Source organism: Streptomyces sp. AK02-01A (assembly GCF_033795305.1).
Lineage (GTDB): Bacteria > Actinomycetota > Actinomycetes > Streptomycetales > Streptomycetaceae > Streptomyces.
On record NZ_JARBAE010000012.1, the window covers coordinates 115,343 to 173,013 of the forward strand.

Consider the following 57,671-nt stretch of genomic DNA (forward strand, 5'->3'; position numbering starts at 1 on the left):
CCTGGCAGCCGACCTCGGCGCCGGAGATGGAGGCGTTCTCCTTGAAGAGCATGCCGATCGCGCCCGCCGCGAGCAGGAAGCGGACCACGCCCTCCGCCTTCTCCTCGTCGGTGGCGCCGCCCGCCACGAAGTTCACGTAGTAGTGCAGCACGGCCGGGATGATGCCGGCGGCGCCGTTGGTGGGAGCCGTCACGACGCGGCCGCCCGCGGCGTTCTCCTCGTTCACGGCCATCGCGTAGAGCGTGATCCACTCCATGGCGTGGCCCTGCGGGTCGCCTTCCGCGCGAAGCTGGCGCGCGGAGTGGGCCGCGCGGCGGCGGACCTTGAGGCCGCCGGGCAGGATGCCCTCGCGGGCCATTCCGCGCGAGACACATGCCTGCATCACCCGCCAGATCTCCAGCAGGCCGGCCCGGATCTCGTCCTCCGTGCGCCATGCCTTCTCGTTCTCCAGCATCAGCGCGGAGATCGACAGGCCCGTCTCCCGTGACAGACGCAGCAGCTCGTCACCGGTGCGGAAGGGATGGGTGAGCACCGTGTCGTCGAGCTTGATCCGGTCCTCGCCCACCGCGTCCTCGTCCACGACGAAACCGCCGCCGACCGAGTAGTACGTCTTCTCCAGGAGCAGACCGCCGTCGGCGTCGTACGCGGAGAGCGTCATGCCGTTGGCGTGGTACGGCAGGGCCTTGCGGCGGTGCAGGACCAGATCCTCGCCGGCGTCGAAGGCGATCTCGTGCGTCCCGAGCAGATTGAGCCGGCCGCTGGTGCGGATACGTTCCGCCTGATCGTCGGCGCTCTCCACGTCGACCGTGCGCGGAGAGTTGCCCTCCAGGCCGAGGAGGACGGCCTTCGGGGTGCCGTGGCCATGGCCGGTGGCGCCGAGCGAGCCGTACAGCTCGGCCCGTACCGACGCGGTGTGGACGAGCACGCCCTCGTTCTTGAGGCGGCGGGCGAACATCCGGGCCGCGCGCATCGGGCCGACGGTGTGCGAGCTGGACGGGCCGATGCCGATCGAGAACAGGTCGAAGACCGAGATGGCCACGGGGGTACTCCTCTGACGGGTAGACGCCGTTGTCTGCCGGGGTGGCGCAGAAACCGCACGTACACAGATACGTGTCCGCGGGGTACGCGGACACGGGACACACGGATACACGGATGGACGCATACGCGAACAACGCGAGATACATGGTGCGGGGCACCGCGCGTACACGGTCGGGTGTGCGCGCGGTGCCCCGTGGGTCGTGCCGTTTCCCTCGAAAGGGCCGTTCTTCTCGAAAAGGCCGTTTCCCTGGAAAGGCCCCGCGAGGGTCAATCGGTCCGGAATCGCTAGAGACCAGGGTAGAGCGGGTGCTTCTCGGCCAGTACGGAGACCCGGCCGGCCAGTGCGGCGCGGTCGAACGACGGCTTGAGCGCCGCCGCGATGATCTCCGCGACCTCGCTGAAGTCCTCCGCGCCGAAGCCGCGGGTGGCGAGCGCCGGCGTGCCGATCCGCAGGCCCGAGGTGACCATCGGAGGCCGCGGGTCGTTCGGGACGGCGTTGCGGTTGACCGTGATGCCGATCTCGTGGAGGCGGTCCTCGGCCTGCTGTCCGTCCAGCTCGGAGTGGCGCAGGTCGACCAGGACCAGGTGGACGTCCGTACCACCGGAGAGGACGGAGACGCCCGCCTCGGTGACATCCGGCCGCACCAGGCGCTCGGCGAGGATACGGGCGCCTTCCAGGGTGCGCTGCTGGCGCTCCTTGAACTCGTCCGTGGCCGCGATCTTGAAGGCGACCGCCTTGCCCGCGATGACATGCTCCAGCGGGCCGCCCTGCTGTCCCGGGAAGACCGCGGAGTTGATCTTCTTCGCCAGTTCCCGCGTGGAGAGGATCACTCCGCCGCGCGGACCGCCGAGGGTCTTGTGCGTGGTCGTGGTCACGACATGCGCGTGCGGCACCGGGTTGGGGTGCAGGCCCGCGGCGACCAGACCGGCGAAGTGCGCCATGTCGACCATGAGGTACGCGCCGACCTCGTCCGCGATCCGGCGGAAGGCCGCGAAGTCGAGTTGGCGGGGATACGCCGACCAGCCGGCCACGATCAGCTTGGGCCGGGACTCCTTGGCGAGCCGCTCGACCTCGGCCATGTCGACCTGACCGGTCTCCTCGTCGACGTGGTAGGCGACGACGTTGTAGAGCTTGCCGGAGAAGTTGATCTTCATGCCGTGGGTCAGGTGCCCGCCGTGCGCGAGGTTCAGACCCATGATGGTGTCGCCGGGAGAGAGCAGCGCGAACATCGCGGCGGCGTTCGCCTGCGCGCCGGAGTGCGGCTGTACGTTCGCGTGCTCGGCCCCGAAGAGCGCCTTGACACGGTCGATGGCGATCTGCTCGATGACATCGACGTGCTCGCAGCCGCCGTAGTAGCGGCGGCCCGGATAGCCCTCCGCGTACTTGTTGGTCAGTACGGAGCCCTGGGCCTCCATGACCGCGACCGGAGCGAAGTTCTCCGAGGCGATCATTTCGAGGGTGGACTGCTGACGGTGGAGTTCGGCGTCGACAGCGGCGGCGACGTCCGGGTCGAGCTCGTGGAGCGAGGTGTTCAGAAGCGACTTCGAAGACATCACAGTCCCTGGGGTCTCAGTTGCCGTGGGCACGTCGTGTGCCGGTGGGCACGTCAGTTGCCGGAGAACTCTGTGTACTCGTCGGCGGAGAGCAGGTCCTTCGGCTCCTCCGTGACGCGCACCTTGAACAGCCAGCCGCCCTCGAACGGAGCGGAGTTCACCAGCGAGGGCTCGTCCACGACGTCCTGGTTCGTCTCGACGACCTCACCGGTCACCGGGGCGTACAGATCGCTGACCGACTTGGTCGACTCCAGCTCACCGCAGGTCTCGCCCGCGGTCACCGTGTCACCCACCTCCGGGAGCTGGACATACACGACATCGCCGAGGGCGTTGGCCGCGTGCTCCGTGATACCGACCGTCGACACGCCGTCCTCGGCGGCCGTCAGCCACTCGTGCTCCTTGCTGTAACGAAGCTGCTGGGGGTTGCTCATGAGGTGAATTCTCCTGTACGCGGGGGAGTGCTGAGGAACGGATGTCTTACGGACCGAGACGGCCCCGGGCACGGCCGGGACGGCCGGGTCACTTCTGACGCTTGTAGAAGGGCAGTGCGACGACCTCGTACGGTTCGTGCGAGCCGCGGATGTCCACTCCGACACCGGCCGTGCCGGGCTCCGCGTGCGACGCGTCGACATACGCCATGGCGATCGGCCTGCCCAGGGTCGGTGAAGGGGCGCCGGAGGTGATCTCGCCGACGGTCACTCCGCCGACGACGACCTGATAGCCGGCGCGCGGCACTCGCCGGCCCTCGGCGACCAGGCCGACCAGCTTGCGCGGCGGAGCGGACGCGGCGCGCTCGGCGGCGGCCTCCAGCGCCGGACGTCCGACGAAGTCGCCGTCGTTCGACGTCTTCTCGAACTTGACGACCCGGCCGAGGCCGGCGTCGAACGGGGTCAGGCCGGTGGTCAGCTCGTTGCCGTACAGCGGCATGCCCGCCTCAAGACGGAGGGTGTCGCGGCAGGACAGCCCGCAGGGCACCAGACCGACTCCTTCGCCGGCCTCGGTCAGCGCCTGCCACAGCCGCTCCGCGTACCGGGGCTCGACGAACAGCTCGAAACCGTCCTCGCCGGTGTAGCCCGTACGGGCGATGAGCGCGGGCACACCGGCCACGGTGCCGGGCAGGCCCGCGTAGTACTTGAGCCCGTCCAGATCGGCGTCGGTCAGCGACTTCAGGATGCCGGGCGACTCCGGGCCCTGGACCGCCAGCAGCGCGTACGCGTCACGGTCGTCGCGCACCTCGGCGTCGAAACCGGCCGCGCGGCCGGTCAGCGCGTCCAGCACGGTCTGGGCGTTGGAGGCGTTGGCGACGACCATGTACTCGTCCTCGCCGAGGCGGTAGACGATCAGGTCGTCCAGGATCCCGCCGTCCTCCCGGCAGATCATCGTGTAGCGGGCGCGGCCCACGGCGACGGCGCCGATATTGCCGACCAGCGCGTAGTCGAGCAGCCGGGCCGCCTCCGGCCCGGTGACGGTGATCTCGCCCATGTGGGAGAGATCGAAGAGACCGGCCCTGGTGCGGACGGCGTTGTGTTCGTCGCGTTCGCTGCCGTACCGCAGCGGCATGTCCCAGCCCGCGAAGTCGGTCATGGTCGCGCCCAGCGCGCGGTGCACGGCGTCGAGCGCCGTACGGCGCGGGCTGCTGGAGGTGCTGCTCGGCGGGACATGGCTCATCGGTGTGGCTCCCAGGGCATGACGGGCGAGGACGATCCTCCCCATCTGTCATCGGAACCTGAGAGGTTCACCACGACCGTACGTACAGACGGTCATGACTTGCACCTTGGGTGGGGCCGCAGAGCTGCGGCCCGCTTTTCAGATATGCCTCATCCACGCGGTTCGGGGCCTGAGAGATTCAAGGGAGGAACTTGCTCCTTCGGCGCCCGGCGCACACGGTGACCGGGACTCTCCCGCGCGGATTCAAACGGCCGGTATGCAGTTGGCGGGCACATCATCGCACGCGTCGGGGCCGAGGGCGCGATGGAGCCCGCGGCTCAGGCGTCGCGGACCGGGCGGCCCGGCCCAGGCGTCGCGAACCGGGCCGGACTTCCGAGGCGCGCTCCAGCGGCGCGCCCGGTCCCTGACTCGCCGGGCTCCGTGAAAAGCTTGTACGGCATTACCATTTCTTTACACTTCATGGGCAAGGGTCATGTGCCAGGGTGACTGAGCTGACAGGGGGACGGCGATGAGGTCGCACGGGGTTGGCACGTACGCGGCGACGGCGGGGGCGCCCGCCCGGCGGGAGGCCCGGGAGGCGGTGACGCGGCCCGTGCCGGTGGTCCGGGATCTGCGGGCGCGCGACGGCCGGGTGCCGGCGGGCCTCGCTTTCGCCGCGGGAGACATAGTGGTCGTCTCCGGGCTGCCGGGCAGCGGCAAGTCGACTCTGATCCGGCGGGCCGCCGCGGGCGGCGGAATCGATTCCCAGGACACCAGGGACCGCTGGGAGCGACGGCTTCCCGGCCGCCTGCCGTACGCCGTCTACCGCCCGCTCGTCCGCCTCGCGCACTACGCCGGGCTGCGCCGCGCGCTGCGCTCCGGCGAGAGCGTCGTCGTCCATGACTGCGGTACGCAGGCCTGGGTGCGGCGCTGGCTGGCGCGGGAGGCCCGCAGGCGCGGCCGGCGGCTCCATCTCGTCCTGCTGGACGTCACACCGGAGGTCGCGCGCGCGGGCCAGCGGGAACGCGGCCGCGGTGTCTCCGGTTACGCGTTCGCCCGCCACCGCCGCGCGGTGGGCGGTCTGATCGCCGCGGCCGAGACCGGCCGTCTGCCGCGCGGTTGCGCCTCCGCCGTTCTGCTCGACAGGGCCGCGGCGGGAGCGCTCGGCGGCATCACCTTCCCGGCGCCGCGCGGAGAGTGAGCGGCGGCCCGGCGCCGGGACCACGGCTCTCCGCCCGCCTGGCCGCCGCGGGTCGCGTCCCGCGGCGTTAAGGTCGGCGGCAGCAACGTGGGCGGAGGGAAGACCGTGAATACAGCATGGCCGGGCAATGAGCTCGAAGAGGTGCTCACCGCCTCGCTCGGGAGCGACGCGGCGGGCGGACGGCTGGTCGAGGTGCTCGGCAGAAGCCAGATCTGGGTGCCGCTGCCCAACGGCGGCGGCCCCGACAGCGCCAATCTGGATCTGCCGACGATGGAGATCGAGGGCGTCCCTTACGTCCCGGTGTTCAGCTCCGAACAGCAGTACCTCCAGTGCGTCGGCGGCCATATGCCGTTCACCGTCGCACCGGCCCGCGACTTCGCCCGAGGGCTGCCGCCGGGGCTCGGTATCGCGGTCAACCCGGGCGGCGCGGTCGGCGCGCCGCTGCCGCCGCTCGCCGTGGCCGAGCTGTGCCGGACGGGCCGCAGCCCGCTCGACGGCCCCGCGTCCGGCGGACGCGTCCGGCTCTTCGAGCCGGACTGGCAGGAGGACCCGGTCGACTTCCTCACCGCCGCCGCCGCCGAGTTCGAGTCGGCCGGTGTGGTGCTCTCCGCCCGCCGCGCGCTCGCCAGCGTGGAGGGTGAGGCCCCGGTGCTGTTCATAGGTGTCCAGCTCTCCTCCTGGGAGCCGGCCGACCGCAACGCGCCGATGGACGCGCTCGGCCGTGCGCTGGGCCGGGTCCAGGTGGGCTGGCCGGTCAATCTCGTCCTGCTGGACGTGGCCCAGGACCCGGTCGGCGACTGGCTGCTGGCGAAAGTGCGTCCCTTCTATCAGCGCGGGTACGTCTGAGCCTGTCCGGAACGGGCAGGTGCCGTCCGTCCGCTCCCTGGACATGGCGCCGGACATAGCGCCGGACATATCAGTCGTCAAGTCGGTGTCAGGACCGCCGCCTAAGCTGGTTTGATGGTCGGCGCGGTCGGTGTGGCCGTGGCCGGGTTCGTGGCGGTCGCCGCCGGCCGCGGTTTCCCCGGGGCCGCCGCACCGCCCGGCCGGACCCGGCACGACGGACGGCTGACGCCGCCGGGGCTTCGGGGGAGTTGGCCGAATGGTGGATCGAAGAGGGGCGGGACCCAGAGTGAGCGCGTCAGGCACCGCTGCGACCGGGCAGGTCGAGCACATGCTGAGCCAGGTGACGCCGGGGCGCTACGACGCGTACGAGGCGCTCCTGCACGCTCTCGCCGAGGACAGCGTCTGGATGCTGCTCTGGCACGGCCGGGCCGGTTCGCCCGAGGCCCAGTACGGCAACATGGAGATCGACGGACTGGGCTACGCGCCCTGCGTCACCTCCGCGCAGGAGCTCGCCGTCAGCGGCTGGAACCGCGCGCACGAGGTGGTCACAGGCCGTGACATCGCCCGCGCCCTCTATCCCGACCGCTGGGGAATCTGGCTCAATCCGCACGCTCCCGGCGGTGGCGTCGGCATTCCGTGGCTCGATCTGCGCCGGATCGCCACCGGCCTCGACCGGATGCCGGCCGGCCCGCTGCGGCTCTCGGAACCGGCCATCGAACTCCCGCAGTTCTACGCCCAGCTCACGCAGAACGCGCACCGCACGCCCGTGGTGCGCTCGCTGCGCCGTGCCTGGGTGCAGCCGGCGCTCGGCGCCCCGTATCTCGCGATCGGCCTCGACCTGTACGACACGAGTCCGGCCGCCGTGGACTCCGTACGCGCGATGATGCGGCAGTCGGTCGCCGCCGTCCCGGACGGACTGCCCGTCTCGACGGTCGCGATGTCCGACGAGTACGACCCCGTGACCATGTGGCTGCGCGTCAACTCCCGTCCGTTCTACGACCGTGAGGCGCACGCGGCCCCGGAGTCGCCCACCGGCTACGGCTACCCGCCGCCCGCCCAGCGCCCGTACTGAACGCCGGACGTACGCACGCGGAAGACGCGCCGCACGGCCGTCGGCGCGGGAGAGACGCCTCGGCCGGCCGGCGGACACGGCCGGCGCCGCCGGTGGTTTCCGGCGCTCCCTCGCCGCGCCGCCGGAAACATTCACTCATGTCCCTCCTGTCCGGCATGCGGCCCTGCGGTTCATGACCGCTGTTACCGGCAGACACCCCATGCTCCGTCATGGGTGTAAACCGCGCACTCCGGGCGGATCGCGCCGCCGAACACCTCCGTACGTCCCCAATTCCCTGGTTTATGAGGGCCTTTGGGGGATATACCCGACCTGTTGGAATAGTGGCCGAGTTGGTCCGCTGAGGAGATCATGGCGTCCGGATAACGGAAATCCTATAAACGCATCACGGTTGAGCAACCATTCCCCTGCGGGGCTGGCGGGTGATCGCAAACTCCCTGAAGACTCCACGGAGCAAGTGGTTTAAGTCGTGTGCGATGCGCTGACAGAAGCGGTTCCCGCCACCGGTAAGCCACGAGTATCAACGATCTGAACGTGCCGCTACTGCGGCGGTCATGAGCCGACCACCGTCGGCCAAGAGAGGTCTCCAGCACAAATGACGGCACCTATCGAGACCACCGGGCCGGCGGCGAACGCGCAGCCCGAGGCCGTGCTGAAGGGCGTCGAGTCCAAGCAGATCGAGGGCCGTTCGCTCGGACGAATCGCCTGGACCCGCTTCAAGCGGGACAAGGTGGCGGTCGCCGGTGGTGTCATCGTCGTGCTGCTCATCCTGATCGCGGCTCTGTCCCGCCCGATCCAGTCGCTGCTCGGCCTCGACCCGAACGCCTTCAACCAGGACCTCATCGACCCCAACACCACCCTGCCCAAGGGTGGGTTCGGCGGCATGAGCTGGGATCACCCGCTCGGCGTGGAGCCCAAGTTCGGCCGTGACATCTTCGCGCGGATCATCGAGGGCTCCTGGGTCTCGCTGGTGGTCGCCTTCGGTGCCACCGTGCTCTCCAACGCCATCGGCGCCGTCCTCGGTGTGGTCGCGGGATACTACGGAGGCCGGGTCGACACGGTCATCAGCCGGATGATGGACACCTTCCTGGCCTTCCCGCTGCTGCTCTTCGCGATCGCCATCTCGGCCACGCTCCAGGGCGGCGCCTTCGGCCTTGAGGGCCTGCCGCTCCACATCTCCGTACTGATCTTCGTGATCGGCTTCTTCAACTGGCCGTACATGGGCCGGATCGTCCGCGGTCAGACGCTGGCGCTGCGGGAGCGGGAGTTCGTGGACGCGTCGCGCGGCATGGGTGCCCGCGGTCCGTACATCCTCTTCAAGGAACTGCTCCCGAACCTCGTCGGGCCGATCATCGTCTACTCGACGCTGCTCATCCCGACCAACATCATCTTCGAGGCGTCGCTCAGCTTCCTCGGCGTCGGGATCCAGCCGCCGCAGGCTTCCTGGGGCGGCATGCTCAACCAGGCAGTCGACTTTTACCAGGTCGACCCCCAGTACATGGTCGTACCCGGCCTCGCCATCTTCGTCACCGTGCTGGCGTTCAACCTGCTCGGTGACGGCCTGAGGGATGCGCTCGACCCGCGCAGCCACTGACGTCTGCCCGGACCGAGCCTTTGTCCGATTTTCAATTACGAAGGGGTAACCGACCATCATGCGAAGGTCAGCCGTGACCGCACTCGTGGTCATCAGCAGCGCGAGCCTCATGCTCGCAGGCTGCAGTAAGGCCGAGGACAAGGGCGGTGACGGTAACGGCGGAGCCAAATCCGCCGGAGCCAACGCCGCCACCAAGGAGGTGACCAACGTCTCCGACAAGAAGGGAGGCACGGTCACCTACGCGATGGCCGACGTGCCGGACTCCTTCGACCCCGGCAACACGTACTACGCGTACATGTACAACTTCAGCCGGCTGTACGCCCGCCCGCTGATGACCTTCAACCCGGCTCCCGGTGCGAAGGGCAACGAGCTCGTCCCGGACCTCGCCGAGTCCAAGGGCACGCCCAGCGACGGTGGCAAGACCTGGACGTACAAGCTCCGCGCGGGCGTCAAGTACGACGACGGCACCGCCGTCACCTCGAAGGACGTCAAGTACGCCGTCGAGCGCTCCAACTTCGCCCGTGACGTGCTGTCCCTCGGTCCGAACTACTTCCAGCAGCTCCTGGAGGACAAGGACAAGTACAAGGGCCCGTACAAGGACAAGAGCGACAAGGGCCTGGCGTCCATCGAGACGCCGGACGACCAGACCGTCGTCTTCCACCTGAACAAGTCCTTCGCGGACTTCGACTACCTGGTCAGCGCCCCGCAGACCGCTCCGGTACCGAAGGCCAAGGACACGGGCTCGGACTACGTCAAGGCCATCGCGTCCACCGGTTCCTACAAGTTCCAGAGCTACGAGGACGGCAAGCAGGTCGTCCTCGTCAAGAACACGAACTGGGACGCGAAGACGGACCCGCTGCGCAAGCAGTACGCGGACAAGATCGTCGTCAACCTGAAGGTCGCACAGGAGACCATCGACAAGGACCTCCTTGCCGGTAACACCCAGGTCGACCTCACGGGTGTCGGCGTCGGGACCCAGACCCAGGCGCAGATCCTGAGCGACCCGAAGCTGAAGGCCAACACGGACAACACGACCGGTGGCCGTCTCGTCTACATGGCGATCAACTCCAAGGTCAAGCCGTTCGACAACGTCGAGTGCCGCAAGGCCGTGCAGTACGCCGTCGACAAGGTCTCCGTGCAGACCGCGATGGGTGGCCCGATCCGCGGTGACATCGCCACCACCGTGATGCCGCCCGACGTCATCGGCTACCAGAAGTTCGACACGTACCAGACTCCGGGCAACAAGGGTGACGTCGCCAAGGCGAAGGAGCACCTGAAGGCCTGCGGTACGGAGAAGATCTCGACCTTCATCACCGCGCGCAGCGACCGTCAGAGCGAGGTCGACGCCGCCACCGCGATCGTCGCCGCGCTGAGCAAGGTCGGCATCGACGCCAAGATCAAGCAGTACCCCGCCGGCAAGTACTTCACCGACTACGCGGGTGTGCCGAAGTTCACCGTGGACCAGAAGATCGGTCTGATGATGATGCAGTGGGGTGCCGACTGGCCGACCGGCTACGGCTTCCTGCAGCAGATCGTGCACGGCAAGGCCATCGGCCAGTCCGGTAACACGAACCTCTCGCAGCTGAACGACCCGGCCATCAACACGCTGCTGGACTCGGCGATCTCCAACACGGACGAAGCGGCCCGCAACGCGGCCTACAACGAGATCGACAAGAAGGTCATGGACCAGGCGGTCATCGTCCCGCTGACCTACTTCAAGGTCCTGCTGTACCGCTCGCCCGCTGCCACCAACGTCACCTCGACCGCTGCCTTCAGTGGTCAGTACGACTACCTCAACATCGGCACCACGAAGTAGTAGCCCCGGAAGGCAGGTGAAGGCATTGGTGCCCGCGGGCCTTTTGGCCCGCGGGCATCAGCGCCGGTCCCCGTGATCTCGTACATCATCCGCCGGTCGATCGCGGCAGTGATCCTGCTGCTGGTCGTCAGCGCGGTCACCTTCGGCATCTTCTTCTTGCTGCCGAGAATGGCCGGGCAGAGCGTCGATCAACTGGCACAGCAGTACATCGGCAAGAACCCCACGCCCGAGGACATCGTGGCGATCAAGCGGAACCTCGGCCTGGACCAGCCCCTGTACGCGCAGTACTGGGACTTCATCAAGGGGATTGTGGTAGGCGCCAATTACGATCTCGGCCCCACCACCGCGCACTGCAACGCACCGTGCTTCGGCTACTCCTTCAAGACTCACGTCGAGGTCTGGCCCCAGATAACGGACCGGCTGCCTGTCACCATCTCGCTCGCGGCCGGCGCGGCGGTCATCTGGCTGCTCTCCGGTGTCACCATCGGCGTCATCTCCGCGCTCAAGCCCGGGTCGTTCTTCGACCGCGCGGCCATGGGCGTGGCTCTCGGCGGCGTCTCGCTGCCCATGTTCTTCACCGGGCAGGTCGCCCTGCTGCTCTTCACCTACCAGTGGCCGATCTTCGGCCGCGAGTATGTGCCTTTCACCGAGAATCCGTCGCAGTGGGCCAACACCCTGATCCCCGCGTGGTGTTCTCTCGCTCTGCTGTACTCCGCGATCTACGCCCGGCTCACCCGGGCCGGAATGCTGGAGACGATGAGCGAGGACTTCATCCGCACGGCCCGGGCGAAGGGTCTGCGCGAACGGAACGTCGTCACGCGGCACGGCCTGCGGGCCGCGCTCACACCGATCGTGACCGTCTTCGGTATGGACCTCGGTCTGCTGCTCGGCGGAGCGCTCATCACCGAGACCGTGTTCTCGCTGCACGGCGTCGGTGAGTACGCGGTCCAGGCGATCACCGACAACGACCTTCCCAAGATCCTCGGCGTCACCCTGCTGGCCGCCTTCTTCGTCGTGATCTGCAATCTCCTGGTGGACCTGCTGTACGCCGCCGTCGACCCGCGGGTGAGGCTCTCGTGACCGAACTGTCCAAGACCGGCGCCGCCGTGGCGGAACCCGTCGTCGACTCACCCGCACCCACCGCCTTCCTCGAAGTGCGGGACCTCAAGGTCCATTTCCCGACCGACGACGGCGTGGTCAAGTCCGTCGACGGACTGTCCTTCCAGCTTGAGAAGGGCAAGACCCTCGGCATCGTGGGCGAGTCCGGCTCCGGCAAGTCCGTCACCTCGCTCGCCGTCATGGGTCTGCACCGCCAGGGCGCGCGCAGCAAGAACGTGCGGATGTCCGGCGAGATCTGGCTGGACGGCAAGGAACTCGTCTCCGCGGACCCGGACTACGTCCGCCGGCTCCGGGGCCGCGAGATGGCGATGATCTTCCAGGACCCGCTGTCCGCGATGCACCCGTACTACACGGTCGGCAGCCAGATCGTGGAGGCGTACCGCGTCCACAACCAGGTCAGCAAGAAGGTCGCGCGCGCCCGCGCCGTCGAGATGCTCGACCGGGTAGGCATCCCCGAGCCGCACAAGCGCGTGGACGGCTATCCGCACGAGTTCTCCGGTGGTATGCGCCAGCGCGCCATGATCGCGATGTCGCTGGTCAACAACCCCGAGCTGCTGATCGCAGACGAGCCGACCACGGCGCTGGACGTCACCGTCCAGGCGCAGATCCTCGACCTCATCCGCGATCTCCAGAAGGAGTTCGGCTCGGCGGTCGTCATCATCACGCACGACCTGGGTGTGGTGGCGGAGATCGCCGACGACATCCTGGTGATGTACGGCGGCCGCTGCGTCGAGCGCGGTCCGGTCGACAAGATCTTCTACGAGCCGCAGCATCCCTACACCTGGGGCCTGCTCGGCTCGATGCCGCGTATCGACCGTGAGCAGACCGACCGTCTCATCCCGGTCAAGGGCCAGCCGCCGAGCCTCATCAACGTCCCCTCGGGCTGCGCCTTCAACCCGCGCTGCCCGTACGCGGACGTACCCAAGGGCGGGATCACCCGCATCGAGCGCCCCGAACTCCGCGAGGTCGGCAGTCGGCACTTCTCCGCCTGCCACATGTCGCAGGAGGAGCGCGGGCGGATCTGGACCGAAGAGATTGCGCCGAACCTGTGAGCGAGACGAAGAAGAACTCCGGGACCGTCATTCCCGAGCAGGGCGCGGCCTCGGCTGAGCCGCTGCTCAAGGTGGAGGGACTGGTCAAGCACTTCCCGATCAAGAAGGGAGTGCTGCAGCGCCAGGTCGGCGCCGTCAAGGCCGTCGACGGCCTCGACTTCGAGGTGCTGCCCGGGGAGACCCTGGGTGTCGTGGGCGAGTCGGGTTGCGGCAAGTCGACGATGGGCCGTCTCATCACCCGGCTGCTCGAACCGAGCGGCGGCAAGGTCGAGTTCGACGGCAAGGACATCACGCATCTCGGCACCGGCGGTATGCGCCCGATGCGCCGTGACATCCAGATGATCTTCCAGGACCCGTACGGCTCGCTGAACCCGCGCCACACGGTCGGCTCGATCGTCTCCGCTCCCTTCAAGCTCCAGGGCGTCACGCCCGAGGGCGGTGTGAAGAAGGAGGTCCAGCACCTCCTGGAGCTGGTCGGGCTCAGCCCCGAGCACTACAACCGCTATCCGCACGAGTTCTCCGGCGGCCAGCGCCAGCGCATCGGTATCGCGCGGGCACTGGCGCTCAAGCCGAAGCTGGTCGTCGCGGACGAGCCGGTCTCGGCGCTGGACGTGTCGATCCAGGCGCAGGTGGTCAACCTGCTGGACGACCTCCAGCAAGAGCTGGGTCTGACGTATGTGATCATCGCCCACGACCTGTCGGTGATCCGCCATGTCTCGGACCGGATCGCGGTGATGTACCTCGGCAAGATCGTCGAGCTGGCGGACCGCAAGTCGCTGTACGAGTCGCCGATGCATCCGTATACCAAGGCGCTGCTCTCCGCGGTGCCGGTGCCGGACCCGCGCAGCAAGACGAAGAGCGACCGGATTCTGCTGCAGGGCGATGTGCCGTCGCCGATCTCGCCGCCGAGCGGCTGCCGCTTCCACACCCGCTGCTGGAAGGCGACGGAGGTCTGCAAGACGACCGAGCCGCCGCTGATCTCGCTCGCGCCGGGCCACCAGGCCGCCTGCCACCACCCGGAGAACGCTCCGGACCAGCGTCCGCAGGACACGGTGTCGGTGGCGTCGCGCGAGACGATCGAGCTGGCGGCGGCCGAGGCCGACGCACCGGCCGGCACCGACGCCGCGGCGAAGACGGCTGCCCCGGCTCCGGCCGAGACGCCCGCCAAGGACGGCGCTCCGGTTGAGGACGGCGCTCCGGCCGAGGCCGCGGCGGACGCGGTCCCGGCCGAGTCCACGTCCGAGGACGCGGTCGCCGACGCCGCCGAGTCCGAGGGCACGGAGGCTCCGGACAAGAAGTAGCCGGACGAGAAGTAGCCGGACGAGAAGTAGCCGGACGAGCGGTGGGCCCGGAGTGATCCATGGATCACTCCGGGCCCACTCGCTGCCGGGCACAATGGACCGGGTGTTCCACGAACTCTTCACACCCTCTGTCCAGCACGTCCTCGATCTCGCCGGGATCTTCGTCTTCGCGATCTCCGGCGCTCTGCTCGCCGTCCGCAAGAACTTCGACGTCTTCGGTATGGCGGTCCTCGCAGAGGTCACCGCGCTGGGCGGAGGGCTGCTCCGTGACCTGATCATCGGAGCCGTACCGCCGGCCGCCTTCACCGATCTCGGCTACTTCTCCATGCCGCTGGTGGCCACCGCGCTGGTCTTCTTCCTGCATCCTCAGGTCGAGCGGATCCAGGGCGCGGTCAATGTCTCCGACGCCGCCGGACTCGGCCTCTTCTCCGTCACGGGCACCACCAAGGCGTACGAATACGGCCTCGGCCTCACCGCCTCCGCGGCGCTCGGCCTGGCCACCGCGGTCGGCGGTGGCGTACTGCGTGATGTGCTCGCCAATGAAGTGCCCTCGCTGCTGCGCTGGGACCGCGATCTGTATGCCGTCCCGGCCCTGGTCGGCGCCGTGACGGTGGCGTTCTGCATCCGCTTCGACGCGCTGAACGGTCTCACCGGCTCGCTCGCCGTACTGACCGCCTTCGCGCTGCGGCTGCTCGCGATGCGCTTCCACTGGCGCGCGCCCCGCGCCTGGAACCGCCGCTCGGCGGCGGCCGAGTCCGCGGAGGCGGCGCGGCCGGAGCCGAGGCCCAGGACGAGGCTTCCCAATTAAGCTACCGCTCAGTAGAGTTCCTGTTGTACGTTGCGTGCCATGGCACAGGCAACCATCGGGGACAGCGAGTTCGACCGCGCCACCGCTGTCACCCTTCGTGAATCCGGCGTCTACGACGCCCAGCTCTCGCCGGGCTGGACGATCATGGGCGTCCTGAACGGCGGCTATCTGCTGGCGGTGATCGGCCGCGCGCTCGGCGATGCCCTGCCTCAGCCTCATCCGTTCGCGATCTCGGCGCAGTACCTCAGCCCGTCGATGCCCGGCCCCGCGGTGGTGCGCACCGAGACGATACGGTCCGGCCGCAGGCTCTCCACGGGCCAGGCGTCGCTCTTCCAGACCGCGGAGGACGGCAGCCAGGTCGAGCGGATCCGGGTCCTCGCCTCCTATGTCGATCTGAGCACGCTCTCCGACGACGTACGGACGACGGCGAAGCCGCCGGTGATCCCGCCGCCGGAGCACTGCCTGAGTGTCACCGACAGCCCGCCGCCGCCCGGCGCCTCGGCGCTCCTCGAACGGCTCGGGACAAGGCTCGACCCGGCCACGACCGGCTGGACCCTCGGCACGCCCTCCGGCCTCGGCGAGATGCGCGGCTGGTTCACCCTCGCGGACGACCGGGACGCCGACCCGTACTCACTGCTGCTCACGGTGGACGCGCTGCCGCCGACCTCCTTCGAGATCGGCCTCCAGGGCTGGACCCCGACCATCGAGCTGACCGCTCATGTCCGCTGTCTCCCGGCGCCGGGACCGCTGCGGGTCAGCCTTGTCACCCGTAACCTCGCGGGCGGCTTCCTGGAGGAGGACGCGGAGGTCTGGGACAGCGCGGACCGGCTGGTCGCCCAGTCCCGCCAACTGGCCCGCGCGCCGCGCGGCTGACGGGCCGGCGCCGAAGGCGACCGAGGTGACGCGCCCGGCCCGCACGCTCCTGTGACGGCCGGGTGCCGTGTCGTCCCGGCCAACCGCAGCCCGGCCGCCGGGCCCCTCCGGACGGCGGCGCCCGCCGGAGCGCGGGCCGCGGCGGACCGGATGCGTGAACGGCCGCCCGCGGCTCGTAGAATCGAGCCCACCATGGCTTACCTCGACCACGCCGCGACCACTCCGATGCTGCCGGAGGCGATCGAGGCGATGACCGCCCAGTTCGGCCTCGCCGGCAACGCCTCTTCGCTCCACGCCGCCGGGCGGCGGGCCCGCCGTACCGTCGAGGAGGCCCGCGAGACCCTCGCGGAAGCCCTCGGCGCACGGCCCAGTGAGGTGGTCTTCACCTCGGGCGGCACCGAGGCGGACAACCTCGCCGTCAAGGGCCTGTACTGGTCCCGGCGCGACGCCGACCCGGCCAGGACCAGGGTGCTGGCCAGCCCGGTGGAACACCACGCCGTCCTCGACGCCGTGGACTGGCTCGGTGAGCACGAGGGCGCGACCGTCGAATATCTGCCGGTCGACGCCTATGGCCGCGTCCTGCCCGAGGTGCTGCGCGAGGCCATCGAGCGCGCTCCTCAGGATGTCGCGCTCGCCACCGTGATGTGGGCCAACAACGAGATCGGCACCATCCAGCCCGTCCGGGAACTGGCCGGCGTGGCGGCGGAGTTCGGTGTGCCGCTGCATTCCGACGCCGTCCAGGCGTTCGGTCAGACGGAACTGGACTTCGCCGCCTCGGGACTGGCCGCGATGACCGTGTCCGGCCACAAGGTCGGCGGTCCCTACGGCATCGGCGCACTGCTGCTGGGCCGCGAGTGGACTCCCGTACCGGTGCTGCACGGAGGCGGCCAGGAACGCCATGTGCGCTCCGGCACGCTCGATGTTCCCGCCGTCGCCGCCTTCGCCGTCGCGGGCCGGCTGGCCGCCGAGCGGCGCGAGGACTTCAGCCGTGAGATCGGCGCGCTGCGGGACGATCTGATCGCGGCCGTACGAGAGGCCGTCCCCGACGCCGTCCTCGGCGGCGATCCCGACAACCGCCTCCCGGCCAACGCGCACTTCAGCTTCCCCGGCTGTGAGGGCGACAGCCTGCTTCTGCTCCTCGACGCCCAGGGCATCGAATGCTCGACGGGATCGGCCTGCACGGCGGGTGTGGCCCAGCCCAGTCATGTCCTGCTGGCCGTCGGCAGCGACCCGGACCTGGCCAGGGGCACGCTGCGTTTCTCTCTCGGCCACACCTCGACCCGGGCGGACATCGAGGCGGTCGCCAAGGCCATCGGCCCGGCGGTGGAGCGGGCCAGAAGCGCGGGCCTGAGCTGAGGCGCCGCCTGATCGCGCCGGCCCGCATCAGGCCGGCCCGATCGGGCCGGACGCCCGTCGCGGCGTCCGACGGCCCTTTGCCGGAGGCGGCGCGTCCGTCCGGCGCGGCTCAGACCGTCTTCGCCGACGGGGCCGGGACCTCCCGTACGAGCTTCACATAGCGGTCCCAGTCCCAGTACGGTCCCGGGTCCGTGTGGTCGGTGCCCGGCACCTCGACATGGCCGATGATGTGCTCGCGGTCCACGGGTATCCCGTACCGCGCGCAGATACCGGCGGTGAGCTGTGCGGAAGAGCGGTACATCGCGTCCGTGAAGGACTCCGGCCTGTCCACCCAGCCCTCGTGCTCTATGCCGACGGACCGTTCGTTGTAGAGGCGGTTTCCCGCGTGGTACGCCACGTCCAGCTCGCGGATCATCTGCGCCACATGGCCGTCCTTGCGCACCACATAGTGCGCGGCGGCGCCGTGGGACGGATCGCGGAAGACCTTCAGCGCCACCGGATAGCTGCCCTGCACCACATGGATCACCACCCGGTCCACGGCGTAGTCGGCCGGCCGGTCCGCCCGCCGCCAGTTCGCCGGAGAGGCCGCGACCCATTCGGCGCGGTCATAGTCCAGCTCGCCGTCGGTGCGCGGCTTGTTGATGCCCGGCGTCTGCCACCAGAGCCTGCTCAGCTCCTCACGCGCCAGCACGCCGCCGCCGACCACGGCGGCGGCGCCGCCGATCAGCACCGCACGCCGTCCGACACCGGGGGCGTTCGTGGCTGCCCGCCGGCGCCCGCTACCAGCCGCCGCGCTCCGTCTCTTCTCGCTCATACGTCGGACAACGCATACTCGCGCGACTGTGGTTCCCCCGCCCCGTACCCTGGTGGAGCTATGACTCAGAATTCCCAGCGCCCTCTCCGCGTGCTCGCCGCCATGTCGGGCGGCGTGGACTCCGCCGTCGCCGCCGCCCGCGCCGCCGAAGCCGGGCACGATGTCACCGGCGTGCACCTGGCGCTCTCCGCGAACCCGCAGTCCTTCCGTACCGGTGCGCGCGGCTGCTGCACCATCGAGGACTCCCGCGACGCCCGCCGCGCCGCCGATGTGATCGGCATCCCCTTCTACGTGTGGGACCTCGCCGAACGCTTCCGTGAGGACGTGGTCGAGGACTTCGTCGCGGAGTACGAGGCGGGCCGCACACCCAATCCCTGTCTGCGCTGCAACGAGAAGATCAAGTTCGCGGCGCTGCTCGACAAGGCGATCGCCCTCGGCTTCGACGCCGTGTGCACCGGCCATTACGCGACGGTCGTCACCGGCGCGGACGGCGCCCGCGAGCTGCACCGCGCCAGCGACATGGCCAAGGACCAGTCGTATGTCCTCGGTGTCCTCGACGAGCGGCAGCTCGCTCATGCGATGTTCCCGCTCGGCGACACCCTCACCACCAAGGACGAGATCCGCGCGGAGGCCGAGCGCCGGGGCCTGGCCGTGGCGAAGAAGCCCGACAGCCACGACATCTGCTTTATCGCGGACGGCGACACCCAGGGCTTCCTGGCCAACCGTCTCGGCCGGGCCGAGGGCGACATCGTCGACGAGTCCGGTACGAAGGTCGGCAGCCACGACGGCGCGTTCGGCTTCACCATCGGCCAGCGCAAGGGCCTGCGCATCGGCCATCCGGCGCCGGACGGCAAGCCGCGCTATGTCCTGGACATCTCGCCGGTCGACAACACCGTCACGGTGGGCCCGGCCGCCGCGCTGGATGTCACCGCGCTGACCGCGATCAAGCCCCGCTGGTGCGGCACCGCTCCCGCCGGTCCCGGTGGCTACACGGCCCAGTTGCGCGCCCACGGCGGTGAGACGGCCGTCACCGCGGAGCTGACCGACGGGACGCTGAGCGTCACCTTCGACGAGCCGGTCCGCGGTGTGGCCCCGGGCCAGGCGATCGTGCTGTACGACGGCACGCGCGTGGTCGGTTCGGCGACGATCGCGACGACGGAGCGCCGTACCCAGGCTCTGGCCGGCTGATTCGCGGCCACGGTCCGGCAGAGGCGGCCCGGCGTGGTGCCCGCGTCCCGCCGGGCGGCCCGCGGGGACCTGGCGTTCTCCGGAATCGGGACCGTTGGATACTTCGGTGAGCCCGCCGGGTCGTCCGGCGCGCCCGATGGAAGGAACGGCCCGCCTTGGCTGAGTACCGACTGGACTCCGTCCGCGACACGGTGACCCATGTCTTCTCGCGTGAGCTGCCCGCCGTGCTCACCGTCGACCCCGGAGACACCGTCGTCGTCCACTCCCTGGACTCGTCCGGGCATCTAAAGCGGCAGCGCACTCCCGGTGAGGCCACGCCGAGGATGTTCGAGGGCCTGCGCGGCCACTGTCTGGCCGGGCCGATAGCCGTCCGTGGCGCCGAACCGGGAATGGCGCTCGCGGTGCGCCTGGAGTCCCTGCGTCCCGACGACTGGGGTTTCACCGCCGCCGCCTCGGCGGACACTCCGCTCAACCGGCGCCTCGGGCTCGCGGACGCCGATCCCGCCTGGCTGCTGTGGGAACTCGACGCCGACGCGGGCACCGGGACCGACCAGTACGGCCACACCGTCTCCCTCGCGCCGTTCCTCGGCGTCATCGGGATGCCGCCCGCCGAACCGGGCGAGCACTCGACGACCCCGCCCCGCGCGCCCGGCGGCGGCAATATCGACTGCCGCGAACTGGTCGCGGGCTCCACGCTCTTCCTCCCGGTCACCGTCCCGGAAGCGCTGCTCTGCGTCGGTGACGGCCATGCCGCCCAGGGCGACGGCGAGGTCTCGGGCACCGCCATCGAATGCGGCATGACCTCCCGGCTGACGCTGGACCTGGAGACGGCGCCGCCGGTCCCGACGGCGCACGCGGTGACTCCGGCCGGCCGGATCACCTTCGGCTTCGACCAGGACCTCAACGAGGCGTCGGCGGTGGCCCTGGACGCCATGCTCACCTGGATGATGTCGCTGTTCGGCCTCGACCGGGCCACCGCGCTGGCGCTGGCGAGCTCCACGGTCGACCTGCGGGTGACCCAGGTGGCCAATCAGGTGTGGGGCGTCCACGCGGTCCTGCCGGCCGGGGCCGTGCGCTGAGCCGCGGAGAATCCTCGATTCTCCTCAGGCGGCGACGACCTCCGTGTCATAGAAGCAGAAGTGCCCCTTGATCTGCGCGACTTCCGACTTGGGCTCGGGATAGGCCCAGACCAGATCCGCCGCGTCCGGCAGCGACCAGTAGGACGCGTCGCCCTTGAAGGGACAGTGTGTGCTGGACTCGGACGGCGTCAGCAGTTCGGTGCGTACGTCCTCCGGCGGGAGGTAATAACGGACGGGACAGCCGGTCTCGCGCAGCACCAGCGGACCGCGGCTCTCCGCGATGATCTGCCCGTTGTGTACGACGCGCACATGCTCAGTGCCCTGCTCGACGGTGATGGTGTGTCCGGTGGCCATCGTGATGTGTCCCTTCGGCGGCGATGTGACCGCGGCGACCGCGGAGATATGAGGATCTTCCGGGCGCCGCGCCGTGCTGTTTCCCACAGCTTTCATCTATGTCAGCACCGATCCACGGCGCTCTCTTCCCGGCCCGTACGGTTGCCTCATGAATATCTGTGTCTTCCTCTCGGCCGCCGACCTCGACGAGCGCTACACCGTGCCCGCGCGTGAATTCGCCGAGCTGATCGGCAAGGGCGGCCACACCCTCGTCTGGGGCGGCTCCGACAGCGGGCTGATGAAGGTCGTGGCCGACGGCGTGCAGCAGGCCGGCGGCCGGGTGGTCGGCGTCTCGGTCGACTTCCTCCGGGCCGTGACCCGGCCGGACGCCGACGAGATGGTGATCGCCAAGGACCTCGCGGAGCGCAAGGCACTGCTGCTCACCAAGGCCGACGCGGTCGTGATCATGGTCGGTGGTACGGGCACCCTCGACGAGGCCACCGAGATCCTGGAGCTGAAGAAGCACGCCCTGCACAGCAAGCCGGTGGTGCTGCTCAACACGGCCGGCTTCTACGACGGGCTGAAGCAGCAGTTCCGGCGGATGGACGAGGAGGGCTTCCTGCCCGTGCCCCTCACCGACCTGGTCTTCTTCGCCGAGGACGGTGCGTCCGCACTCGCGTATCTGGAAGCGGTGACATCGACGGCTGCCGCCGAGTCCACGGGCGCCTGATGCGACCATGACCGCATGGCCACACATCTGATCACCGGAGCCGGCTCGGGCATCGGCGCCGCCGTCGCGCGCCGGCTGCACGAGCGCGGCGACGACCTGCTGCTGTTCGCCCGCGACGCCGGCCGCGCCAGGGAACTCGCCTCCGGCTTTCCCGGCGCCCGCACCCTCGTCGGCGACCTCGCCCAACCGGACCGGCTCTCCTGGGCGCTCGCCCAGCAGAGCGTGCCGGACCGGATCGACTCGCTGCTGCACATCGCGGGAGTCGTCGACCTGGGCCCGATCGGCGAGCTGACTCCCAAGACCTGGCACAGCCAGCTCAATGTCAACCTGGTCGCTCCCGCCGAACTCACCAGGCTGCTGCTGCCACAGCTCCGGATCTCGCACGGCCAGGTGATCTTCGTCAACTCCGGCGCCGGGCTCAGCGCCAGCGCCCAGTGGGGCGCCTACGCGGCGTCCAAGCACGGTCTGAAGGCCCTCGCCGACGCGCTGCGCCAGGAGGAGAAGCCGAACGGCGTGCGCGTGACCTCCGTCTATCCCGGCCGCACCGCCAGCCCCATGCAGGCCAAGGTCCACCAGCAGGAGGGCAAGGAGTACGACGCCTCCCGCTGGATCGACCCGGAGTCGGTGGCGACGGCGCTCCTCGCGGCCCTCGACCTGCCGCGCGACGCCCAGATCGACGACGTGACCGTACGGCCGGGCCGATGACCGAGACCGTACGGGACGTGACCTGGGGACCGGCCACCGGCATCGGCTCGATGCCAGGTGGCGACGCCAGGGAGACCGCCAAGGCCGTCACCGGCTCCTTCGAGGACTTCCCTCATCTGCCGGAACTGCCCGCCCGCGGGCCCGGCGCCGACATGATCGGCCGGACGGCCGGGCTGCTCGTCGAGGTCTACGCGCGCGTGGAGCCCAGCGGCTGGCGGATCGGCGACCGTCCCGGCCGTGACACCAGGCGGGCCTGGTCCTGGCTGGGAGAGGACCTCGACGCGCTGGAGGAGTTCACCCAGGGATACGAGGGCCCGCTCAAGATCCAGGCCGTCGGGCCGTGGACGCTCGCCGCCGCGCTGGAGCTGCGGGGCGGCGAGTCGGCGCTGAGCGATCCCGGAGCCTGCCGGGATCTCACCGGCTCGCTGGTGGAAGGGCTGACCGCGCATCTTGGCGACGTACGGCGCAGGATCCCCGGTGCCGTACCGGTGCTCCAGCTCGACGAGCCGTCCCTCACCGCCGTACTGCGCGGACATATCAGGACGGCCAGCGGCTACCGCACCCACCGCGCGGTCGACCGGCAGGTCGTCGAGGACGCGCTGCGGGAGGTGATGGCGGTGAGCGAGGGGACGGCGGTCGTCCACTCCTGTGCGCCGGACGTGCCGTTCGCGCTGCTGAGGCGAGCGGGTGCGGCGGCGGTCTCATTCGATTTCAGTCTGCTCACCGAGCGTGATGAGGAGACGATCGGCGAGGCGGTGGAAGGCGGTACCAAGCTCTTCGCCGGAATCGTGCCGGGCACCGACAGCCCATTGTCAGACCCTGCCGGTAGCGTCATGGGTGTCAGGACGCTGTGGCGCAGGCTGGGGCTCAATCCGGGGACTCTCGCCGAGTCCGTGGTGCTCACGCCGTCGTGCGGTCTCGCGGGTGCTTCGCCCGCGTACGCCCGTGCCGCGCTCGCGCACTGCGCCAGGGCCGCGAGATCCCTCGCGGACAACCCTGAGTGACGATCCCCGGTGACGGGTCATGGCGAACGGGAGGACGAGACGGTGGCCGGCGAACAGCAGATGGCGGTGCCCGCGGACGCGCGGGAGGAGCATGCCCAGCTCTCCGAGCGGATCGAGGAGCACCGCTTCCGGTATTACGTGAAGGACCAGCCCGTCGTCAGTGACGCCGAGTTCGACCGGCTGCTCAGGTCTCTGGAGGAGCTGGAGGAGCGCCATCCGGAGCTGCGTACGCCCGATTCGCCGACCCAGAAGGTCGCGGGGGCGTACGCGACGGAGTTCACCGCCGTCGAGCACCGCGAGCGGATGCTCTCCCTGGACAACGCCTTCGACGACGAGGAGCTGTCCGCCTGGGCCGACCGCGTCGCCAAGGACGTGGGCACGTCCGACTACCACTTCCTGTGCGAGCTGAAGGTCGACGGACTCGCGGTCAACCTCACCTACGAGCACGGCAGACTCACCCGCGCCGCGACCCGCGGCGACGGCCGCACGGGCGAGGACATCACGCCCAACGTCCGGACGATCGCCGAGATCCCGCACCGGCTGGAGGGCGAGCGCGTCCCTCGTCTCGTCGAGGTCCGCGGCGAGGTCTACTTCCCGATGGAGGCGTTCCAGGAGCTGAACGCACGCCTGGTGGAGGCGGGCGACAAGCCCTTCGCCAACCCGCGCAACGCGGCGGCGGGTTCACTGCGCCAGAAGGACCCCAGGATCACCGCCACCCGACCGCTGCACATGGTGGTGCACGGCATCGGTGCGCGCGACGGCTTCGACGTCGACCGTCTCTCGGGCGCCTACGACCTGCTGCGCGAATGGGGCCTGCCCACCGCCCAGCACAACAAGGTCGTCGACTCCATCGAGGGCGTGCGGGAGTTCATCGCCTACTTCGGCGAGAACCGCCACTCCGTGGAGCACGAGATCGACGGCGTCGTCGTCAAGCTCGACGAGATCCCTCTCCAGGGCCGGCTGGGCTCGACCTCGCGCGCGCCGCGCTGGGCGATCGCCTGGAAGTACGCGCCCGAGGAGGTCAACACCAAGCTGGTGAACATCCGGGTCGGCGTCGGCCGCACCGGCCGGGTCACGCCGTACGCGCAGGTGGACCCGGTCAAGGTGGCGGGCTCCGAGGTCGAGTTCGCCACGCTGCACAACCAGGAGGTGGTGAAGGCCAAGGGCGTCCTCATCGGGGACACGGTCGTGCTGCGCAAGGCCGGCGATGTCATCCCGGAGATCCTCGGCCCGGTGGTCGACCTGCGGGACGGCAGCGAGCGGGAGTTCGTGATGCCGTCCGAATGTCCCGAGTGCGGCACGGCGCTGCGTCCCATGAAGGAGGGCGACATCGACCTCCGCTGTCCGAACGCCCGCTCCTGTCCCGCGCAATTGCGCGAGCGGCTGTACTACCTCGCGGGCCGCAAGTGCCTCGACATCGAGAACTTCGGCTATGTGGCCGCCGCGGCCCTGACAAAACCTCTGGAACCGGCCACACCGCCTCTGCTGGACGAGGGCGATCTCTTCGATCTCACCGTCGAACAGCTCCTGCCCATCAAGGCGTATGTCCTCGACCAGGACAGCGGACTGCCCAAGCGGGATCCGAAGACCGGCGAGGAGAAGATCGCGACGGTCTTCGCCAACCAGGAGGGCGAGCCGAAGAAGAACGCGCTGGCGATGCTGGAGCACATCGCGGCCGCCAAGGAGCGTCCACTGGCGAGGATCATCGCCGGACTCTCCATCCGCCATGTCGGCCCGGTCGCGGCCGAGGCACTGGCCAGGGAGTTCCGCTCGATCGACCGGATCGAGCAGGCCACGGAGGAGGAGCTGGCGGCCGTCGAGGGCGTGGGACCGGTCATCGCCGCCTCGCTCAAGCAGTGGTTCGAGGTCGACTGGCACCGCGAGATCCTGCGCAAGTGGCGTGCGGCCGGCGTGCGTACGGAGGACGAGGGCGGCGGCGAGGACGAGGGCCCTCGGCCGCTGGAGGGCCTCACGGTCGTGGTCACCGGCACGCTGGAGCGGTACACCAGGGACGGCGCGAAAGAGGCGCTCCAGACCCGTGGCGCGAAGGTGACCGGCTCCGTCTCGAAGAAGACCGCCTTTGTCGTGGTCGGTGAGAATCCCGGCTCCAAGTACGACAAGGCCATGCAGTTGAAGGTGCCGGTGCTGGACGAAGAGGGCTTCGGCGTCCTGCTCGAACAGGGCCCGGACGCGGCCAGGGACGCCGCGGTCACTCCGGAGGAGTAGCGCCTCATACCCTCCGGAGCCGACCGTCAAGCTCACCCGTTCGGCGCATATCGGAAGGTTACGGATGGGCAGGTCGCAATCGGGCAACAGATGGAGAGCGCTGCCCGTCGAGGCGTTCCGCGGCCTACTGTTGGGAGGTGCGCCTGTCGTGCACGGCTGAGGGGTGGGATTCCAGCCGTGGTGGCACGACAACGTGCCATCGCGTGGCATCGGCTCCGCCGGCTGTGAGAGGGACGGGAATGAAACCGACCGAGAGCGCCGCCCCGGTCACACCCCCGCGCGGATTCGCGGGGATCACGGGGATCGCCGCCAGGACGCCCGCTGTTGTGGTGGGACTCGCCGCGGCTCTGCTGGCGACCGGACTCATCCATGCGGTGCGGGACGGCCGCGCGCTCTTCCCGGGAGGCACGACCGGCTGGGCCATGGCCGTGCTCACCGGCATCATCGTCGGCCATCTCGTCGCGCTCGGCCGCGAACGCTGGTGGGGCGGTACGGGCTCGGGCGCGGCCCTCACGCTGTCCGTCCTGCTGCTGTACGGCTGGGTGCCGGCCGGACTGGTGAGCCTGGCCGTCGTGGTGCTGGTCGGCGCGGCCCGCCGGCACCGCTGGCGGCAGGGCGTGCTGAACGGCGCCGCCGACATGCTCGGCATAGGCGCCGCCGCGCTCGTCCTCGCGCTGTTCGGCGATGTGCCGACCGTCGAGCGGCCCTGGCAGCCACTCGACTGGGGGATGGGCAGCGTCCCGGAAATCGTGCTGGCGGCCGGAGCGCAACTCTTCGTCACCCGGCTGCTGCTGTGGTACGCGCTGACGCCGGGAGCCGGCGGGCTGCCGACCGTCGCCCGTACGGCCCTGTTCCGGCAGGGACTGGTCGCGGTCGCTCTGCTCGGCATCGCACCGCTGATCTGCGTGATCGCGGTTTCCCAGCCGGTGCTGCTGCCGCTCTTCGCCATCCCGCTGATAGCCCTGGACTCCACGCTCTGGATCGCCAGGGCGCGCGCCGAGGAGCAGCTCCGCGACCCGCTGACCGGACTGCCCAACCGGCAGTGGCTGCTGGAGCGCACCTGGTCGGCGCTGGGGGAGGCGGAGAGCGTGGGCGCCCGGTCCGCTCTGGTCCTCATCGATCTCGACCGCTTCCGTTCGGTCAATGACACGCTCGGCCATCTCGCCGGTGACCGGCTGCTGCTCCAGATCGCCGACCGGCTCCGGCTGGCCCTGCCGCGTGGCGCGGAGGTCGCCCGGCTCGGCGGCGACGAGTTCGCGGTGCTGCTCCCGACGTGCGACTCCACGACCAGCGCCCAGCGCGTCGCCCGCCATCTCGTGGCCGAGCTGTCCTCTCCGCTGGACCTGGACGGCCTCACGCTCGTCCTGGAGGCCAGCGCCGGTGTCGCCGTATATCCCGAGCACGCGCAGGACGCGGAGGGTCTGCTGCGGCGCGCCGATGTCGCGATGTACCAGGCGAAGCGGGACCGTACCGGCGTCGAGGTCTATGAGTCCAAGCGGGACTCCAACACTCCGGACCGGCTCGGTCTGCTCGGTGATCTGCGGCGCGCGCTGGACGCCGGCGAGGTGGAGCTGCACTACCAGCCGAAGGTCCGCTTCGACGGACAGGTCGCCGGGCTGGAGGCGCTGGTGCGCTGGGTGCACCCGGAGCGCGGCCGGGTCCCTCCCGACGAATTCATCGCCATCGCCGAGTCCTCCGGTCTGATGCCGCATCTGACCGAGTACGTGCTGGAGACGGCGCTGGCCCAGGTCGCCCGCTGGCGTGCGCAGGGCCTGATGGTGCCGGTGGCCGTCAATGTGTCGCCGCGTGATGTCCATACGCCCGGTTTCGCGGGCGCGGTCGCGGCGCGGCTGGCCCGGCACGGCGTCCCCGCCGGATCCCTCCAGCTCGAAATCACCGAGCATGTCCTGCTGGAGGATCCGCAGCGGGCCGCCGACACCCTCGCGGGTCTCACCGCGCACGGCGTGAAGATGTCCCTCGACGACTTCGGCACCGGATACTCCTCGCTGGTGCATCTGCGCCGGCTGCCGGTGAGCGAGCTGAAGATCGACCGTTCCTTCGTGGCCCGGCTCGCCGTGGACGCGGAGGACGCCGAGATCGTCCGCTGTACCGTCGATCTGGCGCACTCCCTGGGGCTGTTGGTCGTCGCGGAGGGTGTGGAGGACGACGAGACCTGGGAGCGGCTGCGCGCCCTGCGCTGTGACGCGGTCCAGGGCTGGCTGGTCGCCGCCGCGATGCCGCCCCGCGAGGCGACGGCCTGGCTGCTGGCGAGAGGTACGCGCGGCTGGCAGCGGCCGGCGGAGCTGGAGGCGGCGCGGCGGCGCGCGCAGTCGGGACAGGTCGTCAAGTAGCGCCGTCACCTGGCGCCGGAGACCGTGACGGCCCCGCCGGACATCCGGCGGGGCCGTCAGTATCAGGTACAGATGATCGGTCTCTCGGTCTGACCGACGCTCAGATGACCGGTCCTCAGATCGCCGCTCACGCCTTCTTCGCCGGGTCAGCGGGCGGGCAGCGTGTGCACCGTGCCCGCGTACCGCCGGCTGAAGCGGGTTCCGGTGGCCGCGGTGACCGTCAGGTCGTAGCCGCCGTCATCGCTCACCGGCCAGGACAGCGAGGACCGGGAGTTCGGGCCGACCCATACCGTCCTGGCGGGCTTGGAGCCTTCGGCCGGAGTCACCGTGAAGGAGGCCGCCGTGTCACCGTCGTTGGCGAACTTCAGCGACACCGTGGCGCCCTCCCGCTTCCTGCCGTGCAGCTCCGCGCTCGCGGACGGCGCCGGAGCGCCCGCCTCGTGTCCCTTCCGTATGACCGTGCCGGAGAAACGGCGGACGAAGCCGTCGGCGCCGTGCACCGTGAAGTCATAGACACCGTCGGTCTCCGAGGTGTCCCAGACATAGGTCTTCGAGGCGCCGGGAGCGACGGTGAACGGCGTGCCCGTGAACGGCTTCAGTGTGTTCGGCAGCACGGTGAAGTGGAAGGTCTCGGTGCCCTCGTTGGTGAGGACACAGGTCACCAGGCCCTTCACCCGGTCCACCTCGACATCCGCCCAGGGCCGGTACGGCAGCGCCCGGTGCGGACGGCTGCCCGGCTCCTGTGTGGCCATCGACTGGCCGCCGTTCGGCGGCAGTTTCACCGCCGGGAGCGAGTTGGCGGCGTCCGCCTTCGCCATCAGCGCGGCCGTGTCGGGCAGCTCGGGAACGCTGTAGTCCGGCTTGCCGAAGTCGAAGCAGGTGGTGAGATCGCCGCAGACGGCCCGCCGCCACTGCGAGATATTGGGCTCCTTCACTCCCGTCACCTTCTCCAGGAAGCGCAGCACGGAGGTGTGGTCGAAGACCTGGGAGTTGACGTAACCGCCTCGCGACCACGGCGATATGGCCCACAGCGGCACCCGGTTGCCCAGCCCGATGGCCCGGCCGTCCGCGAACTCGTCCGGTGTGCCCGGCTCCGGGGCCGGCGGCAGCACATGGTCGAAGTAGCCGTCGTTCTCGTCGTACATGAGGAGGAAGACGGTGTGCTTCCAGACCTCCGGATTGGCGAACAGCGACTGGAGCGCGGTGTTGACCCAGTGCGCGCCGTAGTTGGGCCCGGCCGCCGGATGCTCGGAGAAGAGATACGGCGCGACGAGCCAGGACACGGTCGGCAGCGTGCCGTCCTTGCAGTCCTGGTCGAAGGCCGTCAGATCGAACTTGGTCATCGCGTTGATGTACCGCGGGTCGTCCTTCGGGAAGTCGTGGAACTGCCTGAAGTACGAGAGCCCGTTGTCGTCGTAGTCGCCGTACCGGTCGTCGAGCGACGGGTTGTGGTAGACGCGCCAGCTCACACCGGCCGTCTCCAGGCGCTCGGCGTAGGTCGTCCAGTCGGCGACCGGGTTCTCGGTGACGACCGAGTTGTCGGTGAACGGGCCGGTGGTGCCGTCGAGACCGGGACCGCAGGTGCCGGACCAGAGGAAGAGCCGGTTGGGGTCGGTGGGACCGGCCTGCGAACAGAAGTAGCCGTCACAGAGCGTGAAGGCGTCGGCGAGCGCGTACTGGTACGGGATGTCCTCGCGGGTGAAGTAGCCCATGGTGCGCTCGCCCTTGGCGGCGACCCACTTGTTCATGGCGCCGCCGTTGATGGCGGTGTGGCCGGTGCCCCAGTCGTGCGGCAGGCCGCCGGCGTTCTGGGCGTTGTACTTCGAGGTGTCCATGCGGAACGGCAGCATGAAGCCGTCCGCCCGCCCGGAGTCCGGCTGCCGGAAGACGGAGTCGCCGCCGGGCAGGGTCAGTGCCCGCTGGTCGTCGAAGCCGCGCACCCCGCTGAGGCCGCCGAAGTAGTGGTCGAAGCTGCGGTTCTCCTGCATGAGGACGACGACATGCCTGACGTCCTTGATGGTGCCCTTGGTCTTGCCGCCGCTCGGGTGCGCCGGAGCGGCGGCGGCGGGGTCCGGAAGGCCGACTGCGGCAGCGGCGGCGGTCGCCGCGGAGGCGCCCACGAAGGCACGCCGGCTGATCGGGGTCATGGGTGTGGATTCCTTCGGTCAGGCGTGGCGGGACGGGAGGGAGAAGGTCACGACGGGAGCCGCGTGGTCCGAGGGCCAGCCGTTGCCCGCGGTGTCGGGCACGGCCTTGGGCCAGCCGGTGCACAGCGTGTACGCGGACTCGACACGCAGCCGGCCGGCGAAGTGGAGCTGGTCGATCCGGTCCTGCGGTTCTCCGGGCCGCACCGGTGACCAGGTGGTCCCGGGGTCGTTCGCCGCGTGCGGGTGGGCCTCCCGGTAGGCGTCCGTCAGTCCGGCCTTGTCGAGCGCCACGGTGACGGGCCAGCGGACCGCGTTGCGGCCCTTGCCGTCGAGATGTGACGGCGAGGCCAGCCCGGCGGCCAGGACCACCGGCGTCCGGGCCGCGAGGTCGGCGCGCATGGCCGCGAGCAGCGCGCTCGCCTGCCGGTAGCGGAGGGTCTTCGGTTCGGCGGCCTCGACCTGGGCCGGAGTACGGCCGTCCCGCAGCGCGTAGGGCCCGTACGCGGCCTCGTCGAGCTGGGCCGCCCACAGCCGTACGGTCTGGCCGTCCGGCAGCCGGAGCGTCGCGGCGACCGCCGGTACGCCCGGCACCGGCGCCGACGCGTGGCTCAGCGGGAAGCGGCTGACCAGGCCGACGCCGGCGGGGGAGTCGTACGCGTGCCAGCCGAGGGCGTCGGCGAGTGTCTTCGCCGAGGTGCCGCCCGACTCCTGCACCGCCACGACGTCGAGTCCCCGGCCGAGGATCAGCCGCAGCCGCTTCTCGTGCCCGTCGTCGATGTGCGAGCCCGCGTCCCACAGGTTCAGCGAGGCGACCGTCAGCCGCGGCCGTGCTCCGGCCGTCCCGACGGGCACCTGCACGGTGACGGTGTCCGAGCCGCCCGCGCTGTCCTTGACGGCGACGGTGATACGGCCCGGATGCGCGGAGGGATGCCGGGGAGCCGTACCGGTGACGGTTCCGTCCTGCCGCACGGCCAGCCAGGAGTCACTGGCGAGCCGGCGGAAGGACGGTGTGCCGGCCGGATTGCCCTGCGGCCGGATCCAGAGCGGAGCGAGCGGTACGGAGACGGCGTCACCGGAGGTGTACGCCGCGGTGGTGAACGAGTCCAGGACGGCGTGCGGGCGCGGGATCACCGGCCTGGCGGTGACGGTGAAGGCCGGAGTCCGGGCGAGGATGTCGTACCCGTCCTTGGCCAGCAGATAGGCGGTGTAGACGCCTTCGGTGAGGCCGCCGGCGTCCAGCGTGAGATCGCCGGCGGCGGTGGTGACGTAGTCCCAGACCAGGGAGGCGCCGACGCCCGGCTGCCGGGTGCCGTCGTAGATCCCGATCCAGTTCGTGGGGTCGGGTGCGTCGGTGGTCCAGTGGAAGGTGAGCCGGTCACCCTCGTGCGGAGTGGTGGGTGAGGTGAGTGACACCGTGCTGCCGGAGGCAGCGGCCGATCTCTGCGGAGACACGGAAGCTCTGGTCCTCTCCGCCCGGGCGGAGCCGCGGGCCGGAAGTCGGCTGGAAGTTGGTTAGACAACTTCGCCAGTGAGCCACTCCTCCGGGCACACGATGTGAACGGCTGATGGACGGCTACCGGAGAGAGACAAAACACCGACATCATCCGGTACGGACCTGTCTGCGCCGCGTGCGGCGGGAAAGGGTTTCGCGGGCACACCGGCCCGCCCCATAGGATTGGGCAGGTCCCCCGTAACTTCCGTAAACCCGCACACTCACCCCAGAGGATCGTTGCATGCCTGGCATCACGCGCGAGGAGGTCGCCCACCTCGCCCGGCTGGCACGTCTGGAGCTGAAGGCCGAAGAGCTCGACCACTTCGCCGGACAGCTCGACGACATCATCGGCGCGGTCGCACGCGTGTCCGAGGTCGCCGACCAAGACGTACCGCCGACCTCCCATCCGCTGCCGCTGACCAATGTCATGCGGGCGGACGAGGTCCGTCCGTCGCTCACCCCCGAGCAGGCGCTCTCCGGCGCCCCGGCCCAGGAGCAGCAGCGTTTCAAGGTGCCGCAGATCCTGGGGGAGGACTAAACAGTCATGACGGACATCATCAAGCTCACCGCCGCGCAGATCGCCGCGAAGGTCGCCTCCGGCGAGCTCACGGCCGTCGAGGTCACCGAGGCCCATCTCGCCCGGATCGAGGCCGTCGACGAGAAGGTCCATGCCTTCCTGCACGTCGACCGTGAGGGCGCGCTGGCCCAGGCCCGCGCCGTGGACGAGAAGCGCGCGGCCGGCGAGAAGCTCGGACCGCTGGCCGGCGTCCCGCTGGCGCTGAAGGACATCTTCACCACCGAGGGCATCCCGACCACCGTCGGCTCCAAGATCCTCGAAGGCTGGCTGCCGCCCTACGACGCGACCCTGACCAAGAGGCTCAAGGCCGCCGGCGTCGTCATCCTCGGCAAGACCAACATGGACGAGTTCGCCATGGGGTCGTCGACGGAGAACAGCGCGTACGGTCCCACCGGCAACCCCTGGGACCTGACCAGGATCCCCGGCGGCTCCGGCGGCGGTTCGTCCGCCTCCCTCGCCTCGTACCAGGCGCCGCTGGCCATCGGCACGGACACCGGCGGTTCCATCCGCCAGCCCGCGGCCGTCACCGGCACGGTCGGCGTCAAGCCGACCTACGGCGCGGTCTCCCGCTACGGCATGGTCGCCTTCTCGTCCTCTCTCGACCAGGGCGGGCCCTGTGCGCGCACGGTCCTGGACGCGGCGCTGCTGCACGAGGTGATCGCCGGACACGATCCGCTCGACTCGACCTCCATCGACGCGCCGGTCCCGCCGGTCGTCGAGGCCGCCCGCAACGGCTCGGTCGCCGGTATGCGCGTCGGCATCGTCAAGCAGTTCCGCGGCGAGGGCTACCAGGCCGGCGTCGTCCAGCGCTTCGACGAGTCCGTGGAGCTGCTGAAGGGGCTCGGCGCCGAGATCGTCGAGCTGGACTGCCCGTCCTTCGACCTCGGCCTCGCCGCGTACTACCTGATCGCGCCGTCCGAGTGCTCCTCGAACCTCGCCCGCTTCGACGCCATGCGCTACGGCCTGCGGGTCGGCGACGACGGCACCAGGTCCGCCGAGGACGTCACGGCCCTGACCCGTGAGGCGGGCTTCGGCGACGAGGTCAAGCGCCGCATCATGCTCGGCACGTACGCGCTCAGCTCCGGCTACTACGACGCGTACTACGGCTCGGCGCAGAAGGTCCGCACCCTCATCACGCGGGACTTCGAGCGGGCCTTCGAGCAGGTCGACGTGATCGTCTCGCCGACGACGCCGACCACCGCCTTCCCGATCGGCGAGCGCGCCGACGACCCGATGGCGATGTATCTCGCGGACCTGTGCACCATTCCGACCAACCTGGCCGGAAACGCCGCCATGTCGCTGCCCTGCGGCCTCGCGCCGGAGGACGGCCTGCCGGTCGGCCTGCAGATCATCGCCCCGGCCATGAAGGACGACCGGCTGTACAAGGTCGGTGCCGCCGTCGAGGCGGCCTTCGTGGAAAGGTGGGGCCACCCGCTGCTGGAGGAGGCACCGTCACTATGAGTAGTGCAATGAGCAAGGCCAAGGGCTTCAAGAAGTCCAAGGCCGGTACGTATCTGTCGATCGGGACCACCGCTTTCGGAGTGATCAGCGTCGTCAAGCAGGCCAGGACGGCCCGCAAGGACAGCGACACGCTCCGCCTGCTCGACGCCGCTGTCTCCGCCGCCGCCATCGCCACCGGCCTCGCTCTGCTCCTGCGTGAGCTGAAGCGGCTGGGCGACGACGACGTCCTGCTGGGCTGAGAGGGAATGTTTCACCGTGACCGTCACTGAACTCGTGTCGTACGAGGACGCCCTCGCGACGTACGACCCCGTTATGGGCCTTGAGGTCCACGTCGAGCTCGGCACCAGGACCAAGATGTTCTGCGGCTGCTCGACCGAGCTGGGCGCCGAGCCCAACTCGCAGACATGTCCGATCTGTCTGGGCATGCCCGGCTCGCTCCCGGTCGTCAACGCGATCGGCGTCGAGTCGGCGATCAAGATCGGCCTCGCGCTCAACTGCGAGATCGCCGAGTGGTGCCGTTTCGCCCGGAAGAACTACTTCTATCCGGACATGCCGAAGAACTTCCAGACCTCGCAGTACGACGAGCCGATCGCCTTCAACGGCTATCTGGACGTCCAGCTCGACGACGGCGAGATCTTCCGGGTGCAGATCGAGCGCGCCCACATGGAGGAGGACACCGGCAAGTCGACGCACGTCGGCGGCGCCACCGGCCGAATCCACGGCGCGTCCCACTCGCTGCTCGACTACAACCGCGCCGGCATCCCGCTCATCGAGATCGTCACCAAGCCCATCGAGGGCGCGGGTGAGCGCGCGCCCGAGGTCGCCAAGGCGTATGTCGCCGAACTGCGCGAGCTGATCAAGGCGCTCGGCGTCTCCGAGGCCCGTATGGAGATGGGCCAGATGCGGTGCGACGTGAACCTCTCGCTGCGTCCGCACGGCCGCGAGAAGTTCGGCACGCGCTCCGAGACGAAGAACGTCAACTCGCTGCGCAGCGTCGAGCGCGCCGCCCGCTTCGAGATCCAGCGCCACGCCGCGGTGCTGAACTCGGGCGGCACGATCATCCAGGAGACCCGTCACTTCCACGAGGAGGACGGCTCCACCACGGCGGGCCGCGTGAAGGAGGAGGCCGAGGACTACCGGTACTTCCCGGAGCCCGACCTCGTGCCCATCGCTCCCGCCCGGGACTGGGTGGAGCGGCTCCGCGAGGGCCTGCCCGAGCTGCCGCGCGTGCGGCGCAACCGGCTCCGTGAGGAGTGGGGTGTCTCCGAGCACGACATGCAGTCGATCCTCAACGCCGGCGCGATCGATCTGATCGTCGCCACGATCGAGGCGGGCGCGCCGGCCGACCAGGCCCGTAAGTGGTGGATGGGCGAGCTGGCCCGTAACGCCAACGAGTCGGGCCGTGCGCTGGACGAGCTGCCCATCACGCCGGAGCAGGTCACCAGGGTCACCGCGCTCGTCGCGGCCGGTGATCTCAACGACAAGCTGGCCCGCCAGGTGATCGAGGGCGTCCTCGCGGGCGAGGGCGACCCGGACACCGTCGTCGAGAAGCGCGGTCTGAAGGTCGTCTCCGACGAGGGCGCGCTGGGCGCCGCCGTGGACGAGGCGATCGCGGGCAACGCCGCCGTCGCCGACAAGATCCGTGCGGGCAAGGTCGCGGCGGCGGGCGCGCTGGTCGGCGCGGTCATGAAGGCCACCCGGGGCCAGGCCGACGCGGCGCGGGTACGCGAGCTGATCCTGGAGAAGCTCGGCGTCGAGGGCTGACGCTCTCGTCCGTGCGGCCTGGCTCGTCCGTGCGGCATGGCTCGTCCGTACATCACGGGGCGGCGCACCGAACGGTGCGCCGCCCTCTGAGTGTCCGCTCTGAGTGTTCCCTCTGAGTGTTTCCCGCCCGCCGGTACCGGACGCAGCCCGGGCCACGGGGCCGAACCGTCTTCGCGAGGCCGAGATTCCCGTGAGCACCGTCGCCGCCGAGACCGTCTCCGTGGGCCTGCTGCTGGCCGTGCTGGCGTTCGCCGTCGTACGCCCGCGCGGTCTGCCCGAGGCGGTCGCGGCCGTTCCCGCCGCGCTGCTGGTCGTCGTCCTCGGCGCGGTCTCGCCCGGCGAGGCATGGCAGCAGACGCGCAGCCTGCTGCCGGTGATCGGGTTTCTCGCGGCGGTGCTGGTGCTGGCTCAGCTCTGTGACGAGGAGGGACTGTTCGCGGCGGCCGGCGATCTGGTGGCACGGGTCTGCGGCGGCCGGCCGCGCCGGCTGCTCGGCGGGGTCTTCGCGGTCGCCGCCGTCATCACCGCCGTGCTCAGTCTGGACGCGACGGTCGTCCTGCTCACGCCGGTGGTGTTCGCGACCGCGGCCCGGGTCGGTGCCCGTCCGCGGCCGCATGTCTACGCGTGTACGCATCTGGCGAACTCCGCGTCGCTGCTGCTGCCGGTCTCCAATCTGACCAATCTGCTGGCGTTCACCGCGAGCGGTCTGTCCTTCACCCGCTTCGCCGCGCTGATGGCGCTGCCGTGGCTGGCCGCGATCGCCGTCGAGTACGCCGTCTTCCGCCGCTTCTTCGCCGCGGACCTGGTCGCGGGCGCGCACGCTCCGAAGACCGGCGAGCGGCGGGAGCCTCCGGTGTTCACGCTGGTCGTGCTCGGGCTGACGCTGGCCGGGTTCGTGGTCACCTCCTTCGCCGGGATCGAACCGGTGTGGGCGGCGCTCGCCGGTACGGCCGTACTCGCCGTCCGCGCCCTGCGGCAGCGGCGGACCACCGTGCCGGGGCTCGTCCGCGCCGCGTCACCGCTGTTCTGTCTGTTCGTCCTCGCGCTGGGAGTCGTCGTCAAGGCGGTCGTCGACAACGGACTGGACACCGGGATCAGCCGGCTGCTGCCGGCCGGATCGACGCTGCTCTCGCTGCTGGCGATCGCCGCGGTCGCCGCCGTACTGGCCAATCTGATCAACAACCTGCCGGCGATCCTGGCGCTGCTGCCGGTCGTCGCGCCCGCCGGGCCCGGTCAGGTGCTCGCGGCGCTGATCGGTGTCAATCTCGGGCCGAACCTCACCTATGTCGGCTCTCTCGCCACCCTGCTGTGGCGGCGCATCCTGCAAGAGCATCAGACGGAGCCGAGGCTCGGCCACTTCACCCGGCTCGGTCTGCTGACGGTGCCCGCCACGCTGGTGGCCGCCACGCTCGCGCTCTGGGGCGCGCTGCTGGTGGTCGGGGTCTGATCCCGGAATGGTAAACAGCCGTCAAAAACCGGGCCCATCGCGCCGGCTGGTGAAGGCAGGGCATTGACGGAGGGCTGGTCTAGTCCTTTACTCGTTCAAGCGCCGACCAGTTCATGTGCGGAGTCTTCGTTCTCTCATATGAACAGGCCCGGTCGATCCATCCTGCGAACGGCACTCGCCCGCGCTCCACCCCCACACCGTGCATTGACGCGCCCATGACAGGCGCCCATGACAGGAGTGTTCCTGTGTTCCGATCCTGTACGAGAGCTTTGGCCGCCGTCCCGGCCGTCCTCGCCCTGGCCGCCACCGCGGTCGTCGCCACCGGCACCAGCGCCAGCGCCGCCGCCAACCCGGGACCGGGCTTCCCCGCCCAGTACGCGGCGCCCTATGTCGAGACCTGGGGCTCGCCCTCGGCCATCGCCAACGCCCGTAACGCCACCGGGCTCAAGTACTTCACGCTCGCCTTCGTCATCGACGGCGGCGGCTGCAATGCCACCTTCAACGGCGACACGTCGATCACCGACGCCGGCTGGACCTCGGCCATCAACTCGCTGCGTTCGGCCGGCGGCGATGTCATCGCCTCCTTCGGCGGCGCCTCCGGCACCGAACTCGGAGTCGCCTGCACCACCGTGGCCTCGCTGAAGACCCAGTACAAGCGCGCCATCGACGGGCTCAACCTGACCCGGGTCGACCTCGACATCGAAGGCGGCCAGCTCGGCAACACCGCGGCCAACGACCGCCGCAACAAGGCGCTGGCACAGCTTCAGCAGGAGTACGCGGCCGCGGGCCGGAAGCTCGACGTCCAGTACACGCTCCCGGTCAACCCGACCGGTCTTGAGCAGGAGTCGATCGACCTTCTCAACAACGCCAAGAGCAACAACCTCACCGTGAACCTCGTCAACATCATGACGATGGACTACGGCCCGGCCATGGACATGGGCAGGGCGGCCACGGACGCGGCCACCGCGCTGCGCACCCAGCTCGGCAGGATCTGGACCACCAAGACCGACGCGCAGCTCTGGGCGATGGAGGGCAACACTCCGATGATCGGGGTGAACGACACCCAGGCCGAGGTCTTCACCACCGCCAACGCCACCACGCTGGCCAACTTCGCCAAGTCCAAGGGCATCCAGGAGCTCGCCTTCTGGGCGGTGGGCCGTGACAAGGCGTGCGCGACCAACGGCCAGCTCTCGGACACCTGCAGCGGCACCTCGCAGAGCGCCTACCAGTTCTCCAGCATCTTCAACTCGGTGACGGGCTCGGGTGGTGACGGCGGGACCGGGAAGACCGGACAGATCACCGGGCTCGGCGGCAAGTGCGTCGACGTCGCGTCGGCGAGCAGCGCCAACGGCGCCGCCGTCCAGCTCTACGACTGCAACGGCTCCGGCGCGCAGCAGTGGACGGTGTCCACGGACGGCTCGATCCGCGCGCTCGGCAAGTGCCTGGACCTCACCGCCGCCGGTACGGCCAACGGCACCAAGGCGCAGCTCTACGACTGCAACGGCACCGGCGCGCAGCAGTGGCAGAAGGGCGCGGGCAACACCTTGGTGAACCCGGTGTCCGGCAAGTGCCTGGATGTCACGGACAAGTCCACCGCCAATGGCGCCCGGCTCCAGATCTGGACCTGCGCGGGCGGCACCAACCAGCAGTTCGTCCTGCCTGCCTGACGATCGGTCCACCGCGCGGCGGACCGGCGGCGGTCCACCGGGATCCGCTCGGCCCGACGGCCCGTACCGGCCGCGTCCCGCTCGGCCGTCCGAGGGTGTCCTGATCGTGTAGGGCCCCGAAGTGATGCCATCCTTCGGGGCCATACGCATGCCATCGACCGGAGGCCGACGCCATGACCGCACCGACGACTCTTGTCTGGATCACCGAATCCACCTGGCCCGCCTGTGTCGACGCGGCCCGCGACCGCGCTCCGCACGACGAGGTGGTGCTGCTCCATGTCAGTGACGACGAGGTCGTCGCCGCCGCGCACGACGCCTACGCGGGACTCCTCGGCCGCGGCGGCCGGCCAGACCGCGATCCGGGCAGCCGCCTCGAAGCGCTCTCGGGCGTGGCGGCGGCCGATCTGCTGGAAGCCGCGGCGCACCGGCTGGGCCGTCCCTGTGAACTCCTCGACCATCACGGCCGGGTGGAGGACGAGGTCGTACGCGCGGCGGACGACGTGGATCTGCTGATCTGCGCGCGCGATGGCCGGCGCGACCGTCCCGGGCCGCACAGCCTCGGCCGGGCGACCCGGTTCGTCGTCGACCACGCGCGATGTCCGCTGCTGCTGGTGTGGCCGTACGGCGAGTGAGGCCGGCCGGACGCTCCGGGAGCGCGACCGGTGCCGGGAGGCCGCTCAGGCGGTGCCGGTGTCGGAGCCGTTGGTGTCGTAGCTGATGGATTCCGTGAGCTCGCGCCACTTCGCGTCGGTCTCCGTACGCACGCGGTCGGACTCCGTCACATACTGATACGCGTCGCTGCCCAGCAGCAGATGCACCGGAGGCTCGTCCAGTCCCGGCAGGTCCAGGATGACCCGCGCGGCCTTCGCCGGATCGCCCGTCTGCCGGCCGTCCATGCTCCGCAGCATCTCGGCCACCGCGCCGACGGTCTCTCGATACGGCTCGCTGACCGGCGGGATCGTCATCGACGAGCCGGCCCAGTCGGTCCGCAGACCGCCGGGCTCGACGACCGTGACCCGCACACCGAGCGGAGCCAGCTCGCGGGAGAGCACCTCGGAGAACCCGGCCACCGCCCACTTGGCGCTCTGGTACGCGCCGAGGCCGGGCGTGGTGATCCGGCCGCCGCTCGACGAGATCTGGATGATGTGCCCGGAGCCATTGGCGCGGAGGATCGGTACGGCCGCCTTGGTGACGTGGTAGACGCCGTAGAAGTTGGTGTCGATCTGCGCGCGGAAGTCGGCGTCGGTGACATCCTCGATGGCCGCGATATCGCCGTATCCGGCGTTGTTGACGACGACGTCCAGTCCGCCGAAGGCGTCGACCGCGCCCCGCACGGCGGCGCGTGCGGCCTCGGCGTCGGTGACGTCGAGCGCCACGGCGCGTATCCGCTCGCCGTAGGTACGGACAAGATCGTCGAGCTGGGCGGGCTTGCGCGCCGTGGCCACCACCCGGTGGCCGGCGGCGAGGGCCGCCTCGGCTATGGCACGGCCGAGACCGCGAGAGCTGCCGGTGATGAACCAGACCTGTGACTGTGACTGCGTCATGACGGTGTTCCTTGCGAGTGGCGAAGCGACGGTGTGAAGCGACGGTGTGAAGCGGACTGGAGAAAAGTAACTGACCGTCCAGTTACTTGACTATAAATCTGGGCTCCGGTGAAAGCAAGGATCTCAGTGAACAACCGGTTGGTCAGTGGTTATGGCCCCACAGGCAGCGACAGAAGGCCATAAGATACGCATTTCGGAGAGTTTCGCCGACGGTGAGTGGGAGAAACGGGATCGCAGGTGTCGGGGCTGGACTGGTTGAGGACCCGGGAGTGACTGGTAACTGACCAGACAGTCACTTGCTTGTCGCGGGACCTGTGCCCGGTGCGCCGGTGACTACGATGAGCGAGTGGCCAGAGACTCCCGCACCACCAGGACCAGTCTGCTGCGCGCGGCGACCGACGAGTTCGCCGCGCACGGCATCGCGGGCGCGCGCGTCGACCGCATCGCCGCGGCGGCCGGCTACAACAAGAACCTGATCTATGTGCACTTCGGCTCCAAGGAACAGCTCTTCGACGCGGTCTACGAGGCCGCTGTGGAAGAGGTCCTCGACGCCGCGCCCTTCGACGCCGACGATCTGCCCGGATACGCCGGCGCGCTCTTCGACTTCCACCTCGCGCACCCGCATCTGATGCGGCTGGCGCGCTGGCACAGCCTGGAGCGGCCCGGCGAAGTGCTGCCGATCGCGGTGAAGGCCAACGCGGCGAAACTCCGTGCGCTCGCCGCCGCCCAGGGAGACGGCAGGGTGGACGCCGGTCTGCCGCCGCATCTGCTGCTGTCCTTGCTGGTCGCGCTCGCCGCCACCTGGAACGAAGGCAGCCCGGAGCCGGTGAACACGGCCATGGACGCCGCGGAGCTCGCGGCCAGACGCCACGCGGTGGTGGTGTCGGTGGGCCGCCTGACCCGTCCGCCGGTCCGGCAGCCGTAACACCCGCCGGTCCGGCGGCCGCGACAAAGAAGGACCGGGCGCGGCCGCGCGCCACCTCTGAGGGACGTTCATTTCGTAGACGTTCCCGGGCCTCTCTTCTGCCATCCGGTCTCACTAGCGTCCCGGCCGGACTACTTCTTGGAGGTCGGGCATGTCACCGGAGATATCGCGCAGAAGAATGCTCGCCCTCGGCTCGGGCGCGCTGGGCGGGGCGGCTGTCGGGTCGGTGCTGCCGCCGTCCCTGCAAGCCGCGATCGCCGCCGAACCCGCGGCCGGTGGGATGACGGCGATCAAGCACGTGGTCATCCTGATGCAGGAGAACCGCTCGTTCGACCACTATTTCGGGACGCTGCGCGGGGTGCGCGGATTCGGAGACCGTAACGCCGTCGAACTTCCCTCCGGCACGTCCGTCTTCGAGCAGCCCGGTCCGCTGAGCACCGTCCTGCCGTTCCCGGTACGGGACGCCGCCGAGACGCAGAAGCAGGACCTTCAGTACATCGGGGCGCTGGACCATTCCTGGGACGGCGGGTTCGCCGCCTGGAACAAGGGATGGATGGACAACTGGGTCTCCGCCAAGAGCGCCGCCACCATGGCGTACTACGACCGGCGCGACATCCCGCTGCACTACGAGCTCGCGGACACCTTCACGGTCTGCGACGCCTACCACTCGTCCACGCATACGTCGACGAGCCCGAACCGCAACCATCTGTGGAGCGGCTGGACCGGGTTCGAGGCCGACGGCCGGCGCGCCGTCGACAATGACGCGTACGAGGAGGACACCCATCCCGGCTATCCGTGGCCGACCTACGCCGAGCGGCTGGAGAAGGCGGGCCGTAGCTGGCAGACGTACACGGAGTGGGAGAACTTCACCGACAACAACATCGAGTTCTTCACCACCTTCAAGAACATCGCGCGCAAGGCACTCAGCAAGGCCCGGGCTCTGCCGGGCCGGCCCGAGGCGGCGGGCTTCACCTATATGGAGGCGTTCTACGCCGCCGTGCGCGACACCCAGGACGCCGCCGAGCGCGACGAGCTGCTCGCCGCGCTGGAGGCCGGCGTCGCCACGCTGACCAGGCGGGAGCGGTCGCTCTTCGAGCGAGGACTGCGGCGCGTCGAGAGCGGCACGCTGGCCGAGCGGTTCCGCGCCGACGTGGCCGCGGGAACACTGCCCGAGGTGTCGTATCTCGTGCCGTCCGCGATCGACTCCGAGCACCCGGGATCGTCGTCCCCGATCGCCAGCGCCACCCTCGTCTACAAGGTCCTGGACGCACTCGGCGCGCATCCGGACGTCTGGCGGCACACCGTCGTACTGATCAACTACGACGAGAACGACGGCTTCTTCGACCATGTGCCGCCGCCCGTGCCGCCCGTTGACGACCCCGACGAGCGCTGGGAGGGCCGGCCGACCGGTCTCGGAATGCGTGTCCCGCTGCTGGTCGTCTCGCCGTGGACCGTCGGCGGCTATGTCTGCTCGCAGGTCTTCGACCACACCTCGGTCATCCGTTTCCTGGAGAAGTGGACCGGGGTCGAGGAGCCCAACATCACCAGGTGGCGGCGCGCCGTCACCGGCGATCTCACCTCGGCCTTCGACTTCCAGCGCGGCCGGTCGCAGCCGGAGGTGGAGCAGCCGGGCGCGATCCCGCCGTTCACCGGCCGCTGGCGGCCCGTACCGCCCGCCGAGCAGCAGATGCCGCGACAGGAGAAGGGCGCGCGGCCGGCCAGGCCGCTGCCGTACCAGACCGACGCCCACGGCCATGTCGACGGCCGGGCCTTCAAGGTCGCGCTCAGCAACACGGGCCGGGCGAGCGCGCATTTCGCGCTCTATCCGTACGCCGGTGAGTTCGAGGTCCCGCAGCACCGCGATGTGCGGGGCACGGCGCACTGGACGGTGCCTCTCACCGGAGTGACCGGTGGCGCCTACCGCTTCACGATCACCGGTCCGAACGGTTTCCGCCGCGAGTTCGCCGGGCCGGTGGCCGGACATGGCGCCGAGGTCTCATCGGCCGTGGACCACCACGACCGCGATCTCCAGCTCACCTTGCGCAACACGGGTGACCGGCCGGTCACCTTCACGGTGCGGCCGCTCGGTTATGTCGACGAAGCCGATCTGGAGGGCTGGACCCGGCAGATCACGGTGAAGCCGGGCCGCAGCCGGAGCGTCGTGCACTCCGCCGCGGACGCGCACGGCTGGTACGACATCGAGATCACCGCCGAGCCGGGGACCGGCGGCGGTGGCGCGAACCACAACGACGCCGGCGTCCGCTTCCGCCGGCGTCTCATGGGGCACATCGAGAACGGTCGCGCGAGCGTCTCGGGCTGATCCGGCCGATGTGCCCGGTGGCGCGCGGAGGCCCGGAACCGCCTGTCCGGCCTCCGCGCGTCGCCGCGCGCCGTTCCGTGCTGCCGGTGCGCGCGCCCGGCGGTCGCGGCGGGACCGGTATGAAGGCGCCTCCGGCGCGCGTGCGAGGATTCCGGCACCGGCCACGGCGGGTGCGGTCCGCTCGTACGGCGGCCGGGCCCATGAGGCCGGACACCGGCCCGTAGGCATGGAGCCGCACAGAGGAGCCGCACCGGTCGTGTGAGCCGCACCGGTCGCGTGGAAGGAGCCTGATGTTCGCGACAGCGCTGGGTGACGGGGCCGAACTGCGCCCTCTGGAGCCATGGCGGGCCGAGGAATTCCTGGCCCATCTGGACCGCGCCCGGGACCTCGTCGACGAACACATCCCGTTCGCCCAGCGCGCCACCGACCTTCCGGCCGCGCGGGCGCTGCTCACGTCGTACGCGGAGAAGCAGGCGGCCGACGGCGCGCGGATTTACGGGATCTGGCAGGACGGCACGCTGGTCGGCGGAGTGCTCTTCCCGAAGTTCGACGCGGCCCACGGAACCTGTGAGGTCGGCTGCTGGCTGGAGCCGGCCGGCACGGGCCGCGGGCTGGTCACGCGCGCCGCCGAGGTGCTGATCGACTGGGCCGTGGAGGAGCGCGGGATCCACCGGGTGGAGTGGCTGGTCTCGTCCGCCAACCTGCCGAGCGTCAAGGTCGCACAGCGGCTCGGCATGACCCGTGACGGGGTGCTGCGGGAGAGCTATCCGTACCGCGGTGTGCGGCAGAACACCGAGATCTGGTCGGTCCTGGCGCCCGAGTGGCGACAGCGGCCGGGCGCCGGACGCTGAGCGTCGAGCGCTGCGCGGAGCACCGGGAAACCGCTGTGCGCAGCGCTCTCAGGAAGTTCTCATACGGGGCCCTTAGCGTGCGCCGTATGAACCCGACCCCCAAGACTCAGATCCCCGAGCCGGAGACGGCCGAGACCCACGCGTCCGAGGCGATTCAGCCGGAGGACGAGACCAGGGCCGAGACGACGGCCGAGGCCAGGACCACGGCCGGGACCGTGGCCGACGCCGATGGCATCGCTGACGCCGACGCGGACGCCGGTGTTGACGCCGACGCGGACGATGCCGATGACGACGAAGCCGACATCGACGCCGCCGCGGCGCACCGTTCGTCCGGGCTCGGCGCCGCCGCCGCGTCCATCGTCGCGGTCTGCCTCGGCATCGTCGCGCTCACCGGCACCTGGACCAGCCGCGTCGTGTCCGAGCGCGAGAACCTCGTCGGACAGATCAAGATCGGCCAGTCGCCGACCGCCGCGCAGCAGATCTCCGAGATCTACGGTGACCCCTGGCACGCCACCGCCGCGGTCAATGGCGTCGTGGCACTGCTGGCGCTGCTCATCGGCGTGATCGTCCTGGCCCTGCCGCAGCGCGCGGGCTGGGTGCGCCCCGCCGCCCTGGCCGGAGCTGTCCTCGGTTTCCTGGGACTGCTGGTCTCCATCGGCATGTACTTCGACCTCTTCGCGTCTCTGCCGAGTGTCGGAGCCTGAGCCCGCTCCTCGCTGACTGACTCGCGCGATCCCGCGCACACCGTGACCGAGGCCTGAGACGCCGCTCAAGGCCTGAGGCACCTGCCGGGCACGTCTGAGGCCGTGCGCAGGTTCCTTGGGCCGTAGGCACGTAATGCCTCGTTTTCTAAGGCACCTGGACCCGTGAAGATGCGGCACTCTCCCGATGTGGCGGCACTTCCTGAGAGACGAAGGTAGAGGCATCGCAAGACGCCATCACACCCTCGTGACCAGGGAGCACCCGATGTTCGCTCATGAACTCCAGCAGATCAGAACGGCCGAACTCATCCGCGAGGCCGACAGACGGCGACTCATCCGCGAGGTGCGCCGGGCCCGTCGGCAGGCCCGCCGTGAGGCCCGGCGAACCGGCCAGGACGACGCCGAGCGGCGGGTGAATCCGCTGCGCGAGCTGTTCGACCGCGCGGCCTGACGCGATGCCGCTCCTGCCAAAAACGCGTGCCGCCGCGACCAGTGCCGCCGCGACCAGTGCCGCCGCGACCAGTGCCGCCAAAACGGGTGCCGCCAAAACGAGTGCCGTGCTGTCGGACGGCTGTGCGATGCTCGGCCCTGTGGAAACCAGGTCCCTCAGCCCGGTGTTCGTCGGCAGGACCCGCGAACTCACCGCACTCACCGAAGCGCTCGCCCGCGCCACAGCGGGCCAGCCGCAGGCCTTGCTCATCGGTGGTGAGGCCGGGGTCGGCAAGACCCGGCTCATCGAGGAACTGCGCGACGTGGCATGCGCCGAGAAGGCCGTCGTAGCGATCGGCGGCTGCGTCGAAATCGGCGCGGACGGACTGCCGTTCGCACCCTTTTCCACCGCGCTGCGCTCGCTGCGGCGCCAGTTGCCCGAGGAACTGGTCGCGGCCTCCGAGGGCCAGGAGGACGAACTGGCCCGGATCCTGCCCGAGCTGGGACGGCCGGACCGCGGCGCGCTGGGCGAGCACGGCACCGCCCGGCTCTTCGAACTCACCGGCCGGCTGCTGGAACGGCTGGCGGCGGACCGTACGGTCGTGCTCGTCCTGGAGGATCTGCACTGGGCGGACGCCTCCACCCGCCATCTCCTCGCCTACCTCTTCCGCGCGCTGCGCCGCGGCCGGCTCGTGGTGATCGCCACCTACCGCGCGGACGACATCCACCGCCGTCACCCACTGCGTCCTCTCCTCGCGGAGCTGGACCGGCTGCGGTCGGTCCGGCGCATCGAGCTGTCCCGCTTCAACCGCGCCGAGGTACGGCACCAACTGACCGGCATCCTCGCCGCGGAACCGGACCCGGCCCTGCTGGAGCAGATCTTCGAACGGTCCGACGGCAACGCCTTCTTCGTCGAGGAACTGGTCTGCTCCATCGAGGCCGGCCGCGCCACCGGACTGAGCGACTCCCTGCGCGATCTGCTGCTCGTACGGGCGGAGGCGCTGCCCGAGGACGCCGGACGGATCGCCAGGATCGTCGCAGAGGGCGGCACCACCGTCGAACACCGGCTGCTGCTGACCGTCGCGCGGCTGGCGGAGGACGAACTGATCGAGGCGCTCCGGGCCGCCGTCGGCGCCAATATCCTGACGCCCACGGCGGACGGGGACGGCTACCGCTTCCGGCACTCCCTGGTGCGCGAGGCGGTCAGCGACGATCTGCTCCCCGGCGAACGGTCCCGGCTCAACCGCCGCTACGCCGAAGCGCTGGAGGCCGATCCCTCGCTCGTCCGCGCGGACGAGCGCACCACACGGCTCGCCAGCCACTGGTACAGCGCGCACGACGCGGCGAAGGCCCTTCCCGTCGTGCTGCGCGCCTCCGTCGAGGCCCGGGAGCGATACGCCCACTCCGAGCAACTGCGGCTGCTGGAACGGGCGATGGAGCTGTGGGACGACGCTCCCGAAGAGGTCAGGGACACCTTGCGGCCGCCGGACGACACCGAGGTCTATCCGCCGTGCGGTGGCGACCCGGGAGCCGCTCCGCTGCGCTATCTGGATCTCATGGCGGAGGCGACCGTCGCCGCGCGCTTCGGCGGTGATCGCGAGCGCGCTCTGGCGATCTCCAAGAAGGCCATGCGGGTCCTGGAGAGGGAGCACGACCCGCTGCGCGCCGCGTGGTTCTGGACCCAGCGCTCCCGGCTGATGCAGGACCTCACCCGGGGCGACGGCCGGCAGGAGCTGGCCACCGCCGAGGAACTGGTCCGCGGGCTGCCGCCGTCCGCCGTCCACGCCGATGTCCTCGTCAACATCGCCTCCTGGGGCGCACTGCACCGCCCGGGGCCGGAGAGCCTGGCCGCCGCGGACCGCGCGGTGCGATACGCCGGGCTGGTCGGCGCCGAGTACACCGAGCTGCACGCCCGGCTCACCCGGGGCCGGCTCAGCGCCGACGCGGGCGATGTCGAAGGCGGCCTCGCCGAGATGTACCAGGTGCGCGACCGCGCCGACGAGCTGGGCGCCGTCGGGATCATGGGCCGCGCCAGTACGAATCTGCCGTCCATGCTGGAGGGTGTGGGCCGCTCCGAGGAAGCGATCGCCGCCGCCGACCATGGCATCGCCGTCTGCCATCAGCGCGGCCTCGCCACCATGGAGGCGTGGGTCCGCGCCAACAAGGCCCAGTCGCTCTTCTCGCTGGGACGCTGGACGGAGGCGGACACCGTCCTCGACGAGACGGCGGAGATCGCCCAGTCCCGGAAGGCGCGCGGCCTGCTCGCCGTACGCCGTGCCGAACTGGCCCTCGCGCGAGGCGATCTCGACGCGGCAGAGAGCCAGGTGGAACGGGCCCGGAGCTTCTTCGGCACCCACGATCCCCAGCCGCAGCACTCCATCGCACCGGCCAGGCTGGCGATGACCATCGCCGCGCGCCGCGGCCGACGGGCCGACGCCAGGGCCGAGTTCCAACTGATCACCGCGCACGGCTTCCCGCCCGGCACCCAGCGATACGCGCTGCCGCTGCTGTGCGCCGCGGCGGCGATGGAGGCGGACAGCCAGGAGGCGCGCGGTCCGGATCCCGGACGGACGGCCGTTCTCGCGGCCGTCCGTACCCATGCCAAGCGGCTGCCCGCGCTGGTCCCCGTCTGGAGCGCGCACGCCCTTGTGCTCGACGCCGAACTGGCCCGTGCGGAAGGCCGCCCAGCCCCGGAGCTCTGGGCGCGCGCCGTCACCGCCTTCGAAGCGGTCGACCGGCCCTATGAGCTGGCGCAGGCCCGCCACCGCTGGGCCGCCGCCCTGCTTGACTCCGGCGCCGACCGCTCCGAAGCCGCCGGCCCGCTCGCTCTGGCCCACTCGACGGCCATCCGGCTCGGCGCCCGTCTCCTGGCCGAACAGACCGTGCTTCTGGCCGGCCGCGCGAGAATCAGCCTCGCACCGGGCTCCGGCGGGAGCGGCGCTCCGGACCCGGGCCTCGGCCCGGCCCGCTCACTGGGCCTGACCCCACGCGAACAGGAGGTCCTCCGGCTGGTCGCCGCCGGCCGCAGCAACCGCCTGATCGCCGAGGAGCTGTACATCTCGCCGAAGACCGCGAGCGTCCATGTCTCCAACATCCTGGCCAAACTGGGCGTCTCGGGCCGCACCGAGGCCGCGGCCCTGGCCCACCGCCTCCAGCTCTTCCCTGACTCGCCGGAAGAAGCCGGCCGCTCCCGCGTCTGAGGAAAGCGCCACCTGAGAGGTGAACACCACCGCAGGCAGAGAGAGGAAGGCCCTGGCCGCCGGGAGACCGGATCCGGTCACCCCGAGGGCTCCTGAGGGCCGGCCGGTAATCCCGGGCGGGCGCGCCACAACAGCCACGGCGCCTCGCCGTGTTGTCGGAACGCCCGGATACATTCCGTATGCGAGCGCCGCTCCGCCGTGCGACGCACCGCATCTGACGCCGCGCGCTGATCCGCCAGGGATTACGGGGCAGCCCTGAGGACCCTTATCGTGACCTTTCCCGAAGCGAGGTCTATCGGGCCCCGGCCCGGGTCGTTCTCGTCGATGTCGACCCGGCTGAGCTCCAGCCTTCGCTGTTCCTCATCGGTGTGCTTGCGGCCCGGGGCGAAGATTTCCTCGATCATGTTGAACACAGAACGCCCACCCTCTTGTCTCGGGTCGTTACGCGACCTCCAGTTGGAGGATCCTGTCGTCCCCCGGCTTCGGTGCGCCCCGGCCGTCCGTATTGCTTGTCATCAGCCACACCTTGTCGCCACCCACCGAAATCACCGTACGGAGGCGGCCGAACTCCTCTCGCAGGAACGCCTGCGGAGCGGCCGCCAATTCCCGGCCGGCCAGCGGAACGCGCCACAGCCGCTCGCCACGCAGCGACGCCATCCAGATGGAGCCCTCCGCGTACGCGATACCGCTCGGTGACGCCTCGCTTGTCTTCCACTGCGCCACCGGGTCGACATAGCCGGCCCTGCCGGCCTTGCCTTCGACGACCGGCCAGCCGTAATTCTTGCCGGGCTCGATCAGATTCAGCTCGTCCCAGTTGTCCTGTCCGAACTCCGACGCCCACAGCCTGTTCTCGGAGTCCCAGGCCAGTCCCTGCACATTGCGATGGCCCGGTGAATAGACCACCGAATCCGCGTCAGGATTTCCGTGCACGGGCTGTCCGTCCGCGGTCATCCTGAGGATCTTGCCGGCCAGCGACTTCTTGTCCTGGGCGAGACCTCGCTCGGCCGTTTCCCCGGTGCCCGCGTAAAGCATTTTGTCCGGGCCGAAGGCGATCCGCCCGCCGTTGTGGATGGTGCCCTTCGGGATTCCCCGGAGCACCGTGTCCGGTGCTCCGAGCTGTTGCCCGGTCGGCTTTCTCTCGTCGTAGAACATACGGGCGATGCGGTTGTCCGACTCGGTGGTGAAGTAGGCGTACAGAAGATGGTCCGAGGCGAACGACGGAGAAAGAGCGATGCCCAGCAGACCGCCCTCGCCCGCCGCGGCGACTCCGGGCACCTCGCCGACCACGGTCTTCTTCCCGCCGTCCGTGTCGACGCGGGTGATCGTGCCCTCGTCGCGCGAGGAGACCAGCAGATCGCCGTCCGGCAGGGCGGCCAGGCCCCACGGCGAGTTGAGCCCCTCGGTAAGAGTCGACACCACCTTCACCGATCCCTTCGCGGGCGGAGCCGACGGGCTCGGCGATCCGCCCTCGGACGGCGAGGCTGCCGGGCTCGACGCGGCACCCCGGCCGCGCTCCTGACCGGCCCCGCCGCCGGATGAGCATCCGGCGATCACCAGAAGAGCGGCAGCGGCCCATACGGCCGTCACTGCTGTACGTTGCACGGTTCCGATCCCTTCGACGGCTGCGTTTCTACTGTTCTTACACCGCGGCCCCGCACCGGGTTCCCGCTTACCGCCGATCAATCCGCCCGATCAATCCGCCGATCAATCCGCCGGACGCTCAGCCGGACGCTCCGAGCACCACGGCCGGACATCCGTCGCGGCTCATTCCCACGACTCCCGCACCGGCGGCAGCGCCGCTATCTCGGCCAGGTCCCGCGCCGTCAGCTCCAGCTCCGCCGCCGCGGCGTTCTCCACCGCCCAGCGCTCCCGCTTCGCCCCGGGCACCGGCACCACATGGCGGCCCCTGCTCAGCACCCAGGCCAGCGCCACCTGCGCCGGTGTCGCGCCGTGCCGCTCCGCGACCCGCCGCAACCCGGCCACCAACGGCTGGTTCGCCGCCATGATCTCCGCCGTGAAGCGCGGATGCCGCGCCCGTACGTCGTCCGGCTCGAAACCCTGCCCGGGAGTGAGCGTGCCCGTCAGGAAACCGTTGCCCAGCGGCATCGCCGCCAGAAAACCGACGCCGCGCGCCTCGCACCACGGCAGCAGCCGGTCCAGCGCCTCCGGCGACCACACCGACAGCTCCGCCTCCACCGCGCTCACCGGAAACACCTGCTGCACCCGCTCCAACTGCCGGATCGTCGACTCGTGCAGATGCGCTCCCGACCGCCGGCGGTACGCGCGGGCGCCCACGGCGCACAACCCAAGAGCCCGCACCTTGCCCGCGCTCACCAGCTCCGCCATCGCTCCCCAGGTCTCCTCGACCGGTATCTCGGGATCGGCGCGATGAAGCTGATAAAGGTCGATCACATCGGTCCCCAGCCGCCGCAGTGAGGCGTCGCAGGCCCGCCGCACATAGCCGGGACTGCCATTGGCGACGATGTGCTGGTCGCCGACGAGCAGCCCGCACTTGGTGGAGACGAAGGCATCCGCGCGCCGCTGTCCGAGCACCCGTCCGAGCAGCAATTCATTGGTGAACGGGCCGTACATGTCGGCCGTGTCGAGCAGGCTCGTACCGGCGTCGAGCGCCGCGTGCACCGTACGCAGTGAGCTGTCCCCGCGCTGCTGCGAGCCGGTGTAGGCCCAGTGCATCGGCATACAGCCGAGTCCGATCGCGCCCACGTCGAGCGCCGCCGCACCGATTGTTCTGCGCTCCAACTGCCGTACCCCTCCTCGTGCCGTCCTCAAGCTAACCTCATCGGTCCGACGCGCTTCGCATAGCCTCCTGACCATGACCGCAGACGTATGGCTCCCGATTCCGGCCGACGAGATCGAAGGGCTCCCCGAGGGCCTCAACTACCTCTTCTGGGACGGTGCCCGGGACTTTCCAGGAGATCCGGCCGACTGTGTCTTCTATGTCGTCCCGTACATGAAAGGCGTGGAGGTCGCCGTCCGGCCGCTCTCCGCGATGTCGTCGGTACGCGTCGTGCAGACCCTCTCGGCGGGCACCGACCATGTGGCGCCAGGACTCGGCGCCCTGTCCGCCGGCGTGCGCCTGTGCAATGCCAAAGGCGTCCACGAGGCCAGCACCGCCGAACTCACCCTGGCCCTGATACTCGCTTCCCTGCGCGGCGTTCCCGGCTTTGTGCGCGGCCAGGACCGAGAGGAGTGGCGGTCCGGTTTCTATCCGGCGCTCGCCGACAAGTCCGTACTGATCGTCGGATACGGATCGATCGGCGCCGCCATCGAGGACCGGCTCGCGCCGTTCGAGTGCGCGCGGGTGGTACGCGTCGCGCGCTCCGCCCGCACCACGGTGCGCGGCGAGGTCCACGCGTTCACCGAGCTTTCCGCTCTGCTTCCCGAGGCCGATGTCGTCATCCTGTCGACTCCGCTCACGGATGAGACAAAGGGCCTGGCAGACGCCGGTTTCCTGGCCCGGATGAAAGACGGAGCGCTGTTCGTGAATGTCGCCCGAGGCGCCGTCGCGGACACCGAGGCGCTTCTCGCGGAGCTGAAAAGCGGCCGGATCACGGCCGCTCTGGATGTCACCGATCCGGAACCGCTGCCCGCCGGCCATCCCCTCTGGCATGCTCCGGGTGTCCTCATCAGCCCTCATGTCGGCGGATCCACATCGGCTTTCCTGCCGCGTGCCAAACGTCTGCTGGCCGGGCAGCTCACTCTGTTCGCCGCCGGGAACGAGCCCCGGAACACCGTCCTCGTCACCGGAGAAGCCACTGGATGAGCGGTCGCGGAGCCGGCCGTGGCCCCTCGCACCGGCGGGCCCGGTGCCACCGAGACGCACAACGCACCTGGTCGTCACAGAGAGTAGAAGAACTATGTCCCTGAGTGACGAGACTGGTGTATCGTCCCGATCTGGGGCCGCGTCGCGCCTGGGGCGGCGTCCGGGAGTGATCTGAAACCGAGGGGGGCGACGGGCGATGTACGGCCGAGGGACCAAGGCTCCGACGCGGCAGGGACGCCGATGGCGACCTCCGGACGCTCCGGCGTGCGGAGCGGGCCGCTCGGCGGTGACAGCGACACTCACCGGGGCACTCCGGTGAGCGCCGAGGGTGTGCTCCTCCGTCGGCCGGCGGCCGGCAGCGCGGGTCTGATCGGCCAGTTGTTCCTTGCCCTGGTCTGCGGGGGCTACGCGGCCGGTGCGGCCCTGGGCTGGGGCTCGGAGAAACTGGCCCTGTTCATGGGCGACTTCGGACTGAGTCTCGCCGCGCTGATCGCCGCCGTCTCCTGCTTCTTCTACGGATACGGTCGGGGCGTCGGCAGCCGGGTCCGGCCGGCCTGGCTGCTGTTCTCGTTCTCCTCCGCCATGGCCTCCGGCGGAAACGCCGTCTGGGGATGGTACGAGGTCGTGCTGGAGCGGCCCGTGCCCAGCCCCTCCCTGGCCGACCTCTTCTTCCTCTGCTTCGCGCCGCCCGCCATCGTGGGGCTGCTCGTCCTCGCCAAGCGCCCGGTCAGCAGGGCCGGCTGGGTCTGTCTCGCGCTGGACTCCTGGCTGATCGGCGGCTCGCTGCTCACCCTGTCCTGGAGCCTCGCCCTCGCGCGCACCGCGCAATTCCAGGGCGAGAGCGTCACTCAGGCCGCGCTCTCCCTCGCCTATCCACTGCTGGACATCGTCCTTGTCAGCATGGTCCTCGCGCTGCACTTCCGGCGGGCCACGGGCAGCCGCTCCGCCGTCAACACCGCGATCGCCGCGCTCGCGCTGACGGTGCTGTGCGACGCCCTGTTCACCTCTCCGCTGCTGCGCGAGAGCTATCGCTCGGGCCAGCTTCTGGACGCCGGCTGGTTCGCGGGCTCGCTGCTCCTCGCCTACGCGCCCTGGGGCGTACGCCGCACGGTGGAAAGCGCCCCGAGCCCGCGCCCGGCCCGCCACTCCAGCCGGCCGATCGCCGGCTCGCTCGCCGCGCTCACCCCGTATCTCGCCGCGGCCGTCTGCACGCTCGGCATCCTCTACAACGTCGTCGACGGCCGCCGGGTCGACCGGGTGGTGGTCCTCACCGGCTCCACGGTCGTGCTCGCCCTGGTCGTACGGCAGGGCATCATGCTCGTCGACAACATCGCGCTCACCCATGAGCTGGCCCAGAAGGAAAACCACTTCCGCTCGCTGGTGCAGGGATCCAGCGATGTCATCATGATCGCCGCGCCCTCGGGGATACTCCGCTACGTCAGCCCCGCCGCGTCCGGCGTCTACGGGCGCGAGGCAGAGGATCTCGTCGGTGCCGAGCTGGCCTCGATCATCCACCCGGAGGATCTCGGCCGCGTCGTCCATGAGGTAAGACGGTTTCTGGCTGCTCCCACGGCGGAAGAGCCCACGACCCGCATCGAATGCCGCTTCAGGTCCGGCACCGGCGACTGGCTCAATGTGGAGTCCACCGTCAACCGCCATCAGGGCGGGCTGATCTTCAACAGCCGCGATGTCACCGAACGGGTCCGTCTCCAGGCCCAGTTGCAGCACAACGCCGAGCACGACCCGCTCACCGACCTGCCCAACCGGGCGCTGTTCACCGAGCGCGTCCGCCAGGCCCTCTCCGGCCGCCGTGCGACCGACGCGGGCACGGCCGTGCTCTTCATCGACCTCGACGGCTTCAAGGCCGTCAACGACCGCCTGGGCCATCAGGTCGGGGACGAGCTGCTGGTGCTGGCCGCCCACCGGCTCCAGGACTCGGTACGGGCCGGTGACACGGCGGCCCGGCTCGGCGGCGACGAATTCGCGGCCATCGTCCTCGGCGACGGCGGCGCCGGCCGGACGGCCCGCGAACACCAGGTCAGGGAGATCGCCGACCGGCTCCGCCTCAAGCTGTCCCAGCCCTATCGCATCGACGGCAACGATGTCCGGGTCGCCGCCTCCATCGGCGTGGCCTTCGCCGAGCCCGGCACGACCCCCACCGATCTGATGCGCAACGCCGACCTCGCCATGTACCGCGCCAAGGCGGCCGGCAAGAACCGCGTCGAGATGTACGCGCCGGAGATGCAGGCCGACGTCGTCCGCAGGACCGAGTCGGCCGGCCGGCCGCGCACCGCGCCGCACGAGGGCGAATTCGTCCTGCTCCACCAGCCGGTGGTGCACCTCACCACCGGCCGGGTCAGCGCCGTCGCCGCCCAGGCCCGCTGGCGGTCCGCCCAGGGCATCCTCTTCACACCCGCCGAGTTCCTGCGGGCCGGCGACGACACCGTCCGCACCTCGGATTTCGCCCGCCGGCTGCTCGAAGAGGCCGTCGAGCAGGCCGCGGAGCGCGCCGGGCTCGACCATCCTCCGGTACCGGTGTCCGTACGGCTTCCGGCCCGCGGTCTGCTCGACAGGTCCCTGCCGCTCGGCACCATCGAGGCGCTGCTGACCCGCCACGGGCTGCCCTCGGGATCGCTCATGATCGAGCTGGCCGACAGCGATTCGCGCGGCTCCCTCGACGAACTGGAGCAGCGCCTTGTCGCGCTGCGCCGGCTCGGCGTACGGATCGCGCTCGACGGCTTCGGCAGCGGATACGCGGCGATCAGCACACTGCGCCGGCTCCCCGTCGACGTACTGAAGCTGGACCGCGGTCTGGTGGAGGGCGTCGTGGAGTCCGCCCGGCTGAACAAGATCACCGCGGGGCTGCTGCGCATCGCCTGCGATCTCGGCATGCAGTCCGTGGCCGACGGTGTGGACGTCCCGGAACAGGTGCTCGCGCTGCGTGCCATGGGATGCACCCACGGCCAGGGAATGGCCTTCTCCGGGCCGCTCGACGAATACCGGCTGCGCCGCGCCCTGGTGCGTGGTGAGTACCCGCTGCCGGGCGAGGCCGTCCTGCCCGTCCTCTCCGGAGGTGTGCTGCCCGTGAGGCACTCCCGTCCGCCGGTCGCCGACCGGGTCTCCCGTCCATCGATCCGCTCAAATAGTGAGACGCCTGTCCCACCTACTTGACAGCCATGGCGCGCCGGAGGGAGGGTCAATGCCATGCGCACCCGAATTCTCGTACTTGGACAGCGCGTCGGCTGAAGCAGAGCCCAGTACCGGCTCCGCAGACCGCACCGACGCGCTCCCCTCGCTTGCCTCACGGCACGAGGGGTTTTTTGTTGCATCGGAACACCTCAAACCCTCACAAAACTTCAGCTTCGAGAAGAGAATGCCGATGACCGAGCAGGCCACCGGGGCCCACAATCCGCAGCCGCGGGCCCGTAACGGCGGACCGTCCTCCGCAACCATTGAGCACGTCACGGGTGCGCAATCGCTCATCCGTTCGCTTGAGGAAGTAGGGGCCGGCACGGTCTTCGGCATCCCCGGCGGCAGCATCCTTCCCGCCTACGACCCGATGATGGACTCCACCCGGGTCCGGCACGTTCTCGTCCGCCACGAGCAGGGCGCGGGACACGCGGCCACCGGCTACGCCCAGGCCACCGGCAGGGTCGGCGTCTGCATGGCGACCTCCGGCCCCGGCGCCACCAATCTGGTCACTCCGATCGCCGACGCGCACATGGACTCGGTGCCGCTGGTCGCGATCACCGGTCAGGTGGCCAGCAAGGCCATCGGTACGGACGCCTTCCAGGAGGCGGACATCTGCGGCATCACGATGCCGATCACCAAGCACAACTTCCTGGTCACCAAGGCCGAGGACATCCCGCGGACGATCGCGGAGGCCTTCCACATCGCCTCCACCGGACGGCCCGGTCCGGTCCTGGTCGACATCGCGAAGGACGCCCTCCAGGCCCGTACGACCTTCAGTTGGCCGCCCGTCCAGGACCTGCCCGGCTACCGTCCGGTCACCAAGCCGCACGCCAAGCAGATCCGCGAGGCGGCCAAGCTGATCACACAGGCCAGGCGGCCCGTGCTGTATGTCGGCGGCGGTGTCATCAAGGCCGGCGCGACCGCCGAGCTGAGGGTCCTCGCGGAGCTGACCGGAGCCCCTGTCACCACCACCCTGATGGCGCTGGGCTCATTCCCCGACAGCCATCCGCTGCATGTGGGAATGCCGGGCATGCACGGTGCGGTCACCGCCGTCACCGCGCTGCAGAAGGCCGACCTGATCGTCGCCCTCGGAGCCCGTTTCGACGACCGGGTCACCGGAAAGCTGGACAGCTTCGCGCCGTACGCCAAGATCGTCCACGCGGATATCGACCCGGCCGAGATCGGCAAGAACCGCGCCGCGGACGTGCCGATCGTCGGTGACGCCCGCGAGGTCCTCGCCGATCTGGTCCAGGCCGTCCAGGCCGAACACACCGAGGGCAATGTCGGCGAGGCCGCCCGGACGCAGTACGCGGCCTGGTGGAAGGACCTCAACCGCTGGCGCGAGACCTACCCTCTCGGTTACGACCAGCCCGCGGACGGCAGCCTGTCCCCGCAGCAGGTCATCCAGCGCATCGGCCAGCTCGCGCCGGAGGACACCATCTACGCGGCGGGCGTGGGCCAGCACCAGATGTGGGCCGCGCACTTCATCGAGTACGAGAAGCCCGCCACCTGGCTGAACTCCGGCGGCGCCGGGACCATGGGATACGCCGTCCCGGCCGCGATGGGCGCCAAGGCCGGACAGCCCGGCCGTACGGTCTGGGCGATCGACGGCGACGGCTGCTTCCAGATGACGAACCAGGAGCTCACCACCTGCGCGCTCAACAACATCCCGATCAAGGTCGCGATCATCAACAACGGCGCGCTCGGCATGGTGCGGCAGTGGCAGACCCTCTTCTACAACGAGCGGTACTCCAACACCGTGCTGCACGCCGGTCAGGGAGCGGACGGCGCTCCGAGCGGCGGCACCCGGATCCCGGACTTCGTGAAGCTGTCCGAGGCCATGGGCTGTGTCGCGATGCGCTGTGAGTCCCCGGACGAGCTGGACGCGGTGATCGCCAAGGCGAACGCCATCAACGACCGCCCCGTCGTCGTCGACTTCATCGTCCACGAGGACGCCCAGGTGTGGCCGATGGTCGCCGCCGGCACCTCCAACGACGAGGTCATGGCCGCCCTCGGCGTCCGGCCCGACTTCGGCGACAACGAAGACGACTGAGCCGAGAGTCCGAGAGAAGAGACCGAGAGAGACCGACACATGTCCAAGCACACACTCTCCGTCCTGGTGGAGAACACGCCCGGTATCCTCGCCCGGATCGCCGCGCTGTTCTCCCGCCGTGGCTTCAACATCGACTCCCTCGCCGTCGGTGTCACCGAACACCCCGACATCTCCCGCATCACCATTGTGGTCAATGTCGAGGAACTGCCGCTGGAACAGGTCACCAAGCAGCTCAACAAGCTGGTCAATGTCCTGAAGATCGTCGAACTGGAGCCCGGCGCCGCGATCCAGCGCGAGCTCGTCCTGGTCAAGGTCCGCGCCGACAACGAGACCCGCTCCCAGATCGTCGAGATCGTCCAGCTCTTCCGTGCCAAGACCGTCGACGTCTCACCCGAGGCCGTCACGATCGAGGC

47 protein-coding genes and 1 riboswitch (2 of these 48 running past the window's edge) are annotated in these 57,671 nt (G+C 70.1%); of the genes, 35 read left to right on the forward strand and 12 right to left on the reverse strand.

Going from position 1 to position 57,671, the window contains the following annotated elements:
• The 4 genes from PV679_RS14600 to gcvT all read right to left on the reverse strand — a co-directional run.
• Positions 1–1,039 carry the 5' portion of an L-serine ammonia-lyase gene (locus PV679_RS14600; protein ID WP_319680632.1) on the reverse strand. The gene continues 344 nt to the left of window position 1, outside the view, so 1,039 of the gene's 1,383 nt are visible here — the first part of the coding sequence; the start codon lies at positions 1,037–1,039; the stop codon falls past the left edge of the window.
• A 284-nt stretch (positions 1,040–1,323) separates the two neighbouring features.
• Complete coding sequence (gene glyA / locus PV679_RS14605) at positions 1,324–2,592, reverse strand: serine hydroxymethyltransferase (protein ID WP_319680633.1); 1,269 nt, start codon at positions 2,590–2,592, stop codon at positions 1,324–1,326.
• Between the two features lie 53 nt (positions 2,593–2,645).
• On the reverse strand, positions 2,646–3,023 hold the full coding sequence (gene gcvH, locus PV679_RS14610; protein WP_319680634.1) for a glycine cleavage system protein GcvH: 378 nt from the start codon (positions 3,021–3,023) through the stop codon (positions 2,646–2,648).
• An 88-nt stretch (positions 3,024–3,111) separates the two neighbouring features.
• Positions 3,112–4,260, reverse strand: coding sequence for a glycine cleavage system aminomethyltransferase GcvT (gene gcvT, locus PV679_RS14615; RefSeq protein WP_319680684.1), 1,149 nt, complete (start codon positions 4,258–4,260; stop codon positions 3,112–3,114).
• Between the two features lie 148 nt (positions 4,261–4,408).
• Positions 4,409–4,506: riboswitch (glycine riboswitch) on the reverse strand.
• A gap of 262 nt (positions 4,507–4,768) precedes the next feature.
• Here gcvT and PV679_RS14620 point away from each other — a divergent pair.
• From PV679_RS14620 to PV679_RS14670, 11 genes are all read left to right on the forward strand, one after another.
• Positions 4,769–5,440, forward strand: coding sequence for an AAA family ATPase (locus PV679_RS14620; RefSeq protein WP_319680635.1), 672 nt, complete (start codon positions 4,769–4,771; stop codon positions 5,438–5,440).
• Positions 5,441–5,545: 105 nt separating this feature from the next.
• Positions 5,546–6,286 (forward strand): enhanced serine sensitivity protein SseB, encoded by a 741-nt coding sequence (locus tag PV679_RS14625; protein ID WP_319680636.1) that lies wholly within the window; start codon positions 5,546–5,548, stop codon positions 6,284–6,286.
• A gap of 286 nt (positions 6,287–6,572) precedes the next feature.
• Positions 6,573–7,358: an enhanced serine sensitivity protein SseB C-terminal domain-containing protein gene (locus tag PV679_RS14630; RefSeq protein ID WP_319680637.1), complete on the forward strand. Its 786-nt coding sequence runs from the start codon at positions 6,573–6,575 to the stop codon at positions 7,356–7,358.
• A gap of 592 nt (positions 7,359–7,950) precedes the next feature.
• Positions 7,951–8,949, forward strand: a complete 999-nt coding sequence (locus PV679_RS14635; RefSeq protein WP_319680638.1) for an ABC transporter permease — start codon at positions 7,951–7,953, stop codon at positions 8,947–8,949.
• 58 nt (positions 8,950–9,007) lie between these two features.
• Positions 9,008–10,765: an ABC transporter substrate-binding protein gene (locus PV679_RS14640; RefSeq protein WP_319680639.1), complete on the forward strand. Its 1,758-nt coding sequence runs from the start codon at positions 9,008–9,010 to the stop codon at positions 10,763–10,765.
• A 72-nt stretch (positions 10,766–10,837) separates the two neighbouring features.
• Positions 10,838–11,845, forward strand: coding sequence for an ABC transporter permease (locus PV679_RS14645; protein WP_319680640.1), 1,008 nt, complete (start codon positions 10,838–10,840; stop codon positions 11,843–11,845).
• The gene (locus tag PV679_RS14650; protein WP_319680641.1) at positions 11,842–12,936 is read left to right on the forward strand and encodes an ABC transporter ATP-binding protein; all 1,095 of its coding nucleotides are present in this window, start codon (positions 11,842–11,844) and stop codon (positions 12,934–12,936) included. Before PV679_RS14645 ends, PV679_RS14650 begins: the two co-directional genes overlap by 4 nt.
• The gene (locus tag PV679_RS14655) at positions 12,933–14,237 is read left to right on the forward strand and encodes a dipeptide ABC transporter ATP-binding protein (RefSeq protein ID WP_319680642.1); all 1,305 of its coding nucleotides are present in this window, start codon (positions 12,933–12,935) and stop codon (positions 14,235–14,237) included. The genes PV679_RS14650 and PV679_RS14655 overlap by 4 nt, the downstream gene beginning before the upstream one ends.
• A 103-nt stretch (positions 14,238–14,340) precedes the next feature.
• On the forward strand, positions 14,341–15,045 hold the full coding sequence (locus PV679_RS14660) for a trimeric intracellular cation channel family protein (protein WP_319680643.1): 705 nt from the start codon (positions 14,341–14,343) through the stop codon (positions 15,043–15,045).
• 39 nt (positions 15,046–15,084) lie between these two features.
• Positions 15,085–15,918 carry a thioesterase family protein gene (locus PV679_RS14665; RefSeq protein WP_319680644.1) on the forward strand — a complete coding sequence of 278 codons (834 nt, stop codon included), beginning with the start codon at positions 15,085–15,087 and terminating at the stop codon, positions 15,916–15,918.
• Positions 15,919–16,110: 192 nt separating this feature from the next.
• Complete coding sequence (locus PV679_RS14670) at positions 16,111–17,274, forward strand: cysteine desulfurase family protein (RefSeq protein WP_319680645.1); 1,164 nt, start codon at positions 16,111–16,113, stop codon at positions 17,272–17,274.
• 109 nt (positions 17,275–17,383) lie between these two features.
• Here PV679_RS14670 and PV679_RS14675 read toward each other — a convergent pair whose 3' ends face one another.
• Positions 17,384–18,088, reverse strand: a complete 705-nt coding sequence (locus PV679_RS14675; RefSeq protein ID WP_319680646.1) for an N-acetylmuramoyl-L-alanine amidase — start codon at positions 18,086–18,088, stop codon at positions 17,384–17,386.
• Positions 18,089–18,148: 60 nt separating this feature from the next.
• On the opposite strand from PV679_RS14675, the gene mnmA reads away from it, so the two are divergent.
• Both mnmA and PV679_RS14685 read left to right on the forward strand, forming a co-directional pair.
• Complete coding sequence (mnmA, locus tag PV679_RS14680; RefSeq protein ID WP_319680647.1) at positions 18,149–19,276, forward strand: tRNA 2-thiouridine(34) synthase MnmA; 1,128 nt, start codon at positions 18,149–18,151, stop codon at positions 19,274–19,276.
• Between the two features lie 155 nt (positions 19,277–19,431).
• Positions 19,432–20,355: an acetamidase/formamidase family protein gene (locus tag PV679_RS14685; protein WP_319680648.1), complete on the forward strand. Its 924-nt coding sequence runs from the start codon at positions 19,432–19,434 to the stop codon at positions 20,353–20,355.
• A 24-nt stretch (positions 20,356–20,379) separates the two neighbouring features.
• On the opposite strand, the gene PV679_RS14690 is transcribed toward PV679_RS14685, so the two are convergent.
• Positions 20,380–20,715 carry a DUF427 domain-containing protein gene (locus PV679_RS14690; RefSeq protein WP_319680685.1) on the reverse strand — a complete coding sequence of 112 codons (336 nt, stop codon included), beginning with the start codon at positions 20,713–20,715 and terminating at the stop codon, positions 20,380–20,382.
• Positions 20,716–20,857: 142 nt separating this feature from the next.
• On the opposite strand from PV679_RS14690, the gene PV679_RS14695 reads away from it, so the two are divergent.
• The 5 genes from PV679_RS14695 (at position 20,858) to PV679_RS14715 (ending at position 27,704) form a co-directional block, all read left to right on the forward strand.
• A complete protein-coding gene (locus PV679_RS14695; protein WP_319680649.1) occupies positions 20,858–21,418 on the forward strand; it encodes a TIGR00730 family Rossman fold protein in 561 nt (186 codons plus the stop codon).
• 15 nt (positions 21,419–21,433) lie between these two features.
• On the forward strand, positions 21,434–22,123 hold the full coding sequence (locus tag PV679_RS14700) for an SDR family oxidoreductase (protein WP_319680650.1): 690 nt from the start codon (positions 21,434–21,436) through the stop codon (positions 22,121–22,123).
• Complete coding sequence (locus tag PV679_RS14705; protein WP_319680651.1) at positions 22,120–23,127, forward strand: methionine synthase; 1,008 nt, start codon at positions 22,120–22,122, stop codon at positions 23,125–23,127. The genes PV679_RS14700 and PV679_RS14705 overlap by 4 nt, the downstream gene beginning before the upstream one ends.
• Before the next feature lie 42 nt (positions 23,128–23,169).
• Positions 23,170–25,353, forward strand: coding sequence for an NAD-dependent DNA ligase LigA (gene ligA, locus PV679_RS14710; protein WP_319680686.1), 2,184 nt, complete (start codon positions 23,170–23,172; stop codon positions 25,351–25,353).
• A 239-nt stretch (positions 25,354–25,592) separates the two neighbouring features.
• A complete protein-coding gene (locus PV679_RS14715; protein WP_319680652.1) occupies positions 25,593–27,704 on the forward strand; it encodes a bifunctional diguanylate cyclase/phosphodiesterase in 2,112 nt (703 codons plus the stop codon).
• A gap of 146 nt (positions 27,705–27,850) precedes the next feature.
• Here the strand turns inward: PV679_RS14715 and PV679_RS14720 are convergent, their stop codons facing one another.
• Both PV679_RS14720 and PV679_RS14725 read right to left on the reverse strand, forming a co-directional pair.
• Positions 27,851–29,851: a phosphocholine-specific phospholipase C gene (locus tag PV679_RS14720; protein ID WP_319680653.1), complete on the reverse strand. Its 2,001-nt coding sequence runs from the start codon at positions 29,849–29,851 to the stop codon at positions 27,851–27,853.
• A gap of 18 nt (positions 29,852–29,869) precedes the next feature.
• Positions 29,870–31,303, reverse strand: a complete 1,434-nt coding sequence (locus PV679_RS14725) for a hypothetical protein (RefSeq protein ID WP_319680654.1) — start codon at positions 31,301–31,303, stop codon at positions 29,870–29,872.
• A 281-nt stretch (positions 31,304–31,584) separates the two neighbouring features.
• Between PV679_RS14725 and gatC the strand changes: the two genes are divergently transcribed.
• The 7 genes from gatC (at position 31,585) to PV679_RS14760 (ending at position 38,891) form a co-directional block, all read left to right on the forward strand.
• Positions 31,585–31,881, forward strand: a complete 297-nt coding sequence (gatC, locus tag PV679_RS14730) for an Asp-tRNA(Asn)/Glu-tRNA(Gln) amidotransferase subunit GatC (protein ID WP_010984178.1) — start codon at positions 31,585–31,587, stop codon at positions 31,879–31,881.
• A 6-nt stretch (positions 31,882–31,887) separates the two neighbouring features.
• The gene (gatA, locus tag PV679_RS14735) at positions 31,888–33,381 is read left to right on the forward strand and encodes an Asp-tRNA(Asn)/Glu-tRNA(Gln) amidotransferase subunit GatA (protein ID WP_319680655.1); all 1,494 of its coding nucleotides are present in this window, start codon (positions 31,888–31,890) and stop codon (positions 33,379–33,381) included.
• Positions 33,378–33,620 (forward strand): hypothetical protein, encoded by a 243-nt coding sequence (locus tag PV679_RS14740; protein ID WP_319680656.1) that lies wholly within the window; start codon positions 33,378–33,380, stop codon positions 33,618–33,620. Before gatA ends, PV679_RS14740 begins: the two co-directional genes overlap by 4 nt.
• Positions 33,621–33,636: 16 nt before the next feature.
• Positions 33,637–35,145: an Asp-tRNA(Asn)/Glu-tRNA(Gln) amidotransferase subunit GatB gene (gene gatB / locus PV679_RS14745; RefSeq protein ID WP_319680657.1), complete on the forward strand. Its 1,509-nt coding sequence runs from the start codon at positions 33,637–33,639 to the stop codon at positions 35,143–35,145.
• Between the two features lie 190 nt (positions 35,146–35,335).
• Positions 35,336–36,592 carry an SLC13 family permease gene (locus tag PV679_RS14750; protein WP_319680658.1) on the forward strand — a complete coding sequence of 419 codons (1,257 nt, stop codon included), beginning with the start codon at positions 35,336–35,338 and terminating at the stop codon, positions 36,590–36,592.
• 245 nt (positions 36,593–36,837) lie between these two features.
• Entirely contained in the window at positions 36,838–38,259 is a 1,422-nt protein-coding gene (locus tag PV679_RS14755) for a ricin-type beta-trefoil lectin domain protein (protein ID WP_319680659.1), read from the forward strand.
• Between the two features lie 173 nt (positions 38,260–38,432).
• Positions 38,433–38,891 carry a universal stress protein gene (locus PV679_RS14760; RefSeq protein ID WP_319680660.1) on the forward strand — a complete coding sequence of 153 codons (459 nt, stop codon included), beginning with the start codon at positions 38,433–38,435 and terminating at the stop codon, positions 38,889–38,891.
• Between the two features lie 45 nt (positions 38,892–38,936).
• Here PV679_RS14760 and PV679_RS14765 read toward each other — a convergent pair whose 3' ends face one another.
• Positions 38,937–39,803: an oxidoreductase gene (locus tag PV679_RS14765; protein ID WP_319680661.1), complete on the reverse strand. Its 867-nt coding sequence runs from the start codon at positions 39,801–39,803 to the stop codon at positions 38,937–38,939.
• A gap of 346 nt (positions 39,804–40,149) precedes the next feature.
• Between PV679_RS14765 and PV679_RS14770 the strand changes: the two genes are divergently transcribed.
• The 6 genes from PV679_RS14770 to PV679_RS14795 all read left to right on the forward strand — a co-directional run bounded on the left by PV679_RS14770 (position 40,150) and on the right by PV679_RS14795 (position 48,229).
• A complete protein-coding gene (locus PV679_RS14770) occupies positions 40,150–40,728 on the forward strand; it encodes a TetR family transcriptional regulator (protein ID WP_319680662.1) in 579 nt (192 codons plus the stop codon).
• Positions 40,729–40,879: 151 nt separating this feature from the next.
• Positions 40,880–43,048: a phosphocholine-specific phospholipase C gene (locus PV679_RS14775; RefSeq protein WP_319680663.1), complete on the forward strand. Its 2,169-nt coding sequence runs from the start codon at positions 40,880–40,882 to the stop codon at positions 43,046–43,048.
• A 290-nt stretch (positions 43,049–43,338) separates the two neighbouring features.
• On the forward strand, positions 43,339–43,899 hold the full coding sequence (locus PV679_RS14780; protein WP_319680664.1) for a GNAT family protein: 561 nt from the start codon (positions 43,339–43,341) through the stop codon (positions 43,897–43,899).
• 86 nt (positions 43,900–43,985) lie between these two features.
• On the forward strand, positions 43,986–44,603 hold the full coding sequence (locus tag PV679_RS14785) for a hypothetical protein (protein ID WP_319680665.1): 618 nt from the start codon (positions 43,986–43,988) through the stop codon (positions 44,601–44,603).
• Between the two features lie 262 nt (positions 44,604–44,865).
• Positions 44,866–45,051: a hypothetical protein gene (locus PV679_RS14790; protein WP_319680666.1), complete on the forward strand. Its 186-nt coding sequence runs from the start codon at positions 44,866–44,868 to the stop codon at positions 45,049–45,051.
• Positions 45,052–45,178: 127 nt separating this feature from the next.
• A complete protein-coding gene (locus PV679_RS14795) occupies positions 45,179–48,229 on the forward strand; it encodes a helix-turn-helix transcriptional regulator (RefSeq protein WP_319680687.1) in 3,051 nt (1,016 codons plus the stop codon).
• Positions 48,230–48,471: 242 nt separating this feature from the next.
• On the opposite strand, the gene PV679_RS14800 is transcribed toward PV679_RS14795, so the two are convergent.
• From PV679_RS14800 to PV679_RS14810, 3 genes are all read right to left on the reverse strand, one after another.
• Entirely contained in the window at positions 48,472–48,633 is a 162-nt protein-coding gene (locus PV679_RS14800) for a DUF6191 domain-containing protein (protein ID WP_319680667.1), read from the reverse strand.
• Between the two features lie 37 nt (positions 48,634–48,670).
• Positions 48,671–49,816, reverse strand: a complete 1,146-nt coding sequence (locus PV679_RS14805) for a PQQ-dependent sugar dehydrogenase (protein WP_319680688.1) — start codon at positions 49,814–49,816, stop codon at positions 48,671–48,673.
• Between the two features lie 177 nt (positions 49,817–49,993).
• The gene (locus PV679_RS14810; protein ID WP_319680668.1) at positions 49,994–50,989 is read right to left on the reverse strand and encodes an aldo/keto reductase; all 996 of its coding nucleotides are present in this window, start codon (positions 50,987–50,989) and stop codon (positions 49,994–49,996) included.
• 73 nt (positions 50,990–51,062) lie between these two features.
• On the opposite strand from PV679_RS14810, the gene PV679_RS14815 reads away from it, so the two are divergent.
• The 4 genes from PV679_RS14815 to ilvN all read left to right on the forward strand — a co-directional run.
• Positions 51,063–52,013 carry a 2-hydroxyacid dehydrogenase gene (locus PV679_RS14815; protein WP_319680669.1) on the forward strand — a complete coding sequence of 317 codons (951 nt, stop codon included), beginning with the start codon at positions 51,063–51,065 and terminating at the stop codon, positions 52,011–52,013.
• 315 nt (positions 52,014–52,328) lie between these two features.
• Positions 52,329–55,184, forward strand: a complete 2,856-nt coding sequence (locus tag PV679_RS14820) for a putative bifunctional diguanylate cyclase/phosphodiesterase (protein ID WP_319680689.1) — start codon at positions 52,329–52,331, stop codon at positions 55,182–55,184.
• Positions 55,185–55,392: 208 nt separating this feature from the next.
• Complete coding sequence (locus tag PV679_RS14825) at positions 55,393–57,258, forward strand: acetolactate synthase large subunit (protein ID WP_319680670.1); 1,866 nt, start codon at positions 55,393–55,395, stop codon at positions 57,256–57,258.
• Between the two features lie 39 nt (positions 57,259–57,297).
• Positions 57,298–57,671: the 5' portion of an acetolactate synthase small subunit gene (gene ilvN, locus PV679_RS14830; protein ID WP_319680671.1), read on the forward strand. It continues 151 nt past the right edge of the window; the window shows 374 of its 525 coding nt (coding positions 1–374); its start codon is at positions 57,298–57,300; its stop codon lies off the right edge, out of view.

Coding starts and splice junctions, on each gene's coding strand:
- PV679_RS14705 (WP_319680651.1), top strand. CDS start 22,120: ATGACCGAGACCGTACGGGACGTGACCTGGGGACCGGCCACCGGCATC.
- PV679_RS14620 (WP_319680635.1), top strand. CDS start 4,769: ATGAGGTCGCACGGGGTTGGCACGTACGCGGCGACGGCGGGGGCGCCC.
- PV679_RS14700 (WP_319680650.1), top strand. CDS start 21,434: ATGGCCACACATCTGATCACCGGAGCCGGCTCGGGCATCGGCGCCGCC.
- PV679_RS14775 (WP_319680663.1), top strand. CDS start 40,880: ATGTCACCGGAGATATCGCGCAGAAGAATGCTCGCCCTCGGCTCGGGC.
- PV679_RS14635 (WP_319680638.1), top strand. CDS start 7,951: ATGACGGCACCTATCGAGACCACCGGGCCGGCGGCGAACGCGCAGCCC.
- PV679_RS14790 (WP_319680666.1), top strand. CDS start 44,866: ATGTTCGCTCATGAACTCCAGCAGATCAGAACGGCCGAACTCATCCGC.
- gcvH (WP_319680634.1), bottom strand. CDS start 3,023: ATGAGCAACCCCCAGCAGCTTCGTTACAGCAAGGAGCACGAGTGGCTG.
- PV679_RS14640 (WP_319680639.1), top strand. CDS start 9,008: ATGCGAAGGTCAGCCGTGACCGCACTCGTGGTCATCAGCAGCGCGAGC.
- PV679_RS14740 (WP_319680656.1), top strand. CDS start 33,378: ATGAGTAGTGCAATGAGCAAGGCCAAGGGCTTCAAGAAGTCCAAGGCC.
- gatC (WP_010984178.1), top strand. CDS start 31,585: ATGCCTGGCATCACGCGCGAGGAGGTCGCCCACCTCGCCCGGCTGGCA.
- PV679_RS14795 (WP_319680687.1), top strand. CDS start 45,179: ATGCTCGGCCCTGTGGAAACCAGGTCCCTCAGCCCGGTGTTCGTCGGC.
- PV679_RS14780 (WP_319680664.1), top strand. CDS start 43,339: ATGTTCGCGACAGCGCTGGGTGACGGGGCCGAACTGCGCCCTCTGGAG.
- PV679_RS14815 (WP_319680669.1), top strand. CDS start 51,063: ATGACCGCAGACGTATGGCTCCCGATTCCGGCCGACGAGATCGAAGGG.
- PV679_RS14720 (WP_319680653.1), bottom strand. CDS start 29,851: ATGACCCCGATCAGCCGGCGTGCCTTCGTGGGCGCCTCCGCGGCGACC.
- gcvT (WP_319680684.1), bottom strand. CDS start 4,260: ATGAGCCATGTCCCGCCGAGCAGCACCTCCAGCAGCCCGCGCCGTACG.
- PV679_RS14825 (WP_319680670.1), top strand. CDS start 55,393: ATGACCGAGCAGGCCACCGGGGCCCACAATCCGCAGCCGCGGGCCCGT.
- gatA (WP_319680655.1), top strand. CDS start 31,888: ATGACGGACATCATCAAGCTCACCGCCGCGCAGATCGCCGCGAAGGTC.
- PV679_RS14715 (WP_319680652.1), top strand. CDS start 25,593: ATGAAACCGACCGAGAGCGCCGCCCCGGTCACACCCCCGCGCGGATTC.
- PV679_RS14675 (WP_319680646.1), bottom strand. CDS start 18,088: ATGAGCGAGAAGAGACGGAGCGCGGCGGCTGGTAGCGGGCGCCGGCGG.
- glyA (WP_319680633.1), bottom strand. CDS start 2,592: ATGTCTTCGAAGTCGCTTCTGAACACCTCGCTCCACGAGCTCGACCCG.
- mnmA (WP_319680647.1), top strand. CDS start 18,149: ATGACTCAGAATTCCCAGCGCCCTCTCCGCGTGCTCGCCGCCATGTCG.
- PV679_RS14695 (WP_319680649.1), top strand. CDS start 20,858: ATGAATATCTGTGTCTTCCTCTCGGCCGCCGACCTCGACGAGCGCTAC.
- PV679_RS14665 (WP_319680644.1), top strand. CDS start 15,085: ATGGCACAGGCAACCATCGGGGACAGCGAGTTCGACCGCGCCACCGCT.
- PV679_RS14760 (WP_319680660.1), top strand. CDS start 38,433: ATGACCGCACCGACGACTCTTGTCTGGATCACCGAATCCACCTGGCCC.
- PV679_RS14785 (WP_319680665.1), top strand. CDS start 43,986: ATGAACCCGACCCCCAAGACTCAGATCCCCGAGCCGGAGACGGCCGAG.
- PV679_RS14765 (WP_319680661.1), bottom strand. CDS start 39,803: ATGACGCAGTCACAGTCACAGGTCTGGTTCATCACCGGCAGCTCTCGC.
- PV679_RS14670 (WP_319680645.1), top strand. CDS start 16,111: ATGGCTTACCTCGACCACGCCGCGACCACTCCGATGCTGCCGGAGGCG.
- PV679_RS14800 (WP_319680667.1), bottom strand. CDS start 48,633: ATGATCGAGGAAATCTTCGCCCCGGGCCGCAAGCACACCGATGAGGAA.